The organism is Stenotrophomonas sp. STEN008, from assembly GCF_056760435.1.
Genome location: NZ_JBRRET010000024.1, coordinates 1 through 57,671, shown reverse-complemented (window position 1 = coordinate 57,671; position 57,671 = coordinate 1). Strand labels below are relative to the sequence as shown.

The window sequence follows — 57,671 nt, the reverse complement described above, 5'->3', positions numbered from 1 at the left end:
CGGAACAGGAGTACACGCTGCGGGCGCGTGTTGTCCTCCAGCACGATCCGGCTGCGCGCGACCAGCTGGCCCTGTGGGACGCTGCCGCTGTTCCTCGCAACGGAATCGATTGGCAGCGCAGCCTCGATGATCTGCCCACCTGGCTGCGGCAGCAGCAGATCGTGCCGCCCTCGGCGTCGGTGATGCAGGATGTCACCGATGCACTGCTGGCGCGACTGTCGACGGCCACCTGCGCCGAGGCGTTCCTGCCGCTGGGCAGTCCCGAGATTGGTCGATTCATGCTCGCCTGCGCGTTGCCCGACCCGGCGCCCACGTTCGCGCTTTACCGGGCATTGCGCCAGGCCGGGCCCGGCGGGCAGGCGCAGCACAGCGATGTGTTCTTCAGCGCCTACGCCGTCCACCTTCGCAGTGCGCCGGCGGCATTGCATCGCACCCATGTGGTGGGGTGGTCCTCCTATCGCCATGGCGACGTGCATGAGGCACGTTCAGACCCGCTGTACCAGGCCATTCTGCTGACATTGCTGCCGTTCGAGGCATGGGACCGGCGTATCACGGGGGATGTTCTCCCAAGCCTGCTCCACGACTGAGCACCCCGGCTACCGCGCGTCCGTCTCGTCCGCCGCCTGCCAATGCTACGGCCGCAGCAGCAGGCGCAGGTCCTCACCTACCTGGCATTGCTCGACCACGCGCAGCCGGCGTTGCTGCTGCATCGCCTCGATGCCCAGTCCGGCCAGCAGCGGGCGGGCGCGGTCCCCCAGCAGGGTGGGCGCCTGGTACAGCAGCAGCTCATCCACCCAACCGCCGCGCAGCAGCGCACCGGCCAGCGTAGCGCCGGCTTCGGTATGCACTTCGTTGATGCCGCGCCCGGCCAGCAGCGTCAGCATCGCGCCAAGATCGAGACGGCCGTCGGCACTGGGCACGCTGGCGAATTCGGCATCGGCTGCATCGGGTGCACTGACCGCCGCATCATGCAGGTACAGCGTCGGTGCCCCACCCTCGCGCACGCGGCTGCACTGCAGGGAACGCAGGCGCGAATCGAGCACGACGCGCAGTGGCGGCATCACCTCGGCATCGGCCAGGCGCACGGTCAGCATCGGATCATCAGCCAGGACGGTATCGGCACCGGTCAGGATCGCGCCAGCGCGTGCACGCCAGTGCTGCACGTCTTCGCGCGCCGCAGCTCCGGTGATCCATTTGGACGTGCCGTCGGCCATCGCCGTACGCCCGTCCAGGCTGGCGGCCAGCTTCACCCGCAGCCACGGGCGATTGCGCTCCACGCGTGACAGAAAGCCCTTGTTGAGCTCGCGTGCCTGCGCCGCCATCAGCCCTTCGGCGACCTCGATGCCGGCGCCGCGCAGCAGGTCGAATCCGCCGCCATCGACCTGCGGGAAGGGATCACGCAGCGCAGCGACCACACGCGATACACCGGCCTCGATCAGTGCCAGTGCGCAGGGGGGTGTGCGCCCGTAATGCGCGCAGGGCTCAAGGGTGACGTAGGCAGTGGCACCGCGCGCCTCATCACCGGCCTCGCGCAACGCGAATACTTCGGCATGCGGGCCACCGGCACGCTGGTGCCAGCCCTGCCCGACCACACGTTCACCATGGGCGATCACGCAGCCGACCATCGGATTGGGGCGGGTGGTGTAGGCGGCGCGCTCGGCCAGGCGCAGCGCGCTGGCCATGTGCAGATGGTCGAGTACGGAGAATGGGGTGGTCATCTGGCCATGGTAACGCTGCCGGTGTTGATCCATGCCATCGGTGCCAACCAAGGTTGGCACCCACCAGTGAATGCGGCCATCGGTGCCAACCGAGGTTGGCACCCACCAGTGGATGCGCCATCAGTGCCAACCAGGGTTGGCACCCAACCAGGCAGAGGCGGTCAGCCCTTCTTCTTCTTGGCCAGGGCGATCACATCGCCCAACAGCTGCAGCTGTTCGGTGCTGGCCGGCAGCTCGCGTTCGAGTTTTTCGATTTCCTCGCGGAAATCGGCCACATCCTCGAAGCTGCGGTAGACCGAAGCGAATCGCACGTACCCCACGTGATCGAGCTTGCGCAGCTCGTTCATCACGAACTCGCCCACCTTGATCGAAGGCACTTCACGCTCGCCACTGAGGCGCAACTGATGGACCACCGCACGCACCGCCGCTTCGATCTTGTCTTCCGGCACGGCACGCTTCTGCAGCGCGCGATCAAAGCCGGCGCGTACCTTGCGCTGGTCGAAGGCCTCGCGGGTGCCATCGCTCTTGACGATGGCCGGCAGCTTCAGTTCGACGGTTTCCAGGGTGCTGAAGCGCTCGTTGCAGGCCTCGCACTCACGCCGACGGCGGATCGTCGCGCCGTCTTCAGAGACGCGCGAGTCGATGACCCGGGTATCGGCATGTTGGCAGAAGGGGCAATACATGGAACGCCTGGCTCAGGGGACAACCTAATGCCACGGTCATGGCAGCGTCGCAAAGGTACCTGAGAAGGGGCTTTCCGGCAAATTTCATGTGCTGTACGGTCCCTCGTCAAGGGCAACCCTGCAGCCGTCCCAGATGCACCCAGATACTCAGAAACACCCTGATGCGTGAGGCTGGACATGCCATCCCTACACCACCATGCGACTTGCCTGAAAAGTCAGGCGCCCGGAAGGTGAGCAGGCCGCCAGCGCAGCCAGGCCAGATGCGCCGCGGGCAGCAACAGCGGCGGGCCGAACAGCAACAGGCTGAAGCCCTCCATGCGTTCGGTCAGGCCGACCACCAGCCCCAGCACGACGGCGGGCACTGCTGCCAGCGCGCCCAGCGCCAGCAACGCCCACCACACCCGGCCCACTGCCTGCAGGCCAGACCGGCCCTGCAGCAGGAAACCGGCGCCGATGTACAACCAGGCAACAATGCCCAGCGCCCCGGCGGTGCCCCAGCACACCAGCAGCAGCCGGCTCGGCAGGCGGGTTTCCTGCATCAGGCCGGAATACACGCCCACCAAGGCCACGGTGCCTCCCAGCAGCACGCCTGGCAGCCCGAACAGCAGGGCCTGCACGAGGTGCAGGCGCTTGTGCAGACGTTCATCCATACGCTCATCCATGCGCGTTGCTCTCCCTGGGCCGGGGTCGGAGCCCTTCCCCTGCGGGACGGGATCCGACCCCATCAGCCGATCAACCGTAGACCGGGTACTTGCGGCACTGCGCGCTGACGGCATCGCGCACGCGGGCGATCACGGCGTCATCGTTCGGCGCATCGAGGACATCGGCGATCCAGTTGGCCAGATCCACGCAGTCCTGCTCGGTGTAGCCACGGGTGGTCACCGCCGGCGTACCCAGGCGCAGGCCCGAGGTCACGAACGGCGAACGCGGGTCGTTCGGCACCGAGTTCTTGTTGACGGTGATGTGCGCCTTGCCCAGTGCCGCTTCCGCGTCCTTGCCGGACACGTCCTTGCCGATCATGTCCACCAGCATCAGGTGGTTCTGGGTGCCGCCGGAGACGATCTTGTAGCCGCGCGCGATGAGCGTGCTCGCCATCGCCTGGGCGTTCTTCACCACCTGCTGCTGATAGGTCTTGAAGGCCGGTTCCAGCGCTTCCTTGAAGGCCACCGCCTTGCCGGCGATGACGTGCATCAGCGGACCGCCCTGGATACCCGGGAACACGATCGACTGCAGCTTCTTGACCAGGTCCTCATCGGCACCCTTGGCGACGATGATGCCGCCGCGCGGGCCGCGCAGGGTCTTGTGGGTGGTGGAGGTGACGACGTGGGCGTGGTCCAGCGGGCTCGGATAGACGCCGGCGGCGACCAGACCGGCGACATGGGCCATGTCGACGAACAGGTAGGCGCCGACCTTGTCGGCGATGGCGCGGAAGCGTGCCCAGTCGATCACCTGCGAGTAGGCCGAGAAGCCAGCCACGACCATCTTCGGCTTGTGCTCCAGGGCCAGGCGCTCGACTTCGTCGTAGTCGATCAGGCCCTGGTCGTTCACGCCGTACTGCACGGCGTTGAACAGCTTGCCCGAGGCGTTCACCTTGGCGCCATGGGTGAGGTGGCCGCCGTGGGCCAGGCTCATGCCGAGGATGGTGTCGCCCGGCTGCAGCAGCGCGAAGTACACGGCCTGGTTGGCCTGCGAGCCGCTGTGTGGCTGCACGTTCGCATAGTCGGCGCCGAACAGCTGCTTGAGGCGGTCGATCGCCAGCTGCTCGGCGATGTCCACGTACTCGCAACCACCGTAGTAGCGCTTGCCCGGATAGCCTTCGGCGTACTTGTTGGTCAGCTGGCTGCCCTGCGCTTCCATCACTGCCGGGCTGGTGTAGTTCTCGCTGGCGATCAGCTCGACATGGTCTTCCTGGCGCTGGGTCTCAGCGGCGATGGCCTTGGCCAGTTCGGGATCGTAGGATTCGATGCGGACGTCACGCGGGAACATCGGGTACTCCAGCAGGCAGGGAAAGGGGGTGTACGGCTCAGCCCCTGATTGTAGCCCCGCACCGGCCGGCTGGGGCCGAAACGGACGGGGCCGGATCCCTCGAAGGAATCCGGCCCCGTATGGTTCCGAGTGATGTTGCGGGGTCCTCAGCGGCTGCTGAGCACGTACTGGGCGATCACGCCGGTGGCGATGGCCACCAGCAGCATGTTGCCGCGGTCATCGCGGATCCAGTGGTGGCCATGCGGCGGACGGCGCAGGTGGTAGCGCGGATAGTCGTTCACCACGTAGATCGGGCCGCGATAGTAGTCGCGGTAGCGGTGCCCCACCTTCCAGCCATAGCCGGGGCCGTAGGCAGGGCGGTAGACCACACGCGGCGGCGGTGCCGGGCGGTAGTAGCGGTCATGGTCACGGTGCCACTCGCGGCGGTCCTGCCGGTAATCGCGCCGGGCCTCACGGCGGTCGCGCTCCCAGTCACGACGGTCCTGTCGCCACTCGCGACGATCCTCCCGCCACTCGCGGCGGTCGTGACCGCGGCCGCGATGGTCGTCGTCGGCAAATGCCGGGGCAACCGCGCCGAGCGCCAGCACAGAGGCCACGGCTCCGGCCATTACTCGATTGATGCGCATGTCAGACCTCTGCTTGGGTGGTGGTGACCCCATATTGCGCACCGGATCTGAACCGTTTCCGGCTGGAAACGCTTCCCGCTTCAGGACTGTGACGGCGATTCAGGCCGCGGCCAGCCCGGCCGGCTCCCCGTGGCGCGGCGGGTAACCGGTTCCGGCTATAATTGGCGGTATTCCATTCAAGTCTGTGCCCGCTGCCGCACCGGGAAACCTCCCGTGACGGTCGGGCGCAGGGTCGCGCCTACGGAGACCTCATGTCCTCGCAATACATCTACACCATGAACCGCGTGTCCAAGGTGGTCCCGCCCAAGCGGCAGATCATCAAGGACATCTCGCTGTCCTTCTTCCCGGGCGCGAAGATCGGCCTGCTGGGCCTGAACGGCGCCGGCAAGTCGACCGTGCTGAAGATCATGGCCGGCGTGGATACCGATTTCGAGGGCGAGGCACGCCCGCAGCCGGGCATCAAGGTCGGCTACCTGGCGCAGGAACCGGAACTGGACCCGAACAAGACCGTGCGCGAGTCGGTCGAGGAAGGCGTGGGCGAAGTGCTGCAGGCCCAGGCTGCGCTGGAGGCGGTGTACGCCGCCTACGCCGAGGAAGGCGCCGACTTCGACGCGCTGGCCAAGGAACAGGAGCGCCTGGAGGCGATCCTGGCCGCCGGCGACGCGCACACCCTGGAAAACCAGCTGGACGTGGCTGCCGATGCGCTGCGCCTGCCGCCGTGGGATGCCAAGATCGCCAACCTGTCCGGCGGTGAAAAGCGCCGCGTCGCGCTGTGCCGCCTGCTGCTGCAGAAGCCGGACATGCTGCTGCTGGACGAACCGACCAACCACCTCGACGCCGAGTCGGTGGAATGGCTGGAACAGTTCCTGGCGCGCTACACCGGCACCGTGGTGGCCGTTACCCACGATCGCTACTTCCTGGACAACGCCGCCGAGTGGATCCTGGAACTGGACCGCGGCCGTGGCATTCCGTGGAAGGGCAACTACACCGAATGGCTGGTGCAGAAGGATGAGCGCCTGAAGCAGGAAGAAAACCAGGAAAAGGCCCGCCAGAAGGCGATCCAGAAGGAACTGGAGTGGTCGCGCCAGAACGCCAAGGGCGGCCGTTCCAAGGGCAAGGCCCGTCTGGCCCGCCTGGAAGAGCTGCAGTCGCAGGATTACCAGAAGCGCAACGAGACCAACGAAATCTTCATCCCGCCGGGCGAGCGCCTGGGCAACATGGTGATGGAGTTCAAGAACGTGTCCAAGAAGTTCGGCGACCGCCTGCTGATCGACAACCTGTCGATGCTGATTCCGCCGGGCGCGATCGTCGGCATCATCGGCCCGAACGGCGCCGGCAAGTCGACGCTGTTCAAGATGATCACCGGCCAGGAGAAGCCGGATTCGGGCGAGATCGTGATCGGCCCGACCGTGCAGCTGTCCTACGTGGACCAGAGCCGCGACAAGCTGGAAGGCAACCACAACGTCTTCCAGGAAATCGCCGGTGGCCTGGACATCCTCAACATCAACGGCATCGAGATCCAGTCGCGCGCCTACATCGGCCGCTTCAACTTCAAGGGCCAGGACCAGCAGAAGATGGTCGGCTCGCTGTCCGGTGGTGAGCGTGGCCGCCTGCACATGGCCAAGACCCTGCTGCAGGGTGGCAACGTGCTGCTGCTCGACGAACCGTCCAACGACCTGGACATCGAAACGCTGCGTGCGCTGGAAGACGCGCTGCTGGAGTTCCCGGGCAACACCTTCGTGATCTCGCACGACCGCTGGTTCCTGGACCGCATCGCCACGCACATCATCGCTTTCGAAGGCGACTCGCACGTGGAGTTCTTCCAGGGCAACTACCGCGAGTACGAGGAAGACAAGAAGCGCCGCATGGGCGATGACGCTGCGCCGAAGCGCCTGCGCTTCAAGGCACTGAAGTAACGCAACAGGAAAGGCCGCGCTCGCGCGGCCTTTCTCCTTCTGTGGGTCGCCCGCTTGCTGGGAGACACCTTCACGAGAAGCCCCATGTCCCTGTTCGAACGCCTGTTCCAGCTGCAGCAGCACGGCACCACCGTGCGCACCGAGCTGCTGGCCGGTGTCACCACCTTCCTGACGATGTCCTACATCGTCTTCGTCAACCCCGAAATCCTCGGCACCACCGGCATGGATGCGGGCGCGGTATTCGTCGCCACCTGCCTGGCGGCCGCGCTGGGCTCCACGGTGATGGCGCTGGCAGCCAATTTCCCGGTCGGCATGGCTCCGGGCATGGGCCTGAACGCGTTCTTTGCCTTCACCGTGGTCGGCGCCGCCGGCCTGCCCTGGCAGCAGGCGCTGGCGGCAGTGTTCATCTCCGGCCTGGTGTTCCTGGTGCTGTCGCTGACCGGCGTGCGTGCCTGGCTGGTATCCGGCATTCCTTCGTCACTGCGCTCAGCCATCGTCGCCGGCATCGGCCTGTTCCTGGCCATCATCGCCCTGCAGAAGTCCGGGGTGATCATCGGCAACGAGGACACGCTGGTGGCGCTGGGCCCGCTCAACACCGCCCCACCGCTGCTGGCACTGGCCGGCTTCCTGCTGATCGCCGTGCTGGAGGCGCGCCGCATCCGTGGTGCGATCCTGATCGGCATCCTGGCGGTCACTGGGGCCGGCTGGGCGCTGGGCGACGTGCAGTACCAGGGACTGGTGTCCCTGCCGCCAAGCCTGGCGCCGACCTTCCTGCAGCTGGACCTGCCGGGCCTGCTGCACCACGACGGCGGTGCCCCCATCGCGGTACTGCTGCAGGTGGTGCTGGTGTTCGTGCTGGTGGAGGTGTTCGATGCCACCGGCACGCTGTACGGGGTGGTCGGCCGCGCCGGCCTGCTGAAGCTGCCGGGTGCGCAGAAGCGTTTCGGCCGTGCACTGCTGGCCGACAGCACGGCAATCGTCGCCGGCTCCATGCTGGGCACCAGCAGCACCACGGCATTCGCCGAAAGCGCCTCGGGCGTGCAGGTGGGCGGCCGTACCGGCCTCACCGCCCTGGTGGTCGCCGCGCTGTTCCTGGCCGCCCTGCTGTTCTCGCCGCTGGCCTCGATGGTGCCAAGCTACGCCACCGCACCGGCCCTGCTGTTCGTTGCCGGGTTGATGCTGCGCGAGCTGGTGGAAGTGGACTGGAGCGACCTCACCGAATCGGTGCCGGCGGCCCTGTGCGCGCTGGCGATGCCGTTCACCTACTCCATCGCCAATGGACTGGCTTTCGGCTTCATCGCCTACGCCGCGCTGAAGGCCGGCACTGGCCGCTGGCGCGAGGTGCATCCGGCGGTGTGGCTGGTGGCCGTGCTGTTCGTGCTGCGCTTCGCGCTGGAGTAATCAGGGCAGGGGCCCGCTGTCACGGCGGGCTGGTGGTGTACTCATCGCCATGCCGGTCGCAGCTGGCCATCCACGCCGAAACGCCAGCGGCCCTCGGCCCAGCCCCGGCCGAACAGGGCCAGCATCTGCGAATAGTAGGCCGGTGCCTCGGCACGCTGCTGTTCCGGGCTGGGCAGGCTGGCCAGCAGCGACTTCGCCAGCCCCTGCTCGCGCTGTGCCAGCACACAGGGCAGTACAGCCGCGCGGAAACCATAGTTGCCTTCGCCCTGCCCCTGCCCGCTGCGGGTATCGACCTTTTCCCAGAGTGCCGCACCGCTGCGCAGGCGCTGCAGCGGACCGGACAACGCCGCCAGCTGCCGCCGGAACAACGGATCGCGCGGGGCCGTCATGCCTGCCCACGTGTAGCAGCGGATCGCGTCGTAGCCGCCCACCGCTCCGTTCACCGGATCGACCACGAAGCGTCCCTGCTGCCACGCCGCCCAGTCCGGTGCATAGCCATGCGGGCTGGTCTGCTCCAGCAGCGTGGTCGCGTTGTCCGCCAGTTCCGCCCAGGGCCCACTGCGATCGGCCGCGGCAAAGCGCCGCAGCAGCGGCAGCGGCAGATAGCTGGGATTGACCCGGGTCGCATCGCCTTCGATGAATCCCTGCGGTCCCGGCAGCAGCATCGGGCCGAGACCGGGCAGCTGCACGACTTCCCTTTCCCGCACCTGCCCCAGCATGCCCCCGGCGATGGCCTGCAACGCAGGACGGTGCCAGAGCCGCCCCGCTTCGAGCAGGGCGTAGGCCAGCCACAGATCGGAATCGGACGCCGGATTGTCGTCCAGTACGCGCCAGCCGCCCTTGTCATCGCGGCCCCACAGCCAGGCCGGCAACCGCTGCCGCATATCGCCCCCGGCCAGGTTGTCCTGGGTCCAGCCCAGAACGCGATCAAACAGCGCCTGATCGTTGTCGACCAGCGCGAAGAACAACGCATACGACTGCCCTTCCGACGTACTGCGCTGGTCGTCCTGGCTGCGATCGATCATGCGTCCGTCGTTGCTGAGGCTGCTGTCCAGCAGCACCTGCCAGGCCGGCCAGCGCGGCGCTGCGAGCGCACGCCCTGCGCCCATGGCCAGCAACGGCAAGGCGGCCGTCGCCTGCAGCAGTCGGCGGCGTTGCGGGTCAGCGGAACTCGCCATAGGGCACCAGCGGCGACACGGGCAGCGGCAGGTTGCCCTGCCAGGGCTTGAAGGTATAGCGCAGATAGAGCTGGAATGTGTTCGGCGAGAAGTCACGGCTGCGCTGCAGGGTTCCCGCCGCGCCCAGGACGATGTGATCGCCCAGCCGCCGCTCCACGGCCGCGTAGAGCCGATAGCCGGTGCCGGTGCTGCGGCTGTCGCCGGTGTACAGGCCGGCCTCGTCCAGCGCGAGAGCACCGTACTGCGGCTCCAGCTGTGCCACCACGCGCTCGATCAGCGCCTGGTCCGGGAAGCGGCTGATCGACGCCGTGCGCGCGCTGGACACACTGACCGACCCATCCACCCGCAGCGACCACAGATCGTTGCGCCAGGCAAAGCTGGCCGGCAGGCTCAACGAGGCATAGCGCTGCGGGCTGTAGTAGCCGCCCTGGCCCAGGGAGTAGCCGCCCAGATCCTTCTGGTAACGCCAGTACATGGCCGTGGTGCCGACGTCCAGGCGCATGTCCGTACGCTGGATCAGCTTGTGGTACCAGCCGACCATCGCACGCGCACGCGTGTTGTCCGCGACGTTGTGACCGGTTAACCGGTGCCAGCTCCAGTTCGACCAGACACCATTGCGTCCGCCCTCATCGAAGCCCAGGCTGAAGGTGATGCCATTGGCGGTCACCCCACCCCAGGCAATGCCGCTGCGAGGATCGTAGGCACCGGCCTGTGACAGCAGGGAGTTGGTCATCGGCCGCCGCGACAGCGTCGCCCCCCAGCCGAGACGGCCCAGATCGCCATTGGCGGTGATGCCTCCCAGCCAGTTGCCGATCACATAGTGGGACGGCGTATGGCCAAGGTCGACATTCCAGCGATCGTCCAGCGTGCGCCAGCCGGCCGCGAACCCTGCGCCGGAACTGCGCCGCTGATGCACGAAGCGGGTACATCCCGGGGCCTGCAGCCGGGAGCCGTCGGCACGCAGCAGCGACAGGTCGCAGCTGCCGAAATCCTCGTCGTAAGTGCCGTCGGCGCCGGTGCGGAACCGCCCTGCGTCGAAGTGCACCTGTTCGATGCGCGCCCAGCCGAGCCCGCCTGCAAACGGCGCATCCAGATGCGCGATGCGGGTGTCGCGCCCGAGGCGGGAAATGCCGGGCGTTCCGTCGCTGCGACGACCGGTATCCTGCATCACCGTCAGCGTGGGATTTTCCTGCTGGTACAGCGTTTCCACGTCGCTGCGCAGGCTGCGCCGCAGCCAGTCGTCCCCCGCGGTCTCGCGGCTGGCCAGGGTCAGCGCGCGGTTGTCGCGCGGCTGTGCCTGCGTTGCGGCCAGCAGGCCGTTGTCGGCCATCGCCTGCGCGTACATGTCCAGCGCCTGCTGCGGATCCTCGCGGCGCACCAGTCGCGCTGCGTCGCGCCAGGACTGTGGATCCGGACCGTCCCTGCGGGCCAGCAGCGCGCGCAGGATCGCCAATGCCTTGGCGTCCTCGTGCAGGTCGGTCCAGATGCCGGCCAGCTGGCGCTGCTGGCCGAGCGCATCTTCGGCGACCACCGGCGGCGACAGCCGCATCTGCCGCCGCGCGTTGTCCAGATCGCCGGCACCGATCCAGGCCTGCACCTGGCCAAGCTGTGCATCGACGTTGTCCGGCTGCTCCGCAAGTACCCGCTGGTAATACTGCAGGGCCTGCGGGTGGTCGCCGCGCAGGCGCGCCCAGTCGGCCAGCAGCAGGTTGTTCTCGGCACTGGCCGGTTGCTGTTGCAGCAGAGCGATGGCTTCCGGCTCGCGTCCCTGCGCACGCAGCGACCAGAGATGATCGATGAGCTGCTGCCGGCGCAGCCGTGCGGACAGTGCGCGGATATCGTCATCCCATTCCGCCAGCGGCAGCGCGTCCAGCACTGCCAGTGCCTGCGGCAGGCGATCGGTGCCGGACAGATACAACGCCTGCGCGTAGCGTGCTTCAGCGCTGTCATTGCGCGCCACCATGTCCGCGACCACCGCATCGGCCTCGGCAGGCCGACCCGCGGCCTGCAGCTCAACGGCCAGGGCACGGGCGAGCCACGCATCGGCGGGCAGCTCCACGCGCAGCTCATGCCCGAGCGCAAGGGCGGCCCCCGCATCGCCGGCCGCCAGGGCCTGCTCACGTCGTTCGCGCAGGCGACTGATCCGCAGCTGACGCAGATCCTCGGCGTACAACCGGCGCTGCGCGGCCGGCAACGCATCGATGAAGGTCTCCAGACGCTGCGGATCGGTCCTCCCATACAGCTGCACCAACCTGCGGATCACGTTGGCATCGTTCGGCGCCATCCGCCTCGCGGCCTGCAGCTGGCGTTCGGCCGAGGCGTCGTCGCCACGGGCCACGGCAACATCCACCTGCCCCAGCCGTGCGTTGACCTCGCGTGGCTGCTGCCGCCGCGCCTGCGCGTACAACGCATCCGCCTCGTCCAACCGACCGGCACCGAGTGCGGCATCGGCCTGGTCCAGCAGCAGCCAGTAGCGCGTACTGGCAATGAGGTCGCGCCATTTGTCGCTGCTCTCGCCGACGGGCGTGGCCTGGATCGCGCGTTCGAACAGGCCGATCGCCGACGCGCGACGGCCCTGTCGCATCTGCGCCATGCCCAATCCGCCCAGGAAGGCGGCTTCGCGCGGATACGCCCGCAACGCCTGCTGGAAGGCACGTTCGGCCTCGGCATCGCGCCCGCGTTCAAGCAGTTGCTGGCCACGCAGACCCGCCCGCCAGGCCGGATCACTGACCTGCCTGTGCTGCTCGGCATAGCGCTCGCGCACCAGGGCGATGTCATTGAAGGTGGGATTGCGGGTGATGAACTCCTGCAGGCGACGCACGCCGCGCTCATCGGCGGGCTGGTCCTGCAGGTACGCCCACTCGGCATCGGCAGCCAGCCCGCGGGCGTCGGGGTTGCGGCCCATGCGCCGCAGCGCGTCGAGCGCTTCATCGTCGCGACCCGCCGCGAACAGCAGCTGCGACAGCGTCTGCAGCAGCCCGGTGTTGCCTGGATACGCCTGGTCCAATGCGGTCAGCTCCCGGATCGCCAGCGCGCGGCCATCCGCCTGCGCGCCACGCAGACGCCAGTACTCCAGCCCCAGCTGCAACCCCGGAGGCGCGTCATTGAACAGGCGGCGGTAGATCGCCAGCGCATCGGCACTGCGGCCACCGGCTGCGAACAGGCGTGCCTGCTGCAGCTCCTGCTGCAGATCGCCCTGATAGGCCTGCCAGAGGCGATCACCTGCGGCGAGTTCGCGACTGCCCGCACCGACCTGCCGCAATCGTTGCAGCGTCGCGGCCGCATCCTCCACCTTCTGCTGCGACAACTGCACCTCCAGGATCGCCAGCAGGGTGCCACGATCATCCGGTGCCAGCATGCGCAGCCGGGCCAACGCATCTTCGATCAGACTCTGGCGCCCGGTCGCCTCGCCGATGCGTACCTGCTGCAACAACCACTGCCGCTGCTCGGCCGCAGTGCCGTCGGGCATTTGCGGCAGCGCCTGTGCCGCGCATGCGCCGGTCCCGGCCAGACCCAGCAGCACCAGCCGGGACGCCATCAGCAGCGGCGGCGAGGTCCGGCTCATTCCTTGCCCGCATCCAGGCGCCGCGCGGCGACCCAGCGCAGTGCACGCCAGAGCAGGAAGGCGACCATCAGCACCACCAGCGTGGCCAGCACGGCCAGCAATGCCGGATGATCGGCCAGGTGGTACCACAGCAGCAGCCACCACGGCAGCGCGCCCACGTAGTAGTGTTCGCCCACGAACTGGCTGTTGATGCCGGAACTGCGCAGGATCGCCACCGATCCCGCAATGGCTTCGCGCTTGCCGGTGTCGCTGAGTGCATCATCGAGCAGCTGATAGTCGGCCGGATGGCTGGCCGCCAGCGAGACGATGCTGCGCTGTGCATGGCGGGGCGACTGCAGGCCGACGATGGCCGCGAAGGGCGCCTGTGCGGTGACCGCCACGCGGGTGACCGCAGGATCGCCCGCGCGGCTGCCGCGACGGGCCTGCTGCACCGCCAGCTCCGGCGATGACCACTGGCCATTGAGCAGGCGCGTGCGTTGATCGTCGATCAGCAGTGACAGCTGCTGGCTGCCGCGCAGCTCTTCCGGCAATGCGCCCAGGACCAGCAGGTCCGCATCCAGCGCACTGGCCTGTTTCCAGTCCGCGGACAGGCGCAACCCGTAGGCCGGGTACCCACTCTGCACGCCCAGGCCTCCGATCAGGTTGAGCAGCAGGCTGACCTGGGCCTCGCTGGCGGACGGCGGCACCAGCACCACGGTTTCAGACAGGTCCGCCATGCGTGTGAACGGGAAGCCGCTGAGCGCGAACGCGGACAGGTCCGGCAGACCCATGTAGTGATGGAAGCCGGAGAAGTCGATGGTCGAATCCTCCTCGATGGCCGCCTGCAGGTTGGGCGGCAGCACGGTCTGGCAGTGGTCGCGCTGGGCACTGCCCATCACGCTGGCAAAGTTGAAGTCGAACCTCAGCTGGTTGCGGTCACCCAGCTTCAGCGCCGGAATCAACAGGCGGCCATCGTCGGCGCCGGCATCGCCAGCGAGCACAGGCAGGCGGATTTCCGCCACACCCTGCTTGCCGGTGCGGCGCACCAGCGGGAAGCTTGAAATGAACTGGTCGTTGATCGCCACGCCCAGCCGCGACTCATCACTGCCAAACGGCGGCGTGTAGCGGTAACGCAGGTTCAGTGGAATGCCCTGGTTGCGCCAGATGAACAGGTCCGGTGGCAGGTTGAGATTGACCGTGATCGGCTGCGGCGATACCCCGTTGGCATGCAGCTGCTGCGGATAGTCCAGCAGCTCGGCCAGGCGCACCGCGCGATCGGTACGCACCCAGTTCGGCGCGTCGTACGGCCTGCGTGGCGCCAACGGCTTCATTTCGTCGATCGCGACCTGGCGGCCGCGGAACAGGACATTGCCGGCCGCCATCGCCGAAACGGCCTTCTGCAGGTCATCGTCGTTGCGGCCCAGCACCAGCAGCAGCTTGCGCTGCGGATCCTCGGGCAGGGCCATCAGCTCGATCACCGGCCCCTGCACAGGCGCGTGGTTGGCGATCACCGGCGGGAAGCGGCCATTCACCGCCAGCACCACCGCGTGGCCCTGCTCGGGCAGGGTGCCGAAGCTCACCGGAAAACGGGCCTGCCGCCACCATCCCGCCAGGCTGCCGAAATAGGACGCCATGACCGCCGCAGCCCGCTGCTGCGACAGCGTGGGCGCCGCTGCAAACACCACCGGCAGTTCCAGCCGCGCGGTGTCGCGCGGATCGAAGAAGGGCAGCGGGAAATTGGCCAGATCATCCTGCATGTCCAGCGGCTGGCCGCCCAGCCTCAACGTGCTGTTGCTGGAGAGGTTGACCCACAGCGAGCTGTGCGTGGGTTCTTCGCAGATGTCGGTGTAATGGCCGACGAATTCCAGGCGGACCTGATTGAAATCAGCGATCAGGCGCGCATCCAGCGGCAGCTTGGCCTGCACGGGGCGTCCCAGCTGGTCGTTGCTGATCGGTACCACGCCCATCATCGCGTCGTTCAGATAGACCCGCAGGTGCGACAGCGTCGGCAACAGCGACGGCGAGGGTGTGAAGCTCAGATCCAGCTCCGCTTCGCGCGCGAGGCGATCGCGGCGCACCTGGAATTCGAACGTGGTGCTGTTGCGGACGCCGGACAGCAGCGTGTCCTGGCGGCGGCCAAGCTGTGCGAAGGTGCTGTGCCGTTGCCAGGGCCAAGCGCTGCCGGCCCAGGTATCGGGCGAGGCCGGTTCGCCGCGCGGCGCGGGCACCGATGCCGCTGTGGTCGGGGTCGGTACCGCAACCTGCGCGGCCGGGGCATCCGGCGTTGAACCGGTGGCAGGCGCCGGCACGGGTGCTGGAGCGCCATTGCCGGGCACCACTGGCAGTACCAGCAACGGCAGCAGCAGCCAGCGCAGAGAGGTCGGGATGCTCATGGACGAAGCCCTGGGTCAGCGGCTGGGTCAGCCGGGTGGGAGGGAAGCGGACGTTGTGGTGCGAAACTGGCCAGCCAGCGCAGCAGGCGACCGCTCCAGTGCACCGGGCGGTCGAGATCGAACGGCGTGAAGTCGCCCATCCGCCGATAGCCTTTCCAGCCCAGCACCAGCACGCTCCACAGGCTGCGTGGCAGGCTCTTGGGCTGGTAACCGGCATGCCAGTCCAGCCACGCATCGGCGCGGGCGAATGTGCATTGCGCGAACTCCACGCGCTGGCGCTCGTTGTCGAACTGCAGCAGCAGGCCGAGGCGATGGCCGACGCTGCGCTGTACCCGCGCCGGGAAGGCGAACTCGCGCCGGCCACGCCCGAGCAGCAGGTGTACGCGCGTGCCTTCGGCCAGTTGCGGATCCAGTCCCAACTCCAGGCCGACGCCATCGTTGGAATAGTCCTGCAGCACGCCCCGCAGGCGACGCCCATCGGGTATCTGCAGCGCCATCGGCAGGCGCGTGGTGACCCGGTGGGTGCGCCGCACCTGCTGTACCTCCGCCGCCACCGCCAGCGCGCCGCCGATGATCAGCAGGTTGTACAGCACCCACAACGAACTCACGACCACGGTGCCGCGCTCATCGGCGGGCCCCTCGATAAAACGCCACACGGCGAAGCACAGTCCCAGCACGTTCAGCAGCGCCAGTACCAGGTAGGGGCGCGCCACCCGCCAGTCGAAGCGGTCACCCGCCTGCGTGCCGCCCTTGTCGGTGACATTGAACTTGCCACGGCCGGGACTGAACAGGGCCACGGTGGTCGGCCGCGCGATGTACCAGGCCAGCACGGTTTCATAGACCTCGCCCCAGAACGGGCGGCGGTACCGGCCCTGGATGCGCGCGTTGGTCAGGCTGGCGTGGGCCATGTGTGGAACGACAAACAGCAGGATCGCCAGCGCGGGGGCGTAGATGATGTAGACATGCAGCAGGAGGAAGGCCAGCGGCGCGGTGAGGAACACCAGCCGCGGGATGCCCGCGAGGAAGTGCAGCATCGCATTGGCGTAGCAGAAGCGCTGGAACAGGCTCAGGCCTTTGCCAAGCAGTGGATTGTCGATGCGGAAGATCTGCACCATGCCGCGCGCCCAGCGGATGCGCTGGTTGACATGCGCGCCCAGGCTGTCGGTGGCCAGGCCGGCCGCCTGCGGAATGCGAAGGTAGGCCGAGTTCCAGCCCTGGCGATGCAGGCGCAGGGCGGTATGCGCATCCTCGGTGACGGTCTCGGTGGCGAAGCCGCCGATGGCATCGATGGCCTCACGCCGCAGCACCGCGCAGGAACCACAGAAGAATGCGGCATTCCACAGGTCGTTGCCGTCCTGCACCAGCCCGTAGAACAGCTCGCCCTCGTTGGGATCACTGCGGAACACCTGCAGGTTGCGCTCGAAGGGATCGGCCGAGAAGAAATGGTGCGGCGTCTGCACCAGCGCCAGCTTCGGATCGCGCAGGAACCAACCACAGGTGATCTGCAGGAACGAGCGCACCGGCAAGTGATCGCTGTCGAAGATCGCCACCAGCTCACCGTCGACCAGGGTCAGGGCGTGGTTGAGGTTGCCGGCCTTGGCGTGCCGGTTGTCGCTGCGGGTGATGTAGTTGACGCCGGTCTGCTCGGCGAAGGCACGGAACTCCTCGCGCTTGCCGTCATCGAGAAGGTGGATGCGAAGTCTGTCGGCCGGCCAGTCCAGCCCCATGGCGGCATGGACGGTATGCCGCACCAGTGACAGGTCTTCGTTGTAGGTGGGAATCAGCACATCCACCGTGGGCCACTGCCGGATTTCCGCCGGCAAGGGCGCCGGACGCCGTCGCAGCGGCCAGGCAACCTGTACGTAGCCCAGCATCAGCACCAGCCAGGAATACGTCTCGGCCACCAGCAGCACCAGACCGCAGACCAGGTCGAAGGTGCTGCTCCAGTTCAGGGTGGCGGTATAGCGCCACCAGAGATAGCGGCAGGACACGGTGATCGACAGCACCACCAGTACCAGCGTCGCATAGCGGCCGGGCATGCGCCGTACCAGCAGCGCGATGACCCAAAGCAGCAGCACGAACACGAACTGCGCCAGGTAGCTGAAGGGCTGGGTGATGCACAGCGCGGCCAGACCCAGCGTGGCCAAGCCGGTGACGGCGGTCAGCGCCTGCCGCGCGCGCGGTGGCAGGCGCTCCAGGCGCTGTGCGAGCCACGCCGCGAGGCGACTGTTGCCGACATCGGCAGGTGCATCACGCATCGCCCGCAGGTAGCGCAGGCGACCGCGTCCTGCCGCTCCGCGCAGCTCGGCGATGCGCTGGCGCCGGGCCTGGGCCAGGCGCTGGCGGCGCAGCGAGGTATGCGGAACCAGCCGCACCAGCGACAGCCATGCGGCCTGGATCAGCAGCCGCAGTGGATCTCCGGGGCGCCAGCGGCGATCACCCTGCAACTGCGGGAACGCACGCCGCAGCCGCGGCGCCAGCGCCTGCCACGCAGGTCCTTCCAGCCTCAGCAGCGCCCAGCCCAGCGCCTGCAGCGACCACAGCAGCGCGCACAGTGGCCATGCGGCGTACACGCGCTCACGCAGCCGGTTCCAGTGCAGATAGTGGATGCGTGCGCCCTTCATCGCCCGCTCTCCCGATCCTGCCGCCGCGCCGCCTCGGCCAGGCACCACAATGCCAGGCCGGCGACGTCGGCAGCCGCCAGCGCATCGGCCGCATGCTGCCCCAGCGGCTGCTTGCTGGCCAACGCGGCCGGCACCCGCGCATCTTCGTGCAGAGGCTGAGGCACCAGCATCGACGCGTGCGCATGCAGCCACAGCTGCATCAGATCGCGCTGCACCGGAACCGCCGGGTCATACCGGTTGGCCAGCAGACGGCGCGGATCGTCGTGCTGCCGCTGCAGGAAGACGTGGCTTGCCGGATCGACGCACGCCAGGCGCAACGGCAGCGTACAGCGCGCATATCGGTTGACCGCCGCCGCGTGTGCCGGCAGCCGCTGCGGCAGGTCGAACAGCAGCCAGTCGAACTGCGCCGACAGCACTGGCACGCGATCATTCCAGGTGTCGGGTGCCAGACTCAGCGCCTGCTCGATCTGCAGGGCTTCGGCCGCGCTGACACGGCCGTACGGCAGCACTGCCAGGCCCGGTGCGCAGGCGAAGGCCGCATCACGCCAATCGCGGCCGTCCAGCATCGCCCGCGCCCAGCCATCGGCCTCCCGCGCGGCCAACCCGACATGCAGGCCCAGCATCTGATCCGGACTGCACTCGACCAGCAGCACGCGCTGGCCCTGCGCATGCAGCGCCTGTCCCAGTGCGGCCAGCACCGTGGTGACGCCTGTGCCGCCGTGCACGCCCTGCAGGGACAGCAGTACGCTCATGGCTGCCGCTCCAGCTCGGCCAGCAACGGCCAGCGTGCCAGTGCCCGGGCACGTTCGTTCTGCGCCGAGAAGTCCACGTAGGGCAACCCGGGCATGCCCAGGCTGCGACGCAGCAGATCGATGTCGTCCTCCTCCACCGAAAGCGTACTGGCAACGGCCAGGATGTCGGCCATCAGCGTTTGTCCTCCGGGTACGGGTTCCAGGCCTTGCTTCCCTGCAGCTGCAGCCAGGGCTTGCCACCGTAATCGATGACCTTGGCGCCTTCGTTCTCCGACACCGAGGGCGTACGTGGCAGCCCCTGCAGCAGGCTGTCCCAGTCACGCGCTCCCGGCGGCGACTGCGCGTTCAGCGCATACACCCGCGACACCAGTTCGGAGAGGGCCAGATAGCTGCTGGGCTCGGGCACATGACGCGGCCCTCCGCTGGCCGGCGTGCCCATCCCGACCAGCTTGATGCCGACCGGCACATGGGTGATCGAAGGGCTCGGAATCTCCCGCATGCCGGGAATCTGCATGCGGTCGCCATGCAGCGCCGCGCCATGCTCGGGCACCACGACGATCATGGCGCGACGGCCACTGCGCTCCACCGCTTCGACGAAGCCTGCCATGTCACCCAGCACCATCTGCGCGCGGGCCTTGTAGTCCGCCGCGTTGGCACGACCGTCGGCGCCGACGATGCGGTTGCCGTCGTGCAGGGAGATCGTGTTGTAGAACAGCGCGACCTGCTGCGCCTGTTCGGCCTGGCGCTGCTTCCACCAGGCGTTCAGCACGTCACCATCGCGGCGCAGCGGCGACTTGTCGAACGCGACCAGCGCCCGGGGAAACGCGCTGATGTCCATCGGCCGTGCCTGCAACCCACCGTACTGGCTCAGTTCGCCGATGAAGTTGTCGAAGTGCCCATCGTGGTTCATCGCCAGCTCGCTCTGGAAACCCAGGCGCTGCAGGTTGGAGAACAACTGGCATTCGGCTGGCACCGGGTCGAACAATGCGGTGTGCGAGGTCTGTCCGCAGCTGGCGCGCAGCAGGCGGATCGCCGCCGGTCCGCTGTAGGCGGTGGCCGAGTTGAAATCGTCGAAGATCAGGTCCATGTGGTCCAGCAGCGTGTTCTGGCGCATGCCGACTTCGTCCAGATCACTCCATGCCAGCGAACAGATGTTGAGGATGATGACGTCGAACGGCGCAGCGCTGGCCGGCGCCGGGAACACCGTCTTCAGGCCCGACTGCTGCTGGTAGAAGGCCGCCAGCCAGGCATTGAGTGTCTCGTTGCTGGCCGGCGCAAGTGCACCGGCAGCGCCGGCAGCGGCGTCAGCACCGCCGGTCGCTGCGGTGGCCTGCGACGTTCCCCAGTTCATGCCCGCCGGCAATGGCAGTGCCACCACCGCCATGCCCAGCATGCCCAGCACGCTCAGCGTCGTGATGCGCAGCCACGGTTTCAGCAGCAGGTAGGCAACCACCAGCAGCACCAGCACCGCGACCATCTGCCAGTTGATGAAGCGCTGCGCCAGCTCCAGCCAGTAGTCGGCGGAGAAATCGAGCACGCCCGGCTGTGCGAGAAGACGCTGGAAGGGCGGCCACCAAGTGTCCTGGTAGTAGAGCACCACGGCCACCGGCACGGCGACGACCGTGCGTGTGATGCGTGCCCATCGCCACGGCAGTGGCACCAGCAGGGCGGCCAGGAACAACAGGTTGGGCAGGACCTTGAGGTCCAGCGCGCCCATCCAGGCCAACACCACTTTGGACAGGAAGTACAGGTTCCAGCCGCGCAGGTCCGACCAGACGAACGGCGATGCGGGCGTCGGCTCTGCGCTCATTGCGGCCTCCGCGCATCGCGCACCCGCACGCCCGTCCGCCGCAGGTGCCGTGGGGGCAGCCATGACGCTGCGCGGCGACGCACCGCGCGCCACAGCGCGCCCAGCATCACGCCGAACGGAATCATCACCAGCGCACAGGCCGCGATCAGCGTCCACAGCTGCTGGTCGGTGGTCATGCGGAATCTCCCAACCGGAACGGGATGGGGGCGTTGAATGCGACCTCGTTGACCGGGGCCGCGGGTTGCGGCAACGGAACGGCAGGGGCGGGCAGCGTCTCGGATTCGGAGTCGCTGCCGCGGGCATTCATCGCTGCGATGTCGTACTCGGCCAGGCGCTGGTAGCCATCGAACAGCTCGCGCCAGGGCAGCCGGTACAGGTTGGAGAGCGCCTGTTCGACCGCATCGCGGCGGCAGCCGAACAGGAACAGGCGGACCTGGCCGCGGTACACGCAGGCCACATCCCCCTGCCTGCGGATGTTCAACTGCTGCAGGGTCTGTTCCGCGCGCAGCCCGGCCACCGGCTGCAGTGCCAGCACGGCGCTTTCCACCGCGCTGCCGTCCTGATCGATGCGTTCGCCGACGATCTGCCGGAAGCGGTCGGCCGCCACGATTCCATTCACTTCCGGTGGCCGGTGGGCACGGATCAACGGTTCGGGGTCGGCCGCCAGCTGCCCCTGCCAACGCTGCCGCTGCACCGTCTCCAGCAGCGTCAGCAGCCGCGGCAGCGGAGTCGCCGCCGGCACCACCATGTTGCCGCCGCACTGCAGCAGCAGGCGCTCGTCGGCGTAGCGCAGGCACGGTTGCACCTCGCGCACCACCAGCTTCAGCAGGTCGCCGCGCTCGCGGCGCAGCCGATGCAGCAGGCGTGCCAGTGTGTCCACCTGGTCGTTGCTGCGGATCGCCAGCACCACGGTGGCCTCGCGCGCCTGCAGCGCCGAAGGCAGCAGGTCCGCCCAGCCATCGTGGAGCCGCCAGGCGGGCGACAGCGGCGGAGCGCCTTCCAGCACGTCGGCCTCGGCCAGGTACAGATCACGATCGCCGCCGCTGGCCTCGACCGCAGAGAGCACGCTGTCCGCCTCTTCTGGCACGCGGCGCAACCCGCCTTCTGCCGCTTCGATCGCGAAGGCACGGCGGGCCACCACGCCATGGGCGTTGGCCCAGTAATGCAGCAGCAGCTGCAGCGCACCGCGGTGCGGATGCAGCTGGGCGACGCCGGAACAGGTCCGGTTCAAGGCCAGCAGGCGCGGCGCCAGGGTGGCCACTTCACCGTGGCAAAGCAGCAGCAGCACCGTGCCGGCCTGCTCCGCCCAGGCTTGCAGCTGCCGGTTCCATGCCGCCAGCCGGGCATCGCTCCAGCCTTCCAGCGCCGCCAGCGGAAACTGCACCATGCACAGGCGGGTCGCGGCGGTGGCCGCGCGGGGAAGATCAACCGCCAGACCGCGCAGGGTCCGCTGCATGGCAGCGGCCGAGGAACGGAACAGACGCAACCGCGCCGGCCCCTCCCCCGGCGGCAGCTCGGCCAGCATCGCATCGGCGCCGCGCCCCAGCGTCGCCAGCACGGCGTCCTGCACGTCGCTGGCCGAACCCAGCACACCTGCGCCAACCAGGTCGGCCGGCGCGCTTCCGGCCGCGACGACCCAGTACAGCCCACCGCCGTGCATCTCGACGAACTCGGGCGGCAATCCGGCGATGGCAAGATGGGGCGCTGTCATGCCGGGTCCTTTCAGCGGACCTCAGCCGAGCCGACGCTGCGGCAGCGGAGGTGCTGTGTTGGGTGACTCGAATTTCATGACGCGCATCACACTCGTGCTGCGATACGTTCATGGCAGCTCCGATCTTGGTATTTCCGGGATCAAGACGCAGTCAACGTCGCCTGCGGAACAGGCAACGTTGGGGTGCAGCGCAGCGGTGGAACGGCCGTTGGCCGCTACTCGTACTGGATGGTGAAAGTCGCCTGTCCGTTCGCGACACCGGCACCGACGGTACCGGCCTGGGTCTGTACATAGCGGGCGCGCAGCGGCAGGGTCATGGTGCTGGTGCCCGGTATGGTGGTGCCGACATTGATCGCCTGGCCGAAGCGCACTTCGCGCTCGGTGGTGCCATCGCGCTGGACCATCTGGATGCCGATGCGGGTCGCGCTGTTGGCAGCCGCGCTGAGCTTCAGCACGCCCGGCATGTTGGAGCTGTCCTGGTCGGCATCCAGGCGGATGCCGATCTTGCTCTGGTAGGCAGCAACATTGCTGCCCTGGCAGTTCAGGCGGATGTCGAAGTCACGGTTGACCGCGCGCGAACCGACGCCGGTGAACGAGGTGTTGGGGACACTGCCGAAGTCCACCGCGATGTTGCGGCTGCCGGCGTCCACCTCGCAGGTCGGGCTGACCACGGTCGTGCCCGATCCCTTGAAGGTGGAGGTCAGCACCGGCCGGCTGGCACTGTCGCCATCGAAGTAATAGGTGGTGAAACGGCCATTGGGCGCGATGATGCCCGAACCTGTCTGCGCCGCGGTCTTGATCAGCTGGATGCGGAACTGGCCACCGATCAGCGAGATGGTCGCGTTGCCGTTGAAGTTGATCGAGTGAGGATAGTAGGTCTGGATGGCGCCAGAGTCGCGGAACAGGCGGATGCCCACGCCCGCCACGTCGGTTTCATAGACGTTGGAAAAGCCGGCCACCGGGCGCTTCTGTGCGGCATTGACGTACTCGCCGATGGAGCGACCGCCGGACCAGTCGCAGCGCGCGACACTGTTCTGCTGGTTGATCGCAACGCTGATCTCCTTGATCACGCCGCCAACCGGGGTGCTGGGCAGGATCACGATCTGACCCATGTCCATGGTCACGTCCTGCGCGGTGAACCCGCTGGTCTGGATGCGGCATGCGGCGCTGGCCTGCTGGGCCAGCAGCACGCCCCCCAGCACGGCCAGTGCGGCCAGCGCCTTGCGGCCACGGGAAAGAATCATCGGCATGCTGCCTCCAGCGGGATGAAGCCGGTCTTGGACGCGTCGGCGCCCGCCGGAACCTGGTAATCGACGGTGCAGCGCTGGTCGGCGCCGGCGCCCCACTCCACCTGCAGGCGGCCGTGATCCTGCTCGCTGCGCACATACAGGCGGCCACCCTGGCTGACCATGCCCACCGGCTGGCCCTGCTCGTCCTTGACCTGTGCGCCGAACGGCAGGGTGCGGCCATCGGGATTGCGCACCTGGATCAGCAGCGCGTTGCCCTTGCGGGTATCGAAGCGCAGGTAGCTGATGGCACCGGCAAACGGTGCAACCGACTGGCTGCTGCTTTCCAGCTCGACGTCATGCGCCATGCCCTGCGGATCCAGGGTCACGGTGTTCAGGCGGTACGGCGATACGTACGGCACCACGGCGTAGCCGCGACCATCGATGCGCAGGCCCGGTGCGTTGGTCACCTGCGCGTCGCGCGCGCCCGGCGCCTCGACCAGCACCATGGTATCGCCACGCTGCGGAGTGAAGGTGACGCCGCCCGGATGCATGACCACGCTGCCGTTGGCGCCCACCGATGCCTGGCGGAAATCGCTGGAATGGCTGTAGGTCGCGTTCAGCGCGGTGTAGCGGCTGCGGTACTCGGCGTTGCCGACCGCGGTGGTGTTGCCCTCGCGGGAATCGGACAGGGCCACGCCGTAGCTGAAGTTGTTGTCGACGCCGGCCGAACCGGTGATGCCCACGCGGCTGTTGTCGTAGCCACCACGGTCACGCGCGCCCAGGTCGGCGCTGAACGACACCGGATGGGTCCCTCGGCCCAGCGGAACGCTCATCGAGAACAGGTACTGGGTGTCGGCCCGGCCGAGGATGCCTTCTTCGGTGCGCAGTGCCGAGAAACCGTAGTTCACCGAGCGCCAGGCGTTGTTGTAGCCCACCTGGTACTGCTTGGAGGTGCCGGAACGGTCGTAGAAGTCACGCACCGAACCGGTGACGTACAGCGCACCGGCACGGCGGCCCAGCGGCTGGTTCAGGGTCAGCTGGAACTGGCTGCGCTGGCGGCCACGGGTGGTCGGGTCGATGCCGCGATCATCCGCGTCGCGTCCGTACAGGGCGTCCTGCAGGCTGTAGTAGCCTTCGGTCGAATAACGATAGGCGGCCAGGGTCAGGTTGGTCCCGGTTTCGCCGATCATGTTGCTGTAGCTCAGGCGCACGCTGGCGCCGGTGTGGTCGCCGTAGTGGTTGAACGACGTACGGGCATGGGTGACATCGGCCGCGAACGCACCGATCCGGGTGGACAGGCCAATGCCGTACAGCAGTGAAACGTAGCCTTCGCTCAGCGCGCTGCCGCCGTACAGGGTCAGCTGGTTGCCGATGCCGCGCTGGTAGGTACCCTGCGCCAGCCAGGGTTCATCGCGCAGCAGCTCGTTGCGGACCTGGCCGGCGGTCACCGAGTAGCGGGAGACGCCTTCGCGCAGCATCTGCGGCACCGAACCGAACGGCACCTTGAACTCGCGGCGGCGGCCATCGGCCTCGATCACGCTCACTTCCAGGTCACCGCCGTAACCGGTCGGGTACAGATCGTCGATGACGAAGCTGCCCGGCGATACGGTGGAGGAATAGATCAGCTGCTGGTTCTGCCGGACTTCCACCCGCGCATTGGTCTCGGCGATGCCGCGCACCACCGGCGCGTAGCCGCGCAGCGAATCGGGCAGCATGCGGTCGTCACTGGCCAGGCTGGCACCCCGGTATCCGATCGACTCGAACAGTTCGCCGGTGGTGTAGGCCTCGCCCACAGTGAGCATGCCGCGGATCTTCGGGATGCCGCGCTGGGCGTAGGTGGCGATGCTCTGCCAGTGGCGGCCGTCGCCCTCGGTCCAGGTCAGGTTGGAATCGTGGCGGAACTGCCAGCCACCCAGGTTCAGGCCGGCATTCAGGCCCAGATAGGCGCTGCGGTTGCGCTGTCCGCCTTCGACGCGGCTGTCGCTGTCGATGGCATTGAAGCTGTAGCCGACGAAGCCGGCGTTGATGCCACGGTCCCACAGCGCGGGGTTGACGTAGCCACGCGCTTCGCGGCGCAGGAACACCTGCGGGATGCTCAGGTCGTAACGCAGGTTGCCGCTGTCATAGACGCCATAGGCATTGGCCATGCGCTGCTGCACCGGCACGCACGTGGAGGTATCGGTCGGCACCGACGGATCCTGCTGCAGCAGCACCGCCTCGCTGTCCACGCCCATTTCCTCGAGCATCGGCAGCGCCAGGCAGGCATCGACGCGCCCCTGTGCATCCGCCTTGAACTGCACGTCGCGGCGGCCCTGCCAGGCGCCATTGACGTAGACGTCCACGCGATAGGTGCCGGCGACCATCGGATTGCCGTTGCTGAAGGCCGCCAGATCGACCTGCTTGGCCTGGCCGGAGAGGAAGCTGGAGTTGAACTGCGCCGACTCCGGCGCACGCGCGGTCGCCGCCCCAGTCTGCGCCATCAGCGCCTGTTCGCCGAGATTGGCCGGGGCAGCCAGCGCCCATCCTGGGCAGGCCACGCCGGCAGCCAACAGGCAAAGCGCCTGATGGATCGACAATGTCAATCTGTTTCCGATCACACTGACATTCCTTCAATTCGCCGCACGGCGGCGGTGGCGGGATGCGCAGGCCCTGGCCAGCGCGGCGCGTTCAGCCCCCGGTGCTGTCGAGGCGGACCTTGTGCTCCACCCGACCGCCGTAATCGTTGATGGTGATGAAGCGCACCTCGGTGGTGCCCACCGGTGCGGCGAACTCCAGGTTCTGCTTCGGTGCGACCATCGTTCCCTTGTCCTCGACCGCCTTTTCGCTGCTGCCGGTCACGGCATGCACTTCGGCCAGGGTCACGTGGAAGGGGCTCGGGTTCTCCACCCGCAGGCGGTCACCGCTGCGGGTCCAGCGCAGGGCTGCCGGTGCGTCGTTGGCGACGCCCTTCAGGCCCTGCGGCCGATAGAAAAGCTTCAGGCGCGAACGGAACGCGACCTGCAGGTAGTTCTGCTCACCGTTCTCGGCGTTATCCGGAGACGGCGGCACGTCCAGCACGTTCAGCCAGAACACCGACTCGCGATCGGTCGGCAGCTGCGCGCCGGAGAAGATCAGGCGCAGCGCCTGGCTGCGGCCCGGCTCGACGCGGCTGATCGGCGGCGTCAGCACGAACGGGGCATCACTGGTGTCGGCCGTCTGGTTGGCGTCGCCACTGTCGATCCAGGCCTGCACCAGCGCGGGCGAGTCGCCCACGTTGTCGACCTGCACGGTGACTTCGCGCGACTGCGCCGGATAGATCACACGCGTGCCATTGACCACCACGCCTGCCATGGCTTCCTGGCAGAAGAGCAGCGTCGACGCTGCCAGCAGCAGCGCCCGGGGAAAGAGAGCTTTCATCGGAAGTACTACGCTCGAGGTGTGTGGCCAGGGGCCGCGGAGCGCTGGCCGGCGCGTACGCCGGCCAGTGCGGGTACGGCGATGATCAGTTGTAGATGATCGTGTACTTGACGCTGCTGGTGACGTCGCCCGGGGTGGCGGCGGCAGTGGCGTAGTACTCGGCGTAGTAGTTCAGGTTGGCGGTGCCGTCGGTGGCAACGGTCACCCACTGCGAGTTGTCCTGGGCCAGACCGGTGCCTGCGGCCTTCACCGGCAGGAACTGGTTGTTCGAGCCCAGCAGCTGCAGCTGCACGTTGCCGGCAGCGTTGGCCGAAGCCTGGTTGATCAGGCGGCCGCTGTTGAAGTCAACGGTCGAACCCGGCTCGAAGTAGGTGGCGACGTTGCCGGCGCTGCACTTGGTCAGGTTGATGGCGAACGGGGTGCGGCCCGCGACGGCACCGGCGGTGGCCAGGGTGTTCTTGGACACGGTCGGCAGGGTAACGGCGAAGTCCTTGCCGCCCGGGGTCGAGATGGTGCAGGTCTTGTCGGTCACCTTGCCATTGAAGGTGATGGTGCCGTCGGCAGCGTTGGCGGCCAGCGGAGCAGCGGCCAGCATGAGAGCCGCGATGATGTTGATCTTGTGCATTGCTTTTACCTAACCCTACTGAAGAGATGGAAGTAGAGGAGGAAGCAAGGAGCACTGCCGGGCTTCAAGACCCATCCTTGCGTCTCACCTGTGGCCGGATTCGGACATACCTACCCCTGAATCCGTGACGCAAGTATATGCAGAACTGTGATGAAAGTCCCATTATTTTTCTGAACGATGGTTTATTGACGCCCCAAATGTGACGTGATAGGCACTTTTGGCTTGGCGGCCGATGGGGAGTTGGCGCGGACCGGCAAAGGTGGGGGAACGACAGCAGATGACGTCTTCGACCCGGTGGCGGGCGCGCCTGAAAGAGGCTGTTTTCAGGCGGCCAGCGCCTTATTTGATGCGCATCACTCTTTGTTGGTGATGGCCCTAGCAGATTCGGATTTTGCCTATTAAAGGCCGTCCGGAGCTGTCGCTAACTAGGACACACCGAACCAGAGAACGTGTCATGAGGACTTCCCTTCTGCTGTGCGTGGCCCTGATGTCCGTCAGTGCGCTGGCCCAGGCCAGCAGTGGCAGCATCCGGTTCAGCGGCCGCATCGCCGAGCCGGGTTGCACGACGGCCCTGTCCCAGGGCGAGCTGAGCCTGGCGGCCTGCCCGCCGTCGGCCAAGGGCTCGACGGTGGCGGTGACCGCGGTGGGCGACAGCCAGGCCGCGACGCTGCGCGATGGCAAGCGCCATGGCCAGCAGCTGGCCGTGTCGGCCAGCGCCATGCGCGTCGGCGACATCGCCTTCTCCGAGCGCTACCGCGTGGAAGCGCCGCAGCAGCAACCGCTGCGGGGCGCCTACCTGGTGGTGGTCGACTACCTTTAAGCCGGGTCCGGCAGTTCAAAGACCTGACGCAGGTAGGCCAGGTAGCCGGGGTCGTCGCACATGCTCTTGCCCGGCGAATCGCTGAGCTTGGCCACCGGCTGGCCGTTGCAGCGGACCATCTTGATGACGATGTTCAATGGCGTCGGGCCCAGATCGTTGGTCAGGTGGGTGCCGACGCCGAAGGCCACCTGGCAGCGACCGCGGAAATAGTCGTACAGGCGCATCACCTTGGCGATGTCGAGCCCATCGCTGAACACCAGCACCTTGCTGCGCGGATCGACCCGGCGCTGCTGGAAATGCGCCAGCATGCGGTCGCCCCAGTCGAACGGATCGCCCGAGTCATGGCGCACGCCGTCGAACAGCTTGCAGAAATACATGTCGAAGTCGCGCAGGAAGGCGTCCAGACCGACCACGTCGGACAGCGCGATGCCCAGGTCACCGCGGTACTCGCGTGCCCATGACTCCAATGCCGCCACCTGCGAATCGCGCAGCCGTGGCCCCAGCGCCTGGAATGCCTGCAGGTACTCGTGCGCCATCGTGCCGTGCGGGGTCATGCCGTACAGCCGGGCGAAATGCACGTTGCTGGTGCCGACCAGCTGCGGGCCGAGCGCATCGCGCAGCAGCGGCAGCAGGCGCGCATGCCAGTCGCGCGAGTAGCGACGGCGGCTGCCATAGTCGGCGATGCGGCATTGCTCGAAGCCGGGGGTGTCGCGCAGCAGCGCGGCCTTGGCCTGCAGGCGGCGCTCGCCCTCGGCGAAGTCGGGCGTGGTGGTGTTGCGGAACCAGACTTCGTTGATGATGGCCAGCAGCGGCACTTCAAAGAGGATCGTATGCAGCCAGGGCCCGGTGATGTCCAGTTCGATCTCGCCGGGCACCCGGGTCGAGGCACGCAGCTGGATGTACTTGCGGTCCAGGTGGAACAGGCCGAGGAAATCGGCGAAATCGGGCTTCACGAAGCGCAGGCCACGCATGTAATCCAGCTCGGCGTCGCTGAAGCGCAGGCTGCACAGGTGGTCGATCTCTTCATCGATCTGGTCGATGAAGCGGGCCAGGTCGATGCCGGGCGTGCGGCATTTGAACCGGTACTGCACCTGGGCGCCGGGATGCTGGTGCAGCACCGCCTGCATCATGGTGAACTTGTACAGATCGGTGTCGAGCAGGGACTGGATGATAGGCATGAGGCGGATTATGCGCCCGGCGGGGTGAACCGGGGGGCCCGCCCATGCGCGCCGCCGCCGGACACGCTCGACACTACAGGGATCTGCGCAGCAGTCTCGGCACCAGCAGCAGCGCGTGCGCCCAGATCGCCCCCCAGACCGCCACCTGCACCAGCAACGAGCGCTGTGGCGCCTCGAACCTGCGGAAGTAACGCCACAATCCGCGGTGCTTGTGCCACTCGACGAAGAAGGGCCGCGAACGGCTGGACACGCCGCGGACATGGGTGACCTGCAGGTCGTTGGCGATCGCCACCACCGCGCCCGCCTCACGCGCGCGCCGGCACAGGTCCAGGTCCTCGGCGTGCAACCGGTAACCGGCGTCCCAGCCACCGAGACGATCAAACAGCGTCCGCGGCATCAGCAGCAGCGCGCCGGACAGCGCCGGCACCGGCTGCAGCGTCTGTGCCGGATCGCGCGGAATCGCCAGTTTCGAGCCGCTGCCCGGCGAGCGCAGCATGGCCAGGAAATCCGGATCACGGCGGCGCACCGCCTCATCGGCATGGCCGTGCTCATCCACCTGCTCGACCCCGAGCAGACAGTCACCGAGCACGTGCGCGCGGTCGCGCAGCCTGGCCAGGGTTTCCGGCTCGACCATCAGGTCCGGGTTGATGAACGCCAGCCACGGGCTGTGCGAATCGGCCGCGCCCTGGTTGTTGGCGGCGGCGAAGCCCGGATTGTCCGGGTTGCCGATGAAGCGCACGCGCGGGTCGTGGCTGGCGTGCCGCTGCACGATATCCAGCGTGCCATCCACCGAACCGTTGTCGATCACCCGGATTTCCGCCACATCCTGCGACTGGCGCAGCCGCGACAGGCAGGCATCGATGGTGCTGCCGCTCTGGTAGGTAACGACGATGGCGGCAATAGCGGCATTCAAGCGGTTGGCTCCGACGCGGAAGGGACGAACAGATCGCCCTGCTCGCGCGGCATTATCGCCTGCTGCATCCGCTGCTGCAGGTCCGCGCGCAGTTCGCGCAGCGGATCGTGCATCAGGAAGTCGGCCAGGCGTGGCACCCAGCCAGGCCACCGCGCGGCCAACGCCTCCAGATCGCCATCACGGCTGACCGCTTCGCCGGCGCGGCTGACGAACGCGTTCTCGCACAGCACGTTGCGCCAGCCCAGCCCCGCCATGCGCAGGCTCAGATCGACCAGCGCAGCGTTCCAGCCGGCGTAGCTTTCCACGTCCAGTCCGCCGGCACGGCGACGTGCATTGCCGCGCACCAGTACCGCATGCGTGACCGCCGATGGCAGCTCCGGGTGCAGGGTCGGCAGTGCGGCGCAGGTCTGCGCCAGCAGCGCAGTATCGGTGGGCTCGGCATTGATCTCGCCCAGCCGGGGCCAGGCCGCGGTCTCGCCTGCATTGCACCAGGGCGTGGCGGTGGCAATGGCCGCATCGCGGGCGAAGGCGTCCTGCAGCTGCTGCAGCCATCCCGGCGCCGGTACGCTGTCCGGTGCCAGCACGGCCACATCGAGCCCCTCGCAGGCACGCAGCATTTCATCCAGATGGGCCACCTCGCCCAGCGGCCGGGCGCGGCGGGTGTACTCGGCCTGCAGTGGCGTGTTCGCCAGCCAGTGCTCGACCACCGCCTGAGCGCGTGGTCCGGTCTGGGCATCGTCGGCCAACCAGACCGCGGTACCCGGTGCCGTACCGGCATCAAGTGCAGCCAGACACCGGTCCAGCGCCGCATCGTCCACGCACAGCGGCAACAACACGATCGCCCCCATCCCGCCTCCGTGGTTGTCGGTGGGCACAGCGTAGCACCGGGAGGGCGCCGGCCGGGTTGCAGCCGGCACCTACAGAGGCCGGGGCCGAAGCAGAAGCGGAGTTTGTGGGAACGGCGGGCGTCGCCCCGCCGTAACCCCCTACTTCTTTGCGCGCGGCTGGTTCAGCGGCTCCATCGCCCGGAAACGCTCGCTGTACTCGTCGGTCAACGTGCGCGCTTCCTGCGCATTGCGAACGATGCTGGGCGTCAGCAGCACGATCACCTCCGAACGACGGCTGGTGCGGCTCTTCTGCCCGAACAGTGCGCCGATCACCGGAATCCGGCTCAGGCCGGGAATGCCGCTGCTGCCGTCGGTGGCCGAGTCGGTGATGAGACCGGCCAGCATGATGGTGTCGCCGCTCTGTACGGCGGCCTCGGTAGCCAGCTTCTTGGTGGAAATGCGCGGGTTGCAGTTGCGCTCCTGCGGATTGCAGTTCTCCGGCACATCCGACGCGCTGCTGACTTCCTGCACGATGTCCAGGAACACCGTGCCGTCGCGGGTCACGCGCGGGCGCACCTTCAGGATCACGCCGGTATCGATGTACTGCACCGAGCTGTAGCTGCTGGTGCCGACGCCGGTGTTCACCGTGGTGGTGCTGATCGGCACCTTGTCACCCACGTTGAGCGTGGCCTCGGCGTTGTTGCGCACGAACACCGACGGGGTCTGCAGCAGTCGCACATCGGTGACCTTGTCCAGCGCGCTCACCACCGCTGCACCATTGTGGCCGGTGAACGCCCAACCCAGGCCTTCGCCGCCGGTCGCAGCACCGGCGAAGCTGCTCCAGGAGCCACCCGCCGCGGCCGGCAGGGTCACACCGCTCAAGGCTCCGGTCAGTGCACGCCCGGCCACGGCGTTGTCGAAGAACCAGTTCACGCCGTACTTCAGGTCGCCATCCAGAGCGACCTCGGCCACCTGGGCTTCGATATGTACCTGCAGTGGCATCACGTCCAGCTTCTCGATCACCTCGCGGATCGAGCGCCAGGCCTGCGGCGTCGCGCGCACCAGCAGCGTATTGGTTTCCTCCACCGCCGACACGCCGACCCGGTCGCCTTCCACTTCCAGGCTGACGCTGACGTTGCCGGACTGGCGCTGCGGCAGGTTCAAGCTGCCATTACCGCCACTGGAACTGCTGCCCGGGGTCGAGCCGAAGCTGCTGCTGTTGTTGCTGTCGATGCCACGGTCGCTGTCGCTGTCCAGCTGCGACGGAATGGCACCCGGGGCCAGCGATGCAGGGCTCGAGCCGCCCCGCTTGCCGCTGCTGGCGAACGCCTCGCTGAGCCGCTCGGCAAGATCGCGCGCCTTGATGTAGCGCAGCTCATGGGAGAACAGGCGGGCACTGCCACCGGCCGTATCGATGCGGTCCAGCCATTGCTGGATCTGGTCCAGGTAGCGCACCTGCGGGGTGATCACCAGGACCGCGTTGGCGTTTTCCAGCGGCAGGAAGCGGAACATGCCGGCGCTGGGCGTCTTGCTTTCCTCGCCGAACACCTTCTCCAGGTCGCTGGCAACCTGCTCGGCCTTGCCGGACGTGATCGGGAACACGCCCACCGACATGCCCGACAGCCAGTCCACATCGAAGATCTCGACCGTGCGCAGGTAGTTCTCCAGCTCGGCACGGGTGCCGCCGAGGGTGATCACGTTGCGGCCGCTGTCGACGTTGACGATGGCGTTGGGCCGCGCGTACGGCTCCAGCACCTTCTTCATCTCGGTGGCGGAGATGAACTGCAGCGGCACCACCCGGACCTCGAAACCGCGCGCGCTGGAGGCTGGTGCGGTGCTCGGCGCGACAGTGCCGGCCAGCGCCTGGTCGGCGGCAACGATGTTGTAGCGCCCGCCGCTGTACACCATGCGCGCGTTGTTCCAGCCCAGCACCATCTCCAGCAGGTTCAGCGCCTGTGCCGGCGAGACCGGCTTGGGCGTGGCCAACGTGACCGTGCCCTGCACCCCCGGCGCGATCACATAGTTCTGGCCCAGCATGTCACCGAGGATCGCCTTGACCACGGCATGCAGCGATTCGCCCTCGAAGTTGAACGTGGCGCTGCCGGTGCCGGCCGCATGCAATGCCGGCGACGGCGCGCGCGCGGCCTCGCGGTTGATCATCGTGCCGGTGCCACGGCGGATGACCGCCTGCGGTGCCCCCTGGCTGTCGGCCGCCGCATCGGCCTGGACGTCCGCTGCGGCCTGGCCGGCGCTGGCCGCAGGCTGCAGGGCGCCCTTGCGCTGCACATGGGGGCTGGAGACGGTACTGCAGCCCACCAGCAGCGCGAGCACGAAGGACCAAGGAAGAAAACGCAGGCTCATGCTCTCACTCTACCGGTTGGCGCCATTGCCCGAAGGCGGCGGCGACTGTTGTTGCTGTTGTTGTTGCAGCTGGCGGCGGCGGGCCTGGATGCGCTCGCGGATGGCCTGCATCTGCGCTTCGCTGGGCCCGTTGCTGTTGGCCGGCGGCGGGGGGGCGGCAGCAGACGCCGGCGCGGGTGTGGCGTCCGCTGCACGCTGCGGTGCGGTCGCCGCCTGTGCCGGCGCGGCCTGCGCCGGCAGCGGCACTACCGGCGGTGGCACCGGCACGCCCGGTGCGGGTGCACCGGTACTGCCGCGCAGAACCGTCGGTGGCTCCCCGCCCTGCCCGTTGAATACGGCAAGTTCCAGCACCTGGCTGCCGCCCGGGCCGATCACCGTCGCCTGGCGGGGTTGCAGCGCGACCAGCTGCCAACCGTCGACCGCGTCACCGTTGAGGCGCAGGCGCAGCGAGCGGTTCTGCTCCGTACTGAACGTGGCCAGGCCGAAGTCGTCCGTGAGCAGCACACCGGTCAGGCGCAAAGCGGCGCTGGCGCTGGGTTCACTGCCGCCCAGCAGGTAAGGGCGCGGCCTGCGGTCTTCGGCGAACAGCGGACGCGCGGCGATGGCGCTGTAGCTGTCCGCACTGGCCATCCGTTCCGGAGCGAACGCCGGCAGCACCGGCAGTGCTGCTGCGGGGTCGGCGTCGGCCCCGCCGGCCGGCAGGCGACTGCCCAGTCCGAAACCGGTGGCCAGCCATACCGCCGCGGACCAGCCGGCCAGGGCCAGCAGGAAAGCGGTGCGCAGGCTGAGGGGCTCACGTTTCATCGGCGACCTCCTCTCCCTCGGCGGCCGCCGGTGGCGGCGGCGCGACCGGGGCCGGGGCGGCCGCGGCGGGCTCCGCTGCGGGAGGTACTGCCGCAGCGCCACTGGCGGCAACGGGCAACAGGTAGCCGGCCAGTTCGAAGGAGACGTCCAGGCCCAGCCCGGATTCGTTCGGCGACTGCTGGAAGCGCTGCGCGATGAGATTGAGGTTGTCCACGAACAACCGCGGGCTGCCGGTTTCCAGGCTGTGCAGCACGGTCGCCAGTTCCGCCACGCCGCAGCGCAGGCGTACCTGCATGGCGACGCGGACGAACTCGGCATCACGGCGATTGTCGGTCAGCGGCGTGCGATTGCTGATGGTGCAGCTGCGGTTGCCGGGGCTTGCAGTGGCCACCGCATCCTGCAGGCGCGCGCCGAGCGCGGCGGCCGCGGCTTCGGCAGTGGCCTCTTGCAGGAAGCCGGGTTGCCGTTGCAAGGCTTCACGGGTGGCGCGCAGCCGCTGTTCGATCTGGGGCTGCTGCTGCAGCTGCGCCTGCACGCGCTGCTGGCGCTCGCGCAGGGCCGCGACATCGGCATCGATCTCGCGCAGCGGCTGGGTGAACCAAGGGTGCACCAGCAACAGGTAAGCCAGGCCCAGCACCGCCAGCAGCAGCGCCAGCGCCAGCCAGCGGTCACGGCGTGCGCTTGGCATCGGCCGCCTCCGGAGTCGCTGCTGCCGGCGTTGCCGGTGCCGCCGCGGGCAACGGCTGAAGTTCGGCAGTCATGGTGAAGCGGTCCCGGCCGCTGCCGGCGCCGTCCGCCTGCAGCACACCGGTCAGGTTGACCTTGCGCCATTGCGGAGCATCCTGCAGCAGCTGCACCAGCTGCGAGGCTTCGCGGCTGAGCCCGATCAGCTGCAGACCGTTGTTCTCGATGGCCAGCTTCTCCAGATAGGTTCCTTCAGGCAGACGGCGGGTCAGCTCGTTCCAGATTTCCACCGTGCCGGCATGCTGGCGGCGCTGCGACTCCAGGAAGGCCGCGCCGTCGATCAGTGCCTGCAGCTGGGCGCGTTCACTGGCTACACCCCGGGCACTGCGCGCGCTGCGTTCTACGTCCGCACGCAGTGCGTCGGCGGCGGCGCGGCGGTTGTCCAGCAACTGCAGTCCAGCCAGTACCAGCATCACCAGCGCGGCCAGGGCCAGCAGCAGGTTCCAGCGCCGCATCGGATCGGGCCGCGACTGGCGCTGGGCGCTCGGCAACAGGTTGACCTGCAGCGTGCCAGCCTGCGCATCGATCGCGTCGACGCCGGCCAGGGCGTCGCCCCACTCGCCCACGCTGGCACGCCAGGCCTCCATCTGGCGCAGCGGCCAGGCCACCAGTTCGACCTGCAGCTGGCCTTCCCCTGCCGCGCCCAGTTCACGCACGTCATAGCTGACCTGGCTGGCCTCGAACGGGGTCTGCCGGTCGATCTCATAACCGACCACCGCGTGCAGCCGGTCGCCGGCCGCCGCCGGCAGCCGCAGGGTGCGCCGCAGGACCCGTTCCACCGGCAGCAGCCAGAATCGCGGCAGGCTGCGCAGGCGCGGCTCCAGCACGCGATCCAGTGCAGCCGGAGACGAAGGCCATGGCAGGGTGACCACCGCCTCGCGGCGCTCGCCCGCTTCGCGCCAGACCTGCAGCTGGTCACCCTCGCGCTGCACCAGCAACCGTGCCTGGGCCCAGCCCAGCGCCCATTGCCAACGCGCCGGCACCCACGCCAGCAACGAGTGCCGCCACCAGCGCAGGAAACGGCCGGCGCCAGGACCGATCTGGCCCTGCACCTGCCGCAGACTGTCCTGCCAAGCCGTCATCTTGCCGTCATTCCCTGCTCCCAGCGAAGCACTGTGTAGGACCGCCCGGGAATCCCCCCGGAGCCATTGCGAACCACTGCCTGCAACACCGACCTGCGTCCACTGCTGTCGATGACACGGGACTCGATACTATAGGTGCCGCTGCTGCTGGCAAGCGCTGAAGATCCATCCGCCGGATCGCCGTCACGCTCCGGCTGGTTCCGCTGCGCCAGCACGAGGTCGGCATCCAGGCCCAGCGCGGTCAGCACGGGAGCGCTGGCGAATCGCGGATCCGGTCGCGCCTGGCGGCTGTAGAGGGTCAGGTGCGGCAGCATCTTCCGGTACAGCGGCCCGTTCATGCCCAGCACCCGCTGCAGTTCGCCCAGCGTCTCGAAGCGCTTGTTGCGTGGCCCATACGGCAGCCCGGCCGCAGCGTAATCCTGTGCCTCGGCACCGCCGCCGGGCTGCAGCAGGCTGTCCTCGTCACGCCAGTCGACGATCGCGCCGGCCAGCTGACGCGCGTTGTCCACCGGTTCGCCAAGTGCCTGCAGAAATGCGGTCAGCAGCGCCACGTCGGCCAGGTTCAGGTTGATCTTGCCGTTCTCGTCCAGCACCTGGATCTCGATGCGGGCACCGTCGAACTGCCAGCGATAGGTGCGACCATCGGCCTGCCACGGCGCGCGCAGCGGATCCGGTGACAGCCGCATCAGTGCGTACTCAAGTCCCGCACGGGCACGCTCCTGGCCACGTGCATCGTCGTCGAGCACGCGCTCCTGCAGATGCTCGACGCGGGCGCTGAGCGCGAACGCGCCGACCAGTGCGGTCATCAGCGCGATCAACCACAGCACCAGCACCAGTGCGGCCCCGCGCGACCGCATCAACGCCCCCCTCCACCGCCGCCCAGGCGGGGGGCCACCACCAGGGGCGGCCATGCGGCACCGCGGACCGGCACGATCCGCAGTTCCACCAGCAGAGGCAGGCGACGGGTGTCTTCCCAGCGCGGCAGCCACTCGGTCATCTGCCCGCTGCCGGCATCGATGCCGCGATAGCGCATCTCCACCGCTTGCAGGCCATCCACCAGCACCTCGGGCGGGCGTGGTGGCGTTTCGGCGATGCGCTCGCCCTCCTGCAGCAGGACCAGGTCCAGCAGCAGACGCTGCTGGCCGGCCTTGCCATCCACCTGCAGCGCATGCAGATAGGGCCCGCCGCGTCCGAGGTAGCCTGGCAGATCAGCGACGAACAGCATCCGTTGCTCTTCGCCCTGGAAGAACACCGGCTCGCGGGTCGGGTCTGGCACTTCCAGCGGGCTGCGCATCGCCCCGGCCAGCTGTCGCCGCAGCAGGGCCTGCACCGCGCGCATCCGCTCGCTTTCGGCGGCGATCTGTTCACCCCGCTGGCTGACCGCCATCGCCGAGCGCACGCTGGCGAACGCCAGCGCCAGGCCACCGGCAAGCAGCACGGTCGCCAGCATCACTTCAACCAGGGTGAATCCCGCAGCGCCCCGCTTCATCGCGCACGCTCCAGGTCTGGTGGCAGCAGGCGCAGGCTGCGCCAGCGCAGCTGTTCGCGCTCGCCATCGCCCCACCGCACCTGCAACTGCAGTTCGGCCAGCCACGGTGCACCCGGCGACTGCGTGGCCGCGACGTTGCCGGCGCGTGGCTCGGTCCAGGGCTGCACCTGCAGCTCCCAGCGATAGCGCCCGTTTTCCCAGTCGCCCTGCTGCTGCCCCACCTGCAGCGGCGCATCCACGCCCGCCGCAGCCAGCAGCGATTGCGCATGCAGGACGGCGCGCGTGCGCAGTTCGGCCTCGCGCACCTGCCTGGCACCGCCGGACAGGCTGCCCAACAGCAGGGTCAGCGCCAGCCCGAGCAGAGCGAAGGCCACGATCACCTCCAGCAGCGTGAAACCGCGCGCCCGCCGCATCACTGCGCCTGCCATGGGCCGGAGCGGACTTCACCGGTCAACCAGCCGACATCGATGCGCCATTCGGCGGCATCACGCTGCAGGCGGATGCGGCCGCCACTGGAACCGCCATCGGGATGGAACTCGATCACACCCTGCCCCGGCGCAGTGGCCAGCTGCGCCGCACCTTCGAAACTCACCGTCAGCTGTGCCGGCAGTTCGCCCTGGCGCTGGTTCGCCCCCTGCCAGCGATGCCGTGCCGGCTCGATCACGAACCGCTGCGGTTCGCCGCGCGCGATCGCCTGTGCACGCACCATGCGCAGCTGGTTGGCGATGTCCTTGCCGGCGCTGCGCAGCTGCATGCCGGCGAAGCCACGCGACAGTCCCGCCGCGGTGATCAGGCCGATGGCCGCGATCAGCGCGATCACCAGCAGCATCTCCAGCAGCGACAGCCCCGCCGGGCGCCTGCCGTGCAGGCGCGGTCGGGGCAACCGGCGCGGCAGGAAATACGTCATGCGGGATTACGGCTGGTAGCGGATGTCGGCATCGACGCTGCTACCACCGGCCTTGCCGTCCTTGCCCAGGCTGATCAGCTCATACGGCTGGCCTTCGCCGGGTGCGCGGTACTCCAGCGCGTGCCCCCACGGATCGTTGAGGTCGGCCGGCTTGGCGTACGGGCCGAGCCAACCGCCAACGCCGGCCGGTGCGGTCACCAGATCGGTGAGCGCGCCCGGCAGCTTGCCGGTATCGATCTGGTAGTTGTCGATCTTGGATGCCACGGTCTGCACCTGCGCCTTGGCGATGTTGGCCTTGCCCCGGTCGGCACCGCCCAGCACGCGGCTGGCCACCAGGGTCAGCACCGCGCCGATCAACACGATGACGATGATGATCTCCAGCAGGCTCATGCCCGACTGGTGCCGCGCGGCGGTGAAGGACAGGCGGATGGGTCGACGGTTAGCGATCATGATCGGTCCTTTCGGTTGCGTTGGGTCGAAGTGCGGAAGAGTCCATCGTCAACCGATGGCATTGGTCAGGTCGTACAGCGGGACCAGCACGGCGACGATGACCGCACCGACCACCGAAGCCAGCACCAGGGTGATCGCCGGGACCATCGCCGCCAGCAGGCGATCGATGCGCCGGGCGCTGTCCTGCTCGAAGGTATCCGCCGCCTTCAGCAGCATGGTGTCCAGCGCGCCGGATTCCTCGCCGACCTGGATCATCTGCAGGGCAAGCCGCGGAAAGCGCTTGCCGCGCGACAGTGCCAGCGACAGGCCCGCACCGTTCTTGACCTCGTCGGCGGCGGTATCCACGTCGGCTGCCAGCGCGCGATTGCCCAGTACGTTGCGGGCGATGCCCAGCGCACCCAGCAGCGGCACACCGTTACGCAGCAGCGTCCCCAGCGTGCGCGCCAGCCGTGCGGTTTCCAGCTCGCCGAGCAGGCGGCCGATGCTGCGCCGTTGCAGCAGCCAGCCGTCGAGGGCCAGGCGGAAGGCCGGCTGCCGCAGCTTGCGCTCGAACAGCAGGGCCAGCACGCCCGGTACCACCAGCAGCAGGATCCACCAGTCGCGCACGAACAGGCCCAGCTGCAGCACGGCATTGGTGAACCACGGCAGCGCCACGTCCAGGCTCTCGTACATCTGCGCGAACTGCGGCACGACGTAACCCAGCAGGAACAGCAGCGCGCCGCCCACCACCACCAGCAGGATGGCCGGGTAGACCAGCGCATTGATCACCTTGCCCTGCAGCGCACGCGCGCGCTCAAGGTAATCGGCCAGCCGCTGCAGGGTCTCATGCAGGCTGCCGCCGGCCTCGCCGGCACGCACCATGTTCACGTACAGGCGCGAGAACAGGCCATGCTGGCGCTCCAGCGCGGTCGACAGCGGCGCACCACCGCGCACCACGTCGCGGATGTCGGTGATCGCACGACGCGAGCGCTCGTCCTCGGGCAGGCCCAGCAGGATCGACAGCGCGCGATCCAGCGGTTGGCCGGCACCGAGCAGGGTCGCCAGTTGCTGGGTGAACTGCAGCAGCGCCGGGCCCTGCAGCGGGCGCTGGTGGAACAGGTTGCGCCAGCTGCCCCCCCCGATGGACCCCGCATCGGCCAGCTGGGTTTCCATCGGCAGATGCCCCTGGTCCTGCAGGCGCGCGATCAGGTCGGCCTCGCTGGCCGCTTCCATCTGCCCGTCGAAGATCTCGCCATGCGGATTGAGGGCCTTGTAGCGGTAGTTCGGCATGTCAGCCCCGGGCTCCGGCGCGCATCAGCTCTCCTCCGTCACGCGCAGGACTTCCTCGATGGTCGTCTGCCCGGCAAGGGCCTTGGCCAGGCCATCCTCGTACATGGTGCGCATGCCGCCTTCGCGCGCGATGCGCTCCAGCTCGCCCATGCCATCGCGGCGCATCACCGCGCGCCGCAGCGCGTCGTTCATCACCAGGAATTCCATGATGGTGGTGCGGCCCAGGTAGCCGGTCGGTGCCAGTGCCGAGGGGCGCGGCCGGTACAGGTGAATCGCCCCCTCCGGCTGCAGGCGGCGCAGCTCGAAACGATCGATCTCTTCCGGTGACGCCGGGTAGCGCTCGGCGTGGGTCGGTTCCAGGCGGCGCACCAGACGCTGCGCGAGGATGCCGTTGATGGTGGAGGTCAGCAGATAGTCCTCCACACCCATGTCGAGCAGCCGGGTGATGCCACCGGCGGCATTGTTGGTGTGCAGGGTGGACAGCACCAGATGGCCGGTCAGCGCCGACTGGATCGCGATGCGCGCGGTCTCCAGATCGCGCATTTCGCCGATCATGATGATGTCCGGATCCTGGCGCACGATGCTGCGCAGCGCATTGGCGAAGTCCAGGCCGATCTGCGGCTTGGCCTGGATCTGGTTGATGCCCTCGATCTGGTACTCGACCGGGTCTTCGACCGTGATGATCTTGACGTCGGCGGTATTGAGCTGGCTCAACGCGGTGTACAGCGTCGTGGTCTTGCCCGAACCGGTCGGGCCGGTCACCAGCAGGATGCCGTGCGGCTGCTCCAGGACCTTGCGGAACTGCGGCAGGAATGCATCGGTGAAGCCAAGCCGATGGAAATCGAACACCACGGTTTCGCGGTCAAGCAGGCGCATCACCACGCTCTCGCCGTGTGCGGTCGGTACCGTGCTGACGCGAAGGTCCAGCTCCTTGCCCTGCACGCGCAGCATGATGCGGCCGTCCTGCGGCAGGCGGCGCTCGGCGATGTTGAGCCGGGCCATGATCTTGATGCGGCTGATGACCGCGGCGGTCAGGTTGGCGGGCGGGCTCTCGCCCTCCACCAGCACGCCATCGACGCGGTAACGGACTTTCAAACGGCTTTCGAAGGGTTCGACATGGATGTCCGAGGCACGCAGTTCCACCGCGCGCTGGATCACCAGGTTGACCAGGCGGATCACCGGCGCTTCCGAGGCAAGGTCACGCAGATGCTCGATGTCGTCCACCGCGCCGCCTTCACCATCGGCGGTTTCCACGATCGCCCCCATGGCGCTGCGGCCCTGGCCGAACCAGCGCTCGACCAGATCGTCGATCTCCGCACGCATGCCCAGCACCGGCGTGACCGGCACGCCCAGTGCCAGCTGCACGGCCTGCTGCGGGTAGACATCGTGGGCATCGGCCAACCACAGCCGTACGCCGTGTTCATCCAGCGCCAGCGGACAGACGTGGAACTGCTTGAGGAAGCGCAGTGACAGCGGCAGGCCTTCGGCGAGGGACTGCGGCGGCGTCTCGGGCACCTGCTTGCCTTCCAGCAGTGGCAGGCCCAGCACATCCGCGCTGGCCTGCGCCTGGTCCCGCTCGGACACCAGCCCCAGGCGCACCAGCAGGCCGAGCAGGCTGCCGCCGGCCTCGGCATGCAGCGGCCGCGCCCGGGCCAGGTCTCCTTCCTTGAGCCGCCCACGCGCCAGCAGCGCATCCAGGATGCGGCTCTCGGCGTCGTCGGCAGTGGTTGCAGCGAGCGCGTTCACGTGACTCTCCTGTCGATCGGCCCGACTTTAGCAGTTAAGCCGTGGTTTCCGCCGCCATCGCGCCGCCTTTCGAAAAATGACAACGCCCGCCACCGCGGGGTGACGGGCGTCGCCAGTTCATCTACGACAGTGTGATGGCGTTACTGCGTGGCGAGGATGGTCACCCCGCTGTAGGCGGCTTCACCCACCACCTTGACGTAGTACGTGCCGGCCACCGGCTTGTTGACGCGCACGGTTTCGGCGTTCCCCGCACGTGTGGACTTGGCATCGTTGTCGCTCGCGCTGGGCTCGCGGCCCTGGGCCAGGTACACCGACACGTTGCCACTGCCACCGTAGGTGATCACGCTCAGCGATTTGCCCGCCACCGCTTCGAAGCTGTACAGGGCACTGCCGCCGGTCGCACCGGACAGGCCGCCGACAGCGACCTTGTTGGTCAGCGGCGTGGCTACCGGGCCGCAGTCCTCGGTGCACGGTTCCTCCAGCGCCTTGGCCAGTGCGGCCTTGGCGTCGACGATGCCGGTACCGATCGGGGTCGCCGACGGGATGGCCACCGGGAACGGGCGTGCGGTTTCCTTGAGCAGGGTACGCATGGCTGCCGGAGCCAGCGGCTCCTTGCCATCGGCGATCAACGCGCTCTGCACCAGTGCCGCCACCGCCGCGACGTGCGGCGAGGCCATCGAGGTACCGCCCATGCCCATGTAGCTGTAGCTGCCCGAATCCGGCGTGGTCGCCGCGTCGGAACCTGCCTGCCAGACATAGCCACCCGGATTCCCGTCCACGCTGCCACCACCACCGGGGCCGGAAAGATCGACGCGGGTGCCGTAGTTGGAGTAGTAGGTGATGCCGCCGGTGATGCGGGTGGCCCCCACCGTCACCACACCAGCGCAGCTGGCAGGACGGTAATTGGACGCGTTGTCGGTCTCGTTGCCGGCGGCCACCACGACCGTGGTGCCGCGCGAGATCGCGCCATTGATCGCATCCTGGTAGGTGCCATCGCAGCTGCCGCTGCCACCCAGGCTCATGTTGATGACTTCGGCCGGGTTGGTATTGGCCGGAATGCCGGTCACGGTGCCACCGGAGGCCCAGGTGATGGCGTCGGCGATGTCGGAGAGGTAGCCACCGCACTTGCCGAGTACGCGGACCGGCAGCACCTTGGCCTTGTGCGCGACGCCGGCCATGCCGACACCGTTGTTGGTCTGCTCGGCCACGGTGCCGGCGACGTGCGTGCCGTGCCAGGAGCTGTCTTCAGCCAGCGAACCGGTGTAGCACTCGTTGTCGTTCTCGACCCAGTCGCCATAGTCCTGTGCGCCCGGTACACGGTCGTCGGTAGCGCGACGTGAGGTCTCGGCATCGCTGATGAAGTCGTAGCCCTCCAGCAGGTTGCCGACCAGATCCGGGTGCTGCGGCAGGATGCCGGTGTCGAGCACCGCCACCACCACGCCCTCGCCCTGCGAAACATCCCAGGCCGCCGACGCGTTGATGCCGCCGGTCGCGTTGTGCAGGTGCCACTGGTACTGCTGGTAGTACTGGTCGTTCGGCACCAGCGCCGGCTGCACGTCGCCGGCACGCAGTTCAGTGCGGCGCAGCTTCACGTCGGCCTCGGCGTACTGCACCGCCGGATCAGCCTTCAGCTCCTTCAGCACGCGCTGCAGTTCAGCCGGGGCCAGACGGCCCTGCAGGCGGATCACATCGGCGCCGACGCCGAGCTTGCGCACGACCTGCGGGCCCAGGGTACTGGCGCGCGCAGTGCCGCCGGACAGGCTGGCGCGGGTCAGCGCCGACTGCACCGTGGACAGCTTGGCCGAACGATCCAGCGCAGCGGCCGTGCCGGCGCGGTACTTGACGATGATGCGGTCGGTGCCCGGCTGTGCGGTGCGCGCCTGGCGTGCCGGTTCCTGCGTCGGCAACCCGGCGGCATGGACGGCACCGACCGCGGTCATCGACAGCACGGCGGCGGCAAGCACGTTGATGCGAAGGTTCTGCTTCTTGATCACGTCGAAATTCCTCTTCTGGGTCATGGATCGAACCAACACTGCGGCCATCATTCCTTGACGACTCCCGGCCGGCCCAGCCGGGATTGCCGTGACCTCCCCCCAGGCCCTCGTTGCGGGTGTGGCGCCGGCGTGGGTGGCCGCCGGCGCGATGGAGTGGCTTACCAGCCGAAGCCGGCACCAACGCCGACCGAGCTGTCGTCGCTGCTGAAGGCTCCGCCGAAGGTGACCGTGGCGCGGTCGCTGATTGCACGCTGGTAACCCAGCGACAACGCCGACTCGCCGCCCTGGAAGCCGACACCGACGCCGACCCGGTTCTGGGTACGGATGCCGGCGGCGCTGGTGGCCATGTTGAGCATCGCCGCGCTCATCGCGCCCTGACGATCGATGCGACGGTCCATATGACGCAGGCGGCCATCGACTTCGCCCTTGAACACATCGAAGCTGTCGGTCACGGCCTTCACCTGGCCATCGGTGTAGCTGTTGGCCGTGGCGACACCACGGTCCAGCTGACCCTTGTTGACCGCGTCGGTGGCAGCGCTGCCGGCCGCGACATTGGTGACCTGGCGCTCGTTGCCTTCGCTGCCGACAGAGACGGTGTTGGCACGATCGGCAACCGAGCCCTGGCCCAGCGCCACGGCGTTGGCGGCCGTCGCACTGGCCCCCTGGCCGATGGCCGTGGACGACGCGCCGCTGGCAACGGCGCCCTCTCCCACGGTAACCGCGTTGAAACCCGCTGCCGGTGTGGCGACCGGGATGCCCGAGCCCGCTGCGGCGGCGGTCGGCGCGCCCTGTACCCGGGCAGTGCTGGCAGTGGCCACGGTGGGGACAGCATCGGCGCTGACCGTCTCCGCGGCCAGGCTGCCGGCGCCCCCCTCCAGCGGCGTGCTGGTCGAACGCAGGCTGGCGGTGCGGGAGCGGTTCGCCCCCCCGGTGCGCTGGTCGATCTCGCTGACCTTGCGGTCCAGTGCGCCGAGCGCATCGCCGACATTGCTGTAGCTGGCGCCCTGGATCACGTAGTTCGGCGCGACGAACACACCCTGCATGCCGACACTGGCGCCACCGCCGAGGAAGCTGGCGGCATCGCTGAGCGACTGGAACAGCTGGCCGCCATTGATCGCCTGGCGACTGCCTGCGGCGATGCTGCCGGCGCCGACATTGTCGATCGTGGTGCCCTCGATGCCGGCCAGGGTCAGCCGGTCGCGGCTGGCGTCGTCATAACCGACCGCATTGGCAGTGGACGTTTCCACGGTCGCGATACGCGAATCGAAATCGCCGACCCGGGTTTCCACCGCACCGACGCGCTGGTTGGTGACGTTGAGCTGCGAACCGGTGACCGCGTCGCTGCTGCCTGCGGCGATGCGACCGTCGGCGACGTTGACGATGCGGCGCGTCGCCGGACCATCGGTACCGTTGCCACCGCCGACGGACACCACATTGGCGTCCAGCGCGCGCGCACCACTGCCCAGCGCCACCGAGTTCGCACCGGTCGCGCCGGCGTTGGCGCCGACGGCCAGCGCCGCATTGCCGATGGCGCTGGCACTGCTGCCCAGCGCATTGCTGCGGTTGCCGCTGGCACTGGCACCGGAACCGACGGCGACCGCGTTGCTGCCCGTGGCGCTGGCGGTCCCGGTACCGGTCGCACGGAAGTGGCGGCCGGTGGCATCGGCGGTGGCCGCCACCACATCCAGCTGGCCCTTGTTCACCGCATCGGTCGCCTGGGTACCGGCCGCGACATTGGTGACCTGGCGGTTGATCGCGCTGTGGGTAACGCCCGCCGCATCAACCCAGTCCTGCGCCGCACCGACCGATACCGCGTTGGCACGATCCGCCAGCGATCCGGCACCCAGCGCGACGCTGTTGTCGGCGGCCTTGGTCGTCCAGGTGTTGCTGCCCAGCACCGTGGCATTGGTTGCCTGCGCGTAACTGTTGTAGCCGACCACGGTGGCCCCGTCCTCGGTCGCCCACGCCTCGCTGCCGATGGCGGTAGTGTGCTGACCGCTGCCGACGCTGTTGGCATCCTGCCCGGCCAGTGCGTTGAAGCCCACCGCCACGCCATTGAGGCCGGTGGCCGCGTTGTTGCCGAGCGCGGTACCGTACTCGCCGGCGCGTGCCTGTACGCCGAAACCCGCACCGGCGATCTGCGCGGTGGTGCCCTGGCCGACCGCCGTGGCGACGTCGGCCGCCTGCGCGCCACTGCCCAGGGCCGTGCCGAAGAAGCTGGACGTGGCACCCGCACCGTAGGCTGTGGACTGCCAGCCATTGGCATAGGCGAAGTTGCCGACCGCAGTCGCTTCGCGACCGTCGGCCGTGGCCCCGTAACCGACGGCGGTGGCGGCCAGGCCGCTGGCCTGGGCGATGCCACCTACCGCAACGGCACCGATGCCCTCCGCTTCCGACTGCGCGCCCAGGGCGACGCTGGCCGGCCCGGCGCTGCTGCTCTGCGCACCGAGGGCGATCGCGCCGCCAGCGGTACTGCTGGCGCTGTTGCCGATGGCCACGCCATCCTCACCCGTCGCCACCGCGTTGAAGCCCACGGCAGCGGCATTGGCGGCGACCGCCGTCGCGCCACTGCCCAGTGCGGTGGCACCATTGCCGATCGCGTTGGCCGCTTCGCCGGCGGCCAGCGCGTTGTCACCTTCCACATAGGCGCCGGCGTCGCTGTCGGCACTGCCACTGGCCTGGAAGTAGCGGCTGGTGTTCTCGGCCACCGACGCCACGGCGTCCAGCTGGTTCTTGTTGACCGCATCGGTGCCTTCGGTACCCGCGGCGACATGGGTGACCTGGCGTTCGCTGTCCGTGCTGCCAACCGCCACCGTGTTGTCGCGGTCTGCCTTCGATGCAGCACCGAGGGCGACGCTGTTGCTGCCGTTGGCGGTGGCATTGGCACCCAGTGCGGTGGAATCAGCTGCGTCGGCCCACGAGTTCCAGCCGATGGCGGTCGCGTAGTCGTCGGTGGCCCATGCGCCCGCACCGAACGCCGCAGCGCCGTAGCCGCTGGCGCGGGCCGGGATCAGACCAAAGAAGGTGCTGCCGCCGATGGCGACGCTTTCATCGCCGCTGGCTTCACTGGAATCACCCATGGCCACCGCGCTGGCGCCGCTGGCCGTGGCAAACACGCCCGTCGCAGTACTGTTGGCCCCGCTGGCGATCGTGCCGTAACCCAGTGCAGAACCGAGACGACCACTGGCTTCGCTGTAACCACCAACCGCCGTGGTGCCATCGGCCGACGCCGCGCTGCGGAAGCCGCTGGCCAGCGACTGCGCACCGCTGGCCAGCGCCTCCGAGCCGTTGGCGGTGCTGTACACCGCCGTGGCCTGTGCACCCGCGCCGGTCGCCGTGCTGCCGATCTCGCTGGCAACCGCACCGCTGCCCAGCGCCGCACTGTTTTCACCCGTGGCCTGTGCGTTGCTGCCCACCGCTGCGGCATTGCTGCCGCTGGCCAGGCTGTCCAGGCCTACGGCGGTGGCACTGGCGGCGACCGCCGTCGCGCCACTGCCCAGTGCGGTGGCACCGTTGCCGATCGCGTTGGCCGCTTCGCCGGCGGCCAGCGCGTTGTCACCTTCCACATAGGCGCCGGCGTCGCTGTCGGCACTGCCACTGGCCTGGAAGTAGCGGCTGGTGTTCTCGGCCACCGACGCCACGGCGTCCAGCTGGTTCTTGTTGACCGCATCGGTGCCTTCGGTACCCGCGGCGACATGGGTGACCTGGCGTTCGCTGTCCGTGCTGCCAACCGCCACCGTGTTGTCGCGGTCTGCCTTCGATGCAGCACCGAGGGCGACGCTGTTGCTGCCGTTGGCGGTGGCATTGGCACCCAGTGCGGTGGAATCAGCTGCGTCGGCCCACGAGTTCCAGCCGATGGCGGTCGCGTAGTCGTCGGTGGCCCATGCGCCCGCACCGAACGCCGCAGCGCCGTAGCCGCTGGCGCGGGCCGGGATCAGACCAAAGAAGGTGCTGCCGCCGATGGCGACGCTTTCATCGCCGCTGGCTTCACTGGAATCACCCATGGCCACCGCGCTGGCGCCGCTGGCCGTGGCAAACACGCCCGTCGCAGTACTGTTGGCCCCGCTGGCGATCGTGCCGTAACCCAGTGCAGAACCGAGACGACCACTGGCTTCGCTGTAACCACCAACCGCCGTGGTGCCATCGGCCGACGCCGCGCTGCGGAAGCCGCTGGCCAGCGACTGCGCACCGCTGGCCAGCGCCTCCGAGCCGTTGGCGGTGCTGTACACCGCCGTGGCCTGTGCACCCGCGCCGGTCGCCGTGCTGCCGATCTCGCTGGCAACCGCACCGCTGCCCAGCGCCGCACTGTTTTCACCCGTGGCCTGTGCGTTGCTGCCCACCGCTGCGGCATTGCTGCCGCTGGCCAGGCTGTCCAGGCCTACGGCGGTGGCACTGGCGGCGACCGCCGTCGCACCACTGCCCAGTGCGGTGGCACCGTTGCCGATCGCGTTGGCCGCTTCGCCGGCCGCCAGCGCGTTGTCACCTTCCACGTAGGCGCCGGCATCGCTGTCGGCACTGCCACTGGCTTGGAAGTAGCGGCTGGTGTTCTCAGCCACCGACGCCACGGCGTCCAGCTGGTCCTTGTTGACCGCATCGGTGCCTTGGGTACCTGCCGCCACGTTGGTCACCTGGCGGGTGTTGCCACCACCACCGACCGATACCGTGTTGTCACGGTCTGCAATCGAATCGGCACCCAGCGCGACGCTGTTGGCGCCGCGCGACTCGGCCGCATTGCCGAGCGCGGTGCTGTTGATGCCCGGCGACCATGCGCCACCACCGACGGCCGTGGAGTAGTTGCCGGATGCCTCGGTGGCGAGAATGCCGAACAACGAGCCGCCGACAGCGACACTATTGGTACCGGTGGCCAAGCTGCCCTGACCGGTGGCCGTGCTGTAGTCGCCGGAGGCTTCCGAGTCGCCGCCCAGCGCTACGCTGTTGGAGCCGGAGGCATTGGCGAAATTGCCGAACGCGGTAGCGTTGAACGCCGAGGCGCTGGCGAAACCGCCGATGGCGGTGCTGTAGCCACCCGTGGCTTCCGCACCGATGCCGAATGCAGCCGAGGCCGTGCCGCTGGCCACGCTCTCGCTGCCGACCGCCGTGGCCGCTTCACCACTGGCAGTGCTGAAGTAGCCCACTGCCGTCGCCTCTTCTGCGGAGGCTTCGGACAGCACGCCGCTGGCGGTGCTGCCGGCGCCACTGGCGATCGAGGCAGCACCGAAGGCCGCGCTCTGTTCACCGCTGGCTTCGCTTTCCGCGCCATGCGCGGTGGCGTACTCGCCGGTCGCCTGTGCGTTGGCACCGATCGCGCTGGCGTTGGCTGCGGTGGCCACGGCATTGAAGCCCAGCGCCTGCGCGTTGTTGGCCAGTGCGTTGGCGCCGCTGCCCAGGGCGATGGCGCCGTCGCCGATGGCGTTGGATGCCTCGCCGGCAGCCAGTGCGTTGTCCCCTTCCACGTAAGCGCCGGCATCGCTGTCGGCACTGCCGCTGGCCTGGAAGTACTTGCCGGTGATGGATGCTTCCGCCGCGACGGCATCCAGCTGTGCCTTGTTCACCGCATCGGTGGCCTGCGTACCTGCTGCCACGTGGGTCACCTGGCGCTCGTTGCCGGCAGCGCCAACCGCCACGCTGCGGTCACGATCAGCCACCGAGCCTGCACCCAACGCGACCGCGTTGCTGCCGCTGGCGTTGCTGCCGGCACCCAGCGCGATCGCGCTTTCACCGCCGGCCACCGTATTGGTGCCGATGGCGATGCTGTTGACCGTGTTGCCCAGCGCCTGGTAGCCCAACGCCACGCTGTAGTCGCCGTAGCCGAAGGCACCGCGGCCGACGGCGGTGGCGCTGGTGCCGTTGGCCCAGCTGTTGTAGCCGATGGAGGTGGCGCCACTGCCGCTGGCCCATGCTGCATTGCCGAAGGCGGATGCGTTGGTGGCGGTGGCCCATGCGCCCGAACCGAATGCGCTGGCGCCACTGGCGGTGGCCCAGCTGTAGCCGCCGACGGCGGTGCTGTCGTCGCTGCTGGCGAACGCACTGTCGCCCACGGCGACCGCGTAGCTGCCGGTCGCCCGCGACTTGCCACCGGCAGCCACGCTGTTGTCGCCGGTGGCTTTGGCCGCGCTGCCGAAGGCATTGCCCGACGCGCCCGTTGCCTGCGCACCGTTGCCGACGGCGGTGGCATCGGCGCCGGCGGTGGTGCCGACACGTTCCGGTTGACCGTCATCGCCGATGATCGGCTGGTTGTACTGGTCGTAGGCCTGGCCCAGTCCACCGATGGCGACCCCGCCGTTGCCACTGGCACTGCTGTTGCGACCGATGGCGACGCTGTCATCGCCCACGGCGGAAGCACCCGCGCCCTGGGCGACGGCACCGGCGCCGATCGCGTTGCTGGACGAACCGGCGGCCACCGCACCCTCTCCCTCGGCAAACGCACCGGCATCGCTGCCGGCTTCCGGCTGGGCCTGGAAGTAATGGGCGGTGGTATCCGCGGTGCTGGCCACGGCGTCCAGCTGCGCCTTGTTCACTGCATCGGTGGCTTCACTGCCGGCAGCGACGCCGGTGATCTGCCGCTCGTTGCCGGCACTGCCCACGGCGACGCTGTTGTCACGGATGGCTTCAGAGTTCGCGCCCAGGGCGACACTGTTGGCGCCGCGCGCCGTGGCGTAGTAGCCGACCGCCGTGCTCTGCGCGCCGCTGGCCCAGGTCTGCGCGCCCAGCGCGCTGGCCCCTTCTCCGGGTGCGTAGGCGAAGTAGCCGATGGCCGTGGCTTCGGCGCCGGAGGCTTCGGTCAGGCTGCCGTTGGCCACGGTCCGGTCACCGCTGGCGATCGCGCCGGCACCCACAGCGGTGGCGGCTTCGCCGCTGGCCTGGGTCTGCACGAAGAAGCCCAGGCCGGGAATCAGGTCAGCCGGGCCACCCACGGCCACGCTGCTGGTGCCGGTCGCGTTGCTCTGGGTGCCGACTGCGGTGGCGTAGTCGCCGATGGCGTTGGCCACCGCGCCGAATGCGGAGGACTGCGCGCCGGCCGCATAGGCACCCACGCCATAGGCGGACGCAGCGAAGCCAGCCGCCTCTGCGCTGGCACCGACCGCAGTGCCGCCGACGCCAGCACTGGTCGCGCCGGTCTCCACCGGCACGCCGCCGTTGGTGATGAGCGGATTGCCGTTCTCGTCCACGGCGGCGCCACCCACCGCGACGCTGCCGGGTCCTGCAGCCTGCGCGTTGTTGCCGAACGCGGCGCTGTTCTGTCCGGCGGCCAGGGCGTTTTTGCCGACCGCCGTGGCGTTCTGCGCGACCGCGGTGGCGCCGGCGCCGACTGCGGTGGTGCCATCGCCGAGCGCGTTGGCCGCTTCACCGGCAGCCAGCGCGTCATCGCCTGCGGCCAGCGCACCGGCGTCGCTGTTGCTGCTGCCGGTGGCCTGGAAACGCTTGGCCGTGGCATCGGCCACGGCCGCGACGTCCCGGAGTTGGCCGACATTGGCCGCATCGGTGTCTTCGGTACCCGCCGCGACACTGGTGATCTGCCGGGTCAGACCGTACTCGGCTGCGCCCACCGATACCGTATCGACCCGGTCGGCCAGCGAGCCGGCGCCCAGCGCCACACTGCCGGTGGCAACCGCTGCCGAGTTCGAACCCAGCGCGGTGCTGTATTCACCCACGGCGGTGCTGAACGCACCGACCGCGATCGATGCTTCATTGGCGGCCGTTGCGCCACGACCCACGGCGGTACTGCCCGGGCCCATGGCCACGGCTCCGCCACCGACCGCCGTTGCGCCGTCCGCACTGGCCTCGGACAACGCGCCCAGTGCGGTCGCTGCGCCGTTCTCGCTGGCCGCAACAGCGCTGGCACCGACGGCGGTATCTCCCAGTCCGAGCGCAACGGCACTCTGGCCGACGACGACGCTGGCATCGCCGATGGCCAGCGCGTTCTGGCCGAACGCACTGGCGCCCAGACCGGCGGCCACGGCCTGTGTGCCGACGGCCGTGGTGGCGTTGGCCAGCGACTGGCTGCCGCTGCCGACCGCAATCGCGCCCTGCCCTTCGATCTTCGCCGCGTCGCTGTCATCACCGGCGCCGTCGGCCTTGAAGTAGCGACTGCTCTGGGCTGTCGCTTCGGCCAACGCCGCCTGCGTGGCCCGCGCCTGTGCATCCAGCTGTGCCTTGTTCACCGCATCGGTTGCCTCGGTGCCAGCGGCGACGTGGGTCACCTGCCGTTCCTTGCCCGCATCACCGACGGCAACGGTATTGGCACGCGTTGCTTTCGAGCCGGCGCCCAGCGCCACGCTGTTGGCACCGGTTGCACGGCTGCCGGTGCCCACGGCGACCGCATTGGTGCCGGTGGCCGAGGCGCTGCCATCCACCAGGCACTTGTCGACGATCGAGCTGTTGAGCACCACGCAGTTGGCGTTGCCGCCGATCTCCACCGACTGTGCAGAGGCGACGCCGGTCATGCCCAATCCCAGTGCCAGCGCCAGTGCGGCAGCCAGTACAAAGGGCCTGGCCTGTGTCGCATCGCGGCGTTGGTCGACGACCCCGCCGCAACTGTCGGACGAGGCCAGTTCCGAGGCCACGACCAACTGACCCAGTGCTTTGTTCCAGACCTTGCGATAAATCCGATTCATCGGTACGGCTCCTGATTGGACTGGTTTTGGGCAAAGCAACGCCACCGCCGGACCTTCTGGTCCAACGTCCCCTGGGGGCGTTTATTCGCGTGATTTACTGCGGGGTATTGCCGAACGGCGCGCAGCGACAGAAAACCGAGCGCGTGCGCCAAGCGGTTACTGCGGGATGAATGGTTCTGAAACGGGGTTCAAGTGTTAACGGCAACTTTCCATATCGTCAAGACTTTGACACAGCAAATCACATTGCCGTGAAGCAGTTCACTTTTTCACGCGTTTATCAATCCATTTTGTTAGTTGCACGTGACGATTGTCTGGCGCATGGAAATGCATGTAACTCATGGTGGCGACAGGAGTTTCATCCGCGCAAAGAAAAACCCGCCGGCAATGCGGCGGGTTTTTCCATACGCATCGGCATCGACGCCTGCGCGAAGCGTTGCGCGATCAGCCGCACCACACCCGGGCATTGCGGAACATCCGCATCCACGGTGAATCACCCTGCCACTCGGCCGGCGCCCAGCTCAGATTGAGTGCGCGCGGGGTGCGCTCCGGATGCGGCATCATGATGGTGACGCGCCCGTCCGTGCTGGTCAGGCCAGTGATGCCATCCGGTGAGCCGTTCGGATTGAGCGGATACTGCTGGGCGATGGCACCGTTGCCATCGATGTAGCGCAGCGACACGCGCGCAGCGGCCTGGTCGACGGCGTTGTCGAACACCGCCTGGCCTTCGCCGTGCGCCACCGCCACCTGCAGGCGGGAACCGGCCATGCCACGCAGCAGGATCGACGGCGATTCCACTACTTCCAGCAGTGCGGTGCGGGCCTCGAACTGCTCGCTGGCATTGCGGCGGAACTGCGGCCAGTGTTCGGCGCCGGGGATGATGTCCTTCAGCTGGCTCATCATCTGGCAACCGTTGCATACGCCGAGGGCAAAGCTGTCCTGGCGCTCGAAGAACGCCGCAAAGGCATCGCGCAGCGCGCTGCGTTCCAGGATCGAGGTCGCCCAGCCACGGCCGGCACCCAGCACATCGCCGTAGCTGAAGCCGCCACAGGCGACCAGGCCGGTGAAGTCCTGCAGGGCCACGCGCCCCTCGATCAGGTCGCTCATGTGCACGTCGAACGCGCGGAAGCCTGCACGTTCGAAGGCGTTGGCCATCTCGATCTGGCCGTTGACGCCCTGTTCGCGCAGTACCGCCACGCGCGGACGCGCACCGGTGCTGATGAACGGCGCCGCCACATCCTCGTTGAGGTCGAAGCTCAGCTTCGGCTTCAGGCCCGGTGCGTTGAACGCGCGGGCGACATCGCGCTCGGCATCGGCGCTGGCCGGATTGTCGCGACGCTTCTGCATGGCATGGGTGACCGACCACCACGCATCGAACAGCTGCTCCCAGCGCCACTCGGCCAGGTTCTCGCCTGCCAGCGATACGCGCACCACCGGTGCGGTGGTCGGCCTGGCGATGCGCTGCGCGCATTCGGTAAGGGCGTGGCGCTCGACCAGGTCGGCAAAAGCGGCGCGATCTTCGCGGGCAATCTGCACCACCGCACCCAGTTCCTCATTGAACAGGCTGCGGAACGGGTCATCGCCCCACGCGTCGAGGGCGATATCCAGGCCCAGGCGCGAGGTGAACGCCATTTCGCACAGCGCGGCGAACGCGCCGCCGTCGCTGCGGTCATGGTACGCACGCAGCAGGCCGGACTGGCGCGCATCCCGGATCAGTTCGAAGAAGGCACGCAGGCGCTGCGGGTCGTCCAGGTCCGGCGCGGCACCGGCGAAGGCCGGCAGCTCGCCGTGGTCGGCATGCACCTGCGCCAGGATCGAGCCGCCCAGGCGCTGCTTGCCGGCACCGAGACCGATCAGCCACAGCTCGCTGTCGACGTCGCGATCAAGCAGAGGCGTCAGCTGCTGGCGCACATCGGCAACCGGCGCGAACGCCGAGATCACCAGCGACACCGGCGACACGCTCTTGTGTGCCTCGCCCTGGTCATGCCACTGCGCCTGCATGGACAGCGAGTCCTTGCCGACCGGGATGCTGATGTCCAGCTGCGGGCACAGTTCCATGCCCACGGCCTTCACTGCGTCGTACAGCAGCGCGTCTTCGCCCGGATGGCCGGCAGCAGCCATCCAGTTCGCCGACAGCTTGATGCCATCCAGCGCATCCACCGGGGCCGCGCACAGGTTGGTCAGCGCTTCGCCCACGGCCATGCGCGCCGACGCCGCGGCGTCGAGCAGGGCCAGCGGCGTGCGCTCGCCGATCGACATCGCCTCACCGGCCACGCCATCGAAATCAGCCAGGGTGATGGCTACGTCGGCCACCGGCAGCTGCCACGGGCCGACCATCTGCTCGCGGGCGGTCAGGCCGCCGACGCTGCGGTCACCGATGGTGACCAGGAAGTTCTTCGAGGCGACGGTCGGGTGCGCCAGCACGCGCAGGCCGGCTTCCTGCAGATCCAGGCCACCGGTCTTCAGCGCCGGCCAGCGCGGTGCCGGCGGGTGCGCCGTGTCGCGGTGCATTTTCGGCGGCTTGCCGAACAGCACGTCCATCGGCAGGTCGATCGGTGCGTCGGCGGGAACATGGCCCGGCACCGCGCCGTACGCCACCACCAGATGCTCCTCGGCGGTCGCCACGCCCACGGCGGCGAACGGGCAGCGCTCGCGCGCACACAGCGCGGCAAACTCGGCCAGTCGCTCCTGCGCGACGCCAAGCACGTAGCGCTCCTGCGATTCGTTGCACCACAGCTGCATCGGCGACAACGACGGATCGTCGGTGGGCACCTTGCCCAGGTCGATGATGCCGCCCACGTTCGAATCGTGCAGCAGCTCGGGAATCGCGTTGGACAGACCACCGGCACCGACGTCATGGAAGAACTTGATCGGGTTGTCGGCACCCATCGCCACGCAGCGGTCGATGACTTCCTGGCAGCGGCGCTCCATCTCCGGGTTGTCGCGCTGCACGCTGGCGAAATCCAGGTCTTCGGCGCTTTCACCGGAGGCCACCGAGCTGGCCGCACCGCCACCCAGGCCGATCAGCATCGCCGGACCGCCGAGCACGATGACCGCATCACCGGCCTGCAGCGGGATCTTGTCGACCTGGATACGGTCGATCGCACCGAGGCCGCCGGCCAGCATGATCGGCTTGTCGTACGCACGGACCAGGTCAGCGCCTTCAGGCAGCTCGAAGCTGCGGAAGTAACCGAGCAGGTTCGGGCGGCCGAACTCATTGTTGAACGCAGCGCCGCCGAGCGGGCCGTCGGTCATGATCTCCAGCGCCGGCGCCATCCGCGGATTCAGCGCGCGCGGCGCTTCCCACGGCTGCGGCAGCTCGGGGATGCGCAGGTGCGAGACCGAGAAGCCGGTCAGGCCGGCCTTCGGCTTGCCGCCGCGGCCGGTTGCGCCTTCGTCGCGGATTTCGCCACCGGCACCGGTGGACGCCCCCGGGAACGGCGCGATCGCGGTCGGGTGATTGTGGGTTTCGACCTTGATCTGGAAGGCGCTGGGCACCTGCGGCTCGCGGCGGTACTCGCCACTGGCCGGATCCGGACGGTAACGCGACGCCGGATGGCCTTCGATCACCGCAGCGTTGTCGCTGTACGCGCTCAGGGTGTGCTGCGGCGTCTGCTGGTGGGTGTTCTTGATCATGCGGAACAGCGAGCGTTCCTGTGCCTGCCCGTCGATGGTCCAGCTGGCGTTGAAGATCTTGTGCCGGCAGTGTTCGGAATTGGCCTGCGCGAACATCATCAGTTCCACGTCAGACGGGGAGCGCCCCAGCGCGGTGAAGCGCTCGCGCAGGTAGTCGATCTCGTCCTGGGCCATGGCCAGGCCAAGGCGCTGGTTGGCGGCTTCCAGCTGCGCCACCGGAACGCGCTCCAGTTCACCGCGGGCCGGCGCCGAGAACAGGGCCTGGCCCTGCTCGACGTGGTCCAGCACCGACTGTGTCATCGGGTCATGCAGCACCTTCACCAGCGACAGCTGGGTGGCGGCATCGTCCGGCCAGCCCAGCACGTCGATACGCAGGCCGCGCTCGACCCGGCTGACCGGCTGACCGGCCCCGCGGACCAGTTCGGTGGCCTTGCTCGACCACGGCGACAACGTTCCCAGACGCGGCACCACGATGCGGCTGACGGCCCCTTCGGCGACCGTCCCGGCCTGCGGCTGTGCTTCCAGGATGCGGCACAGGGTGGCCTGATCGGGCACGGCCGAGCCTTCCGGCTGCACGAAGTAGACGTGCCAGGCACCACTGATGCGCAGGGAGGGAGCGATGGACTGCAGGCGGGATTCAAGACGTTCGCGGCGGAACGGCGACAGGGCGGGCGCGCCCTCGAGGACCATCATGTCCGGGGAACCGTAGTTGGGAAACGGGCCCGATATTGTACCGGAAGCGGGGGATGGGCTTGGGCCGGGCTGCGCCCGGCACCCGCCGAAGCAACAGCCGAAGCAACAGCAACGTCAAAAGCCGGTTTCCTGCAGGTTGGCGGGGTGGGTCCGGTGGCGGGGGACGCCGTGAACCCGTCCCTGGGGGCTTGGCCGCGGCATCCATGCCGCGGACACCCCCGCCACCGGACCCACCCCGCCTTCGACGGATTTCCGCGATCTGCAGTGGATCCACGCCATGCGCGGATGCTCCGCGGCAGTGCCGGCCGAATGAAGAGCGAAGCGACCGGCTCTTGCTTTTGATTTAGTTCTGTCTTTCGTGGCTGGCGGCGCAGGAACCTGTCCACGGCCGGGTGGGTGGGCTGCGCAGGGGCGTAAGCGCCATGGATGGCGCGCCCGAGCCTACAGGGACGTATTCACGGCGTCCCCTGCGCAGCCCCCCCCCCCCCGCCGGGGGGGCGGCGGGGGGGGGGGGGGGGGGGGGGCGGCGGGGGGGGGGGGGGGGGGCGGGGGGG

At 68.5% G+C, this 57,671-nt stretch carries 39 protein-coding genes (1 of these 39 running past the window's edge); 4 read left to right on the top strand and 35 right to left on the bottom strand.

The features are described from left to right. Nucleotides 1–587: the 3' portion of a hypothetical protein gene (locus tag ACVOME_RS12585; protein WP_481505146.1), read on the top strand. Its footprint begins 64 nt before the window's first position; 587 of the gene's 651 nt are visible here — the last part of the coding sequence; the start codon falls outside the window, past its left edge; its stop codon occupies nucleotides 585–587. Between the two features lie 45 nt (nucleotides 588–632). Here ACVOME_RS12585 and ribD read toward each other — a convergent pair whose 3' ends face one another. The 5 genes from ribD to ACVOME_RS12560 all read right to left on the bottom strand — a co-directional run bounded on the left by ribD (nucleotide 633) and on the right by ACVOME_RS12560 (nucleotide 5,013). Continuing rightward, nucleotides 633–1,718 carry a bifunctional diaminohydroxyphosphoribosylaminopyrimidine deaminase/5-amino-6-(5-phosphoribosylamino)uracil reductase RibD gene (gene ribD / locus ACVOME_RS12580; RefSeq protein ID WP_481505145.1) on the bottom strand — a complete coding sequence of 362 codons (1,086 nt, stop codon included), beginning with the start codon at nucleotides 1,716–1,718 and terminating at the stop codon, nucleotides 633–635. 161 nt (nucleotides 1,719–1,879) lie between these two features. Beyond that, on the bottom strand, nucleotides 1,880–2,401 hold the full coding sequence (nrdR, locus tag ACVOME_RS12575) for a transcriptional regulator NrdR (protein WP_053518899.1): 522 nt from the start codon (nucleotides 2,399–2,401) through the stop codon (nucleotides 1,880–1,882). Between the two features lie 215 nt (nucleotides 2,402–2,616). Next, complete coding sequence (locus tag ACVOME_RS12570) at nucleotides 2,617–3,051, bottom strand: hypothetical protein (protein ID WP_197600899.1); 435 nt, start codon at nucleotides 3,049–3,051, stop codon at nucleotides 2,617–2,619. Nucleotides 3,052–3,133: 82 nt separating this feature from the next. Next, nucleotides 3,134–4,387 (bottom strand): serine hydroxymethyltransferase, encoded by a 1,254-nt coding sequence (gene glyA / locus ACVOME_RS12565; protein ID WP_065175825.1) that lies wholly within the window; start codon nucleotides 4,385–4,387, stop codon nucleotides 3,134–3,136. Between the two features lie 146 nt (nucleotides 4,388–4,533). Then, nucleotides 4,534–5,013, bottom strand: coding sequence for an RcnB family protein (locus tag ACVOME_RS12560; RefSeq protein ID WP_065175826.1), 480 nt, complete (start codon nucleotides 5,011–5,013; stop codon nucleotides 4,534–4,536). A 251-nt stretch (nucleotides 5,014–5,264) separates the two neighbouring features. Here ACVOME_RS12560 and ettA point away from each other — a divergent pair, with 251 nt between their 5' ends. Both ettA and ACVOME_RS12550 read left to right on the top strand, forming a co-directional pair. Next, nucleotides 5,265–6,929, top strand: coding sequence for an energy-dependent translational throttle protein EttA (gene ettA, locus ACVOME_RS12555; protein WP_005415249.1), 1,665 nt, complete (start codon nucleotides 5,265–5,267; stop codon nucleotides 6,927–6,929). Between the two features lie 84 nt (nucleotides 6,930–7,013). After that, a complete protein-coding gene (locus tag ACVOME_RS12550; protein WP_053518892.1) occupies nucleotides 7,014–8,330 on the top strand; it encodes an NCS2 family permease in 1,317 nt (438 codons plus the stop codon). A gap of 41 nt (nucleotides 8,331–8,371) precedes the next feature. On the opposite strand, the gene bcsZ is transcribed toward ACVOME_RS12550, so the two are convergent. The 13 genes from bcsZ to ACVOME_RS12485 form a co-directional block, all read right to left on the bottom strand. Beyond that, nucleotides 8,372–9,508, bottom strand: a complete 1,137-nt coding sequence (gene bcsZ / locus ACVOME_RS12545; protein WP_065182814.1) for a cellulose synthase complex periplasmic endoglucanase BcsZ — start codon at nucleotides 9,506–9,508, stop codon at nucleotides 8,372–8,374. Continuing rightward, nucleotides 9,492–13,073: a cellulose synthase complex outer membrane protein BcsC gene (gene bcsC, locus ACVOME_RS12540; protein WP_481505144.1), complete on the bottom strand. Its 3,582-nt coding sequence runs from the start codon at nucleotides 13,071–13,073 to the stop codon at nucleotides 9,492–9,494. Before bcsC ends, bcsZ begins: the two co-directional genes overlap by 17 nt. Then, nucleotides 13,070–15,445 (bottom strand): cellulose biosynthesis cyclic di-GMP-binding regulatory protein BcsB, encoded by a 2,376-nt coding sequence (gene bcsB / locus ACVOME_RS12535; protein ID WP_481505143.1) that lies wholly within the window; start codon nucleotides 15,443–15,445, stop codon nucleotides 13,070–13,072. The genes bcsC and bcsB overlap by 4 nt, the downstream gene beginning before the upstream one ends. Further along, on the bottom strand, nucleotides 15,442–18,069 hold the full coding sequence (gene bcsA / locus ACVOME_RS12530; protein WP_481505142.1) for a UDP-forming cellulose synthase catalytic subunit: 2,628 nt from the start codon (nucleotides 18,067–18,069) through the stop codon (nucleotides 15,442–15,444). Before bcsA ends, bcsB begins: the two co-directional genes overlap by 4 nt. Continuing rightward, nucleotides 18,066–18,821, bottom strand: a complete 756-nt coding sequence (gene bcsQ / locus ACVOME_RS12525; protein WP_053518884.1) for a cellulose biosynthesis protein BcsQ — start codon at nucleotides 18,819–18,821, stop codon at nucleotides 18,066–18,068. The genes bcsA and bcsQ overlap by 4 nt, the downstream gene beginning before the upstream one ends. Beyond that, the gene (gene bcsR, locus ACVOME_RS12520; RefSeq protein ID WP_080375313.1) at nucleotides 18,818–18,994 is read right to left on the bottom strand and encodes a cellulose biosynthesis protein BcsR; all 177 of its coding nucleotides are present in this window, start codon (nucleotides 18,992–18,994) and stop codon (nucleotides 18,818–18,820) included. The genes bcsQ and bcsR overlap by 4 nt, the downstream gene beginning before the upstream one ends. Next, the gene (gene bcsG / locus ACVOME_RS12515) at nucleotides 18,994–20,631 is read right to left on the bottom strand and encodes a cellulose biosynthesis protein BcsG (RefSeq protein ID WP_481505141.1); all 1,638 of its coding nucleotides are present in this window, start codon (nucleotides 20,629–20,631) and stop codon (nucleotides 18,994–18,996) included. The genes bcsR and bcsG overlap by 1 nt, the downstream gene beginning before the upstream one ends. Next, a complete protein-coding gene (bcsF, locus tag ACVOME_RS12510) occupies nucleotides 20,628–20,807 on the bottom strand; it encodes a cellulose biosynthesis protein BcsF (protein WP_053518880.1) in 180 nt (59 codons plus the stop codon). The genes bcsG and bcsF overlap by 4 nt, the downstream gene beginning before the upstream one ends. After that, the gene (locus ACVOME_RS12505; RefSeq protein WP_065175833.1) at nucleotides 20,804–22,342 is read right to left on the bottom strand and encodes a BcsE family c-di-GMP-binding protein; all 1,539 of its coding nucleotides are present in this window, start codon (nucleotides 22,340–22,342) and stop codon (nucleotides 20,804–20,806) included. The genes bcsF and ACVOME_RS12505 overlap by 4 nt, the downstream gene beginning before the upstream one ends. Before the next feature lie 215 nt (nucleotides 22,343–22,557). Further along, complete coding sequence (locus ACVOME_RS12500) at nucleotides 22,558–23,592, bottom strand: fimbrial protein (RefSeq protein WP_128989097.1); 1,035 nt, start codon at nucleotides 23,590–23,592, stop codon at nucleotides 22,558–22,560. Continuing rightward, entirely contained in the window at nucleotides 23,583–26,147 is a 2,565-nt protein-coding gene (locus tag ACVOME_RS12495) for a fimbria/pilus outer membrane usher protein (RefSeq protein ID WP_065175834.1), read from the bottom strand. Before ACVOME_RS12495 ends, ACVOME_RS12500 begins: the two co-directional genes overlap by 10 nt. Before the next feature lie 91 nt (nucleotides 26,148–26,238). After that, a complete protein-coding gene (locus ACVOME_RS12490; protein ID WP_164151707.1) occupies nucleotides 26,239–26,967 on the bottom strand; it encodes a fimbrial biogenesis chaperone in 729 nt (242 codons plus the stop codon). Nucleotides 26,968–27,052: 85 nt separating this feature from the next. After that, on the bottom strand, nucleotides 27,053–27,592 hold the full coding sequence (locus ACVOME_RS12485; protein WP_053518870.1) for a fimbrial protein: 540 nt from the start codon (nucleotides 27,590–27,592) through the stop codon (nucleotides 27,053–27,055). Nucleotides 27,593–28,046: 454 nt separating this feature from the next. Here ACVOME_RS12485 and ACVOME_RS12480 point away from each other — a divergent pair, with 454 nt between their 5' ends. Further along, entirely contained in the window at nucleotides 28,047–28,412 is a 366-nt protein-coding gene (locus ACVOME_RS12480; RefSeq protein WP_053518868.1) for a hypothetical protein, read from the top strand. Here ACVOME_RS12480 and pncB read toward each other — a convergent pair. The 17 genes from pncB to purL all read right to left on the bottom strand — a co-directional run bounded on the left by pncB (nucleotide 28,409) and on the right by purL (nucleotide 57,117). Then, nucleotides 28,409–29,590 (bottom strand): nicotinate phosphoribosyltransferase, encoded by a 1,182-nt coding sequence (gene pncB, locus ACVOME_RS12475; protein ID WP_053518866.1) that lies wholly within the window; start codon nucleotides 29,588–29,590, stop codon nucleotides 28,409–28,411. The two genes, ACVOME_RS12480 and pncB, sit on opposite strands and share 4 nt — an antisense overlap. A 73-nt stretch (nucleotides 29,591–29,663) precedes the next feature. Next, complete coding sequence (locus tag ACVOME_RS12470; RefSeq protein ID WP_111186328.1) at nucleotides 29,664–30,503, bottom strand: glycosyltransferase family 2 protein; 840 nt, start codon at nucleotides 30,501–30,503, stop codon at nucleotides 29,664–29,666. After that, entirely contained in the window at nucleotides 30,500–31,351 is an 852-nt protein-coding gene (locus ACVOME_RS12465) for a glycosyltransferase family 2 protein (protein ID WP_459040725.1), read from the bottom strand. The genes ACVOME_RS12470 and ACVOME_RS12465 overlap by 4 nt, the downstream gene beginning before the upstream one ends. A 138-nt stretch (nucleotides 31,352–31,489) precedes the next feature. Beyond that, a complete protein-coding gene (gene gspD, locus ACVOME_RS12460; protein ID WP_476342561.1) occupies nucleotides 31,490–33,691 on the bottom strand; it encodes a type II secretion system secretin GspD in 2,202 nt (733 codons plus the stop codon). A gap of 9 nt (nucleotides 33,692–33,700) precedes the next feature. Next, nucleotides 33,701–34,495, bottom strand: coding sequence for a general secretion pathway protein GspN (locus tag ACVOME_RS12455; protein WP_263177281.1), 795 nt, complete (start codon nucleotides 34,493–34,495; stop codon nucleotides 33,701–33,703). Next, the gene (gspM, locus tag ACVOME_RS12450; protein WP_481505140.1) at nucleotides 34,485–35,183 is read right to left on the bottom strand and encodes a type II secretion system protein GspM; all 699 of its coding nucleotides are present in this window, start codon (nucleotides 35,181–35,183) and stop codon (nucleotides 34,485–34,487) included. The genes ACVOME_RS12455 and gspM overlap by 11 nt, the downstream gene beginning before the upstream one ends. Further along, on the bottom strand, nucleotides 35,164–36,321 hold the full coding sequence (locus ACVOME_RS12445; protein ID WP_481505139.1) for a PilN domain-containing protein: 1,158 nt from the start codon (nucleotides 36,319–36,321) through the stop codon (nucleotides 35,164–35,166). The genes gspM and ACVOME_RS12445 overlap by 20 nt, the downstream gene beginning before the upstream one ends. Then, nucleotides 36,318–37,181 carry a type II secretion system minor pseudopilin gene (locus ACVOME_RS12440; RefSeq protein WP_065182827.1) on the bottom strand — a complete coding sequence of 288 codons (864 nt, stop codon included), beginning with the start codon at nucleotides 37,179–37,181 and terminating at the stop codon, nucleotides 36,318–36,320. The genes ACVOME_RS12445 and ACVOME_RS12440 overlap by 4 nt, the downstream gene beginning before the upstream one ends. Next, nucleotides 37,178–37,810 (bottom strand): type II secretion system protein J, encoded by a 633-nt coding sequence (locus ACVOME_RS12435; RefSeq protein WP_053520016.1) that lies wholly within the window; start codon nucleotides 37,808–37,810, stop codon nucleotides 37,178–37,180. The genes ACVOME_RS12440 and ACVOME_RS12435 overlap by 4 nt, the downstream gene beginning before the upstream one ends. After that, complete coding sequence (xpsI, locus tag ACVOME_RS12430; RefSeq protein ID WP_074901859.1) at nucleotides 37,807–38,223, bottom strand: type II secretion system protein XpsI; 417 nt, start codon at nucleotides 38,221–38,223, stop codon at nucleotides 37,807–37,809. Before xpsI ends, ACVOME_RS12435 begins: the two co-directional genes overlap by 4 nt. Further along, the gene (gene xpsH / locus ACVOME_RS12425; RefSeq protein WP_197572312.1) at nucleotides 38,223–38,717 is read right to left on the bottom strand and encodes a type II secretion system protein XpsH; all 495 of its coding nucleotides are present in this window, start codon (nucleotides 38,715–38,717) and stop codon (nucleotides 38,223–38,225) included. Before xpsH ends, xpsI begins: the two co-directional genes overlap by 1 nt. A 6-nt stretch (nucleotides 38,718–38,723) precedes the next feature. Then, nucleotides 38,724–39,167 carry a type II secretion system major pseudopilin GspG gene (gene gspG / locus ACVOME_RS12420; RefSeq protein WP_053520019.1) on the bottom strand — a complete coding sequence of 148 codons (444 nt, stop codon included), beginning with the start codon at nucleotides 39,165–39,167 and terminating at the stop codon, nucleotides 38,724–38,726. A gap of 48 nt (nucleotides 39,168–39,215) precedes the next feature. Beyond that, on the bottom strand, nucleotides 39,216–40,436 hold the full coding sequence (gene xpsF, locus ACVOME_RS12415; RefSeq protein ID WP_065175845.1) for a type II secretion system protein XpsF: 1,221 nt from the start codon (nucleotides 40,434–40,436) through the stop codon (nucleotides 39,216–39,218). A 24-nt stretch (nucleotides 40,437–40,460) separates the two neighbouring features. Then, a complete protein-coding gene (gene gspE, locus ACVOME_RS12410; protein ID WP_111186337.1) occupies nucleotides 40,461–42,182 on the bottom strand; it encodes a type II secretion system ATPase GspE in 1,722 nt (573 codons plus the stop codon). Between the two features lie 140 nt (nucleotides 42,183–42,322). Then, the gene (locus ACVOME_RS12405) at nucleotides 42,323–44,176 is read right to left on the bottom strand and encodes a S8 family peptidase (protein WP_481505150.1); all 1,854 of its coding nucleotides are present in this window, start codon (nucleotides 44,174–44,176) and stop codon (nucleotides 42,323–42,325) included. A gap of 158 nt (nucleotides 44,177–44,334) precedes the next feature. Continuing rightward, entirely contained in the window at nucleotides 44,335–52,791 is an 8,457-nt protein-coding gene (locus tag ACVOME_RS12400) for an ESPR-type extended signal peptide-containing protein (RefSeq protein WP_481505138.1), read from the bottom strand. A gap of 441 nt (nucleotides 52,792–53,232) precedes the next feature. Next, nucleotides 53,233–57,117, bottom strand: a complete 3,885-nt coding sequence (gene purL / locus ACVOME_RS12395) for a phosphoribosylformylglycinamidine synthase (RefSeq protein ID WP_481505137.1) — start codon at nucleotides 57,115–57,117, stop codon at nucleotides 53,233–53,235. Nucleotides 57,118–57,671: the final 554 nt, after the last annotated feature.

Coding starts and splice junctions, on each gene's coding strand:
- ribD (WP_481505145.1), bottom strand. CDS start 1,718: ATGACCACCCCATTCTCCGTACTCGACCATCTGCACATGGCCAGCGCG.
- nrdR (WP_053518899.1), bottom strand. CDS start 2,401: ATGTATTGCCCCTTCTGCCAACATGCCGATACCCGGGTCATCGACTCG.
- ACVOME_RS12570 (WP_197600899.1), bottom strand. CDS start 3,051: ATGGATGAACGTCTGCACAAGCGCCTGCACCTCGTGCAGGCCCTGCTG.
- glyA (WP_065175825.1), bottom strand. CDS start 4,387: ATGTTCCCGCGTGACGTCCGCATCGAATCCTACGATCCCGAACTGGCC.
- ACVOME_RS12560 (WP_065175826.1), bottom strand. CDS start 5,013: ATGCGCATCAATCGAGTAATGGCCGGAGCCGTGGCCTCTGTGCTGGCG.
- ettA (WP_005415249.1), top strand. CDS start 5,265: ATGTCCTCGCAATACATCTACACCATGAACCGCGTGTCCAAGGTGGTC.
- ACVOME_RS12550 (WP_053518892.1), top strand. CDS start 7,014: ATGTCCCTGTTCGAACGCCTGTTCCAGCTGCAGCAGCACGGCACCACC.
- bcsZ (WP_065182814.1), bottom strand. CDS start 9,508: ATGGCGAGTTCCGCTGACCCGCAACGCCGCCGACTGCTGCAGGCGACG.
- bcsC (WP_481505144.1), bottom strand. CDS start 13,073: ATGAGCCGGACCTCGCCGCCGCTGCTGATGGCGTCCCGGCTGGTGCTG.
- bcsB (WP_481505143.1), bottom strand. CDS start 15,445: ATGAGCATCCCGACCTCTCTGCGCTGGCTGCTGCTGCCGTTGCTGGTA.
- bcsA (WP_481505142.1), bottom strand. CDS start 18,069: ATGAAGGGCGCACGCATCCACTATCTGCACTGGAACCGGCTGCGTGAG.
- bcsQ (WP_053518884.1), bottom strand. CDS start 18,821: ATGAGCGTACTGCTGTCCCTGCAGGGCGTGCACGGCGGCACAGGCGTC.
- bcsR (WP_080375313.1), bottom strand. CDS start 18,994: ATGGCCGACATCCTGGCCGTTGCCAGTACGCTTTCGGTGGAGGAGGAC.
- bcsG (WP_481505141.1), bottom strand. CDS start 20,631: ATGAGCGCAGAGCCGACGCCCGCATCGCCGTTCGTCTGGTCGGACCTG.
- bcsF (WP_053518880.1), bottom strand. CDS start 20,807: ATGACCACCGACCAGCAGCTGTGGACGCTGATCGCGGCCTGTGCGCTG.
- ACVOME_RS12505 (WP_065175833.1), bottom strand. CDS start 22,342: ATGACAGCGCCCCATCTTGCCATCGCCGGATTGCCGCCCGAGTTCGTC.
- ACVOME_RS12500 (WP_128989097.1), bottom strand. CDS start 23,592: ATGCCGATGATTCTTTCCCGTGGCCGCAAGGCGCTGGCCGCACTGGCC.
- ACVOME_RS12490 (WP_164151707.1), bottom strand. CDS start 26,967: ATGAAAGCTCTCTTTCCCCGGGCGCTGCTGCTGGCAGCGTCGACGCTG.
- ACVOME_RS12485 (WP_053518870.1), bottom strand. CDS start 27,592: ATGCACAAGATCAACATCATCGCGGCTCTCATGCTGGCCGCTGCTCCG.
- ACVOME_RS12480 (WP_053518868.1), top strand. CDS start 28,047: ATGAGGACTTCCCTTCTGCTGTGCGTGGCCCTGATGTCCGTCAGTGCG.
- pncB (WP_053518866.1), bottom strand. CDS start 29,590: ATGCCTATCATCCAGTCCCTGCTCGACACCGATCTGTACAAGTTCACC.
- ACVOME_RS12465 (WP_459040725.1), bottom strand. CDS start 31,351: ATGGGGGCGATCGTGTTGTTGCCGCTGTGCGTGGACGATGCGGCGCTG.
- gspD (WP_476342561.1), bottom strand. CDS start 33,691: ATGAGCCTGCGTTTTCTTCCTTGGTCCTTCGTGCTCGCGCTGCTGGTG.
- ACVOME_RS12455 (WP_263177281.1), bottom strand. CDS start 34,495: ATGAAACGTGAGCCCCTCAGCCTGCGCACCGCTTTCCTGCTGGCCCTG.
- gspM (WP_481505140.1), bottom strand. CDS start 35,183: ATGCCAAGCGCACGCCGTGACCGCTGGCTGGCGCTGGCGCTGCTGCTG.
- ACVOME_RS12445 (WP_481505139.1), bottom strand. CDS start 36,321: ATGACGGCTTGGCAGGACAGTCTGCGGCAGGTGCAGGGCCAGATCGGT.
- ACVOME_RS12435 (WP_053520016.1), bottom strand. CDS start 37,810: ATGAAGCGGGGCGCTGCGGGATTCACCCTGGTTGAAGTGATGCTGGCG.
- xpsI (WP_074901859.1), bottom strand. CDS start 38,223: ATGCGGCGGGCGCGCGGTTTCACGCTGCTGGAGGTGATCGTGGCCTTC.
- xpsH (WP_197572312.1), bottom strand. CDS start 38,717: ATGACGTATTTCCTGCCGCGCCGGTTGCCCCGACCGCGCCTGCACGGC.
- gspG (WP_053520019.1), bottom strand. CDS start 39,167: ATGATCGCTAACCGTCGACCCATCCGCCTGTCCTTCACCGCCGCGCGG.
- xpsF (WP_065175845.1), bottom strand. CDS start 40,436: ATGCCGAACTACCGCTACAAGGCCCTCAATCCGCATGGCGAGATCTTC.
- ACVOME_RS12400 (WP_481505138.1), bottom strand. CDS start 52,791: ATGAATCGGATTTATCGCAAGGTCTGGAACAAAGCACTGGGTCAGTTG.
- purL (WP_481505137.1), bottom strand. CDS start 57,117: ATGATGGTCCTCGAGGGCGCGCCCGCCCTGTCGCCGTTCCGCCGCGAA.